At 62.9% G+C, this 55,941-nt stretch carries 55 protein-coding genes and 2 tRNA genes (1 of these 57 cut by a window edge); 24 read left to right on the plus strand and 33 right to left on the minus strand.

The features are described 5' to 3' along the window. Window positions 1-110: 110 nt before the first annotated feature. Window positions 111-1,523, minus strand: a complete 1,413-nt coding sequence (locus JKL45_RS06390; protein WP_201860272.1) for a calcium-binding protein — start codon at window positions 1,521-1,523, stop codon at window positions 111-113. A gap of 942 nt (window positions 1,524-2,465) precedes the next feature. Between JKL45_RS06390 and rnr the strand changes: the two genes are divergently transcribed. From rnr to rpmG, 4 genes are all read left to right on the plus strand, one after another. After that, window positions 2,466-4,778, plus strand: coding sequence for a ribonuclease R (rnr, locus tag JKL45_RS06395; protein WP_246498336.1), 2,313 nt, complete (start codon window positions 2,466-2,468; stop codon window positions 4,776-4,778). Window positions 4,779-4,793: 15 nt separating this feature from the next. Then, on the plus strand, window positions 4,794-5,222 hold the full coding sequence (locus JKL45_RS06400; protein ID WP_201860274.1) for a DUF983 domain-containing protein: 429 nt from the start codon (window positions 4,794-4,796) through the stop codon (window positions 5,220-5,222). Window positions 5,223-5,251: 29 nt separating this feature from the next. Next, window positions 5,252-5,977, plus strand: a complete 726-nt coding sequence (locus tag JKL45_RS06405; protein WP_210345699.1) for an NUDIX hydrolase — start codon at window positions 5,252-5,254, stop codon at window positions 5,975-5,977. Window positions 5,978-6,253: 276 nt separating this feature from the next. Next, window positions 6,254-6,421, plus strand: coding sequence for a 50S ribosomal protein L33 (gene rpmG / locus JKL45_RS06410; RefSeq protein ID WP_173950390.1), 168 nt, complete (start codon window positions 6,254-6,256; stop codon window positions 6,419-6,421). Between the two features lie 104 nt (window positions 6,422-6,525). On the opposite strand, the gene JKL45_RS06415 is transcribed toward rpmG, so the two are convergent. The 3 genes from JKL45_RS06415 to JKL45_RS06425 all read right to left on the minus strand — a co-directional run bounded on the left by JKL45_RS06415 (window position 6,526) and on the right by JKL45_RS06425 (window position 8,320). Beyond that, window positions 6,526-7,107 (minus strand): hypothetical protein, encoded by a 582-nt coding sequence (locus JKL45_RS06415; RefSeq protein ID WP_201860276.1) that lies wholly within the window; start codon window positions 7,105-7,107, stop codon window positions 6,526-6,528. A gap of 200 nt (window positions 7,108-7,307) precedes the next feature. Further along, window positions 7,308-7,943 carry an SGNH/GDSL hydrolase family protein gene (locus JKL45_RS06420; RefSeq protein WP_201860277.1) on the minus strand — a complete coding sequence of 212 codons (636 nt, stop codon included), beginning with the start codon at window positions 7,941-7,943 and terminating at the stop codon, window positions 7,308-7,310. Further along, window positions 7,943-8,320: a response regulator gene (locus JKL45_RS06425; protein ID WP_201860278.1), complete on the minus strand. Its 378-nt coding sequence runs from the start codon at window positions 8,318-8,320 to the stop codon at window positions 7,943-7,945. Before JKL45_RS06425 ends, JKL45_RS06420 begins: the two co-directional genes overlap by 1 nt. A gap of 153 nt (window positions 8,321-8,473) precedes the next feature. On the opposite strand from JKL45_RS06425, the gene JKL45_RS06430 reads away from it, so the two are divergent. Continuing rightward, window positions 8,474-8,734: a hypothetical protein gene (locus JKL45_RS06430; RefSeq protein WP_201860279.1), complete on the plus strand. Its 261-nt coding sequence runs from the start codon at window positions 8,474-8,476 to the stop codon at window positions 8,732-8,734. 19 nt (window positions 8,735-8,753) lie between these two features. On the opposite strand, the gene JKL45_RS06435 is transcribed toward JKL45_RS06430, so the two are convergent. Next, a complete protein-coding gene (locus JKL45_RS06435; protein WP_201860280.1) occupies window positions 8,754-9,020 on the minus strand; it encodes a hypothetical protein in 267 nt (88 codons plus the stop codon). A 253-nt stretch (window positions 9,021-9,273) separates the two neighbouring features. Here JKL45_RS06435 and JKL45_RS06440 point away from each other — a divergent pair, with 253 nt between their 5' ends. The 4 genes from JKL45_RS06440 (at window position 9,274) to JKL45_RS06455 (ending at window position 11,368) form a co-directional block, all read left to right on the plus strand. Further along, window positions 9,274-9,537 (plus strand): glutaredoxin family protein, encoded by a 264-nt coding sequence (locus tag JKL45_RS06440; protein ID WP_201860281.1) that lies wholly within the window; start codon window positions 9,274-9,276, stop codon window positions 9,535-9,537. A gap of 4 nt (window positions 9,538-9,541) precedes the next feature. After that, a complete protein-coding gene (locus JKL45_RS06445) occupies window positions 9,542-9,919 on the plus strand; it encodes an SPW repeat domain-containing protein (RefSeq protein WP_246498338.1) in 378 nt (125 codons plus the stop codon). A gap of 70 nt (window positions 9,920-9,989) precedes the next feature. Beyond that, entirely contained in the window at window positions 9,990-10,169 is a 180-nt protein-coding gene (locus JKL45_RS06450) for a hypothetical protein (protein ID WP_201860282.1), read from the plus strand. Between the two features lie 77 nt (window positions 10,170-10,246). Beyond that, the gene (locus tag JKL45_RS06455; protein WP_201860283.1) at window positions 10,247-11,368 is read left to right on the plus strand and encodes an FUSC family protein; all 1,122 of its coding nucleotides are present in this window, start codon (window positions 10,247-10,249) and stop codon (window positions 11,366-11,368) included. 97 nt (window positions 11,369-11,465) lie between these two features. On the opposite strand, the gene JKL45_RS06460 is transcribed toward JKL45_RS06455, so the two are convergent. Further along, complete coding sequence (locus JKL45_RS06460) at window positions 11,466-13,307, minus strand: adenine deaminase (RefSeq protein WP_201860284.1); 1,842 nt, start codon at window positions 13,305-13,307, stop codon at window positions 11,466-11,468. Between the two features lie 514 nt (window positions 13,308-13,821). Continuing rightward, window positions 13,822-14,205, minus strand: a complete 384-nt coding sequence (locus JKL45_RS06465; RefSeq protein WP_201860285.1) for a response regulator — start codon at window positions 14,203-14,205, stop codon at window positions 13,822-13,824. A gap of 99 nt (window positions 14,206-14,304) precedes the next feature. On the opposite strand from JKL45_RS06465, the gene JKL45_RS06470 reads away from it, so the two are divergent. Both JKL45_RS06470 and JKL45_RS06475 read left to right on the plus strand, forming a co-directional pair. Next, on the plus strand, window positions 14,305-14,595 hold the full coding sequence (locus JKL45_RS06470; protein WP_201860286.1) for a DUF3572 domain-containing protein: 291 nt from the start codon (window positions 14,305-14,307) through the stop codon (window positions 14,593-14,595). A gap of 11 nt (window positions 14,596-14,606) precedes the next feature. After that, window positions 14,607-15,875, plus strand: coding sequence for a DNA polymerase IV (locus tag JKL45_RS06475; protein ID WP_201860287.1), 1,269 nt, complete (start codon window positions 14,607-14,609; stop codon window positions 15,873-15,875). Here JKL45_RS06475 and JKL45_RS06480 read toward each other — a convergent pair. After that, entirely contained in the window at window positions 15,872-16,711 is an 840-nt protein-coding gene (locus JKL45_RS06480) for a cell envelope integrity EipB family protein (RefSeq protein WP_201860288.1), read from the minus strand. The two genes, JKL45_RS06475 and JKL45_RS06480, sit on opposite strands and share 4 nt — an antisense overlap. A gap of 126 nt (window positions 16,712-16,837) precedes the next feature. Between JKL45_RS06480 and JKL45_RS06485 the strand changes: the two genes are divergently transcribed. The 3 genes from JKL45_RS06485 to JKL45_RS06495 all read left to right on the plus strand — a co-directional run bounded on the left by JKL45_RS06485 (window position 16,838) and on the right by JKL45_RS06495 (window position 19,296). Further along, window positions 16,838-17,308, plus strand: a complete 471-nt coding sequence (locus tag JKL45_RS06485) for a RidA family protein (protein ID WP_201860289.1) — start codon at window positions 16,838-16,840, stop codon at window positions 17,306-17,308. Further along, the gene (locus tag JKL45_RS06490; RefSeq protein ID WP_201860290.1) at window positions 17,305-18,057 is read left to right on the plus strand and encodes a glycerophosphodiester phosphodiesterase family protein; all 753 of its coding nucleotides are present in this window, start codon (window positions 17,305-17,307) and stop codon (window positions 18,055-18,057) included. The genes JKL45_RS06485 and JKL45_RS06490 overlap by 4 nt, the downstream gene beginning before the upstream one ends. Before the next feature lie 63 nt (window positions 18,058-18,120). Continuing rightward, a complete protein-coding gene (locus JKL45_RS06495; RefSeq protein ID WP_201860291.1) occupies window positions 18,121-19,296 on the plus strand; it encodes a GNAT family N-acetyltransferase in 1,176 nt (391 codons plus the stop codon). Here JKL45_RS06495 and JKL45_RS06500 read toward each other — a convergent pair. Continuing rightward, window positions 19,293-19,865 (minus strand): NADPH-dependent FMN reductase, encoded by a 573-nt coding sequence (locus JKL45_RS06500; protein ID WP_201860292.1) that lies wholly within the window; start codon window positions 19,863-19,865, stop codon window positions 19,293-19,295. The genes JKL45_RS06495 and JKL45_RS06500 overlap by 4 nt on opposite strands. A gap of 235 nt (window positions 19,866-20,100) precedes the next feature. Between JKL45_RS06500 and JKL45_RS06505 the strand changes: the two genes are divergently transcribed. Then, a complete protein-coding gene (locus tag JKL45_RS06505) occupies window positions 20,101-22,062 on the plus strand; it encodes an HWE histidine kinase domain-containing protein (protein WP_201860293.1) in 1,962 nt (653 codons plus the stop codon). Between the two features lie 69 nt (window positions 22,063-22,131). Here JKL45_RS06505 and JKL45_RS06510 read toward each other — a convergent pair whose 3' ends face one another. The 4 genes from JKL45_RS06510 to JKL45_RS06525 all read right to left on the minus strand — a co-directional run bounded on the left by JKL45_RS06510 (window position 22,132) and on the right by JKL45_RS06525 (window position 25,898). Beyond that, window positions 22,132-22,392, minus strand: coding sequence for a hypothetical protein (locus JKL45_RS06510; RefSeq protein WP_201860294.1), 261 nt, complete (start codon window positions 22,390-22,392; stop codon window positions 22,132-22,134). After that, a complete protein-coding gene (clpA, locus tag JKL45_RS06515) occupies window positions 22,389-24,851 on the minus strand; it encodes an ATP-dependent Clp protease ATP-binding subunit ClpA (protein ID WP_201860295.1) in 2,463 nt (820 codons plus the stop codon). The genes JKL45_RS06510 and clpA overlap by 4 nt, the downstream gene beginning before the upstream one ends. Window positions 24,852-24,879: 28 nt before the next feature. Beyond that, entirely contained in the window at window positions 24,880-25,293 is a 414-nt protein-coding gene (clpS, locus tag JKL45_RS06520; RefSeq protein ID WP_201860296.1) for an ATP-dependent Clp protease adapter ClpS, read from the minus strand. 272 nt (window positions 25,294-25,565) lie between these two features. Beyond that, window positions 25,566-25,898, minus strand: a complete 333-nt coding sequence (locus JKL45_RS06525) for a phasin family protein (protein ID WP_201860297.1) — start codon at window positions 25,896-25,898, stop codon at window positions 25,566-25,568. 256 nt (window positions 25,899-26,154) lie between these two features. Here JKL45_RS06525 and JKL45_RS06530 point away from each other — a divergent pair, with 256 nt between their 5' ends. Continuing rightward, a complete protein-coding gene (locus JKL45_RS06530; RefSeq protein ID WP_201860298.1) occupies window positions 26,155-27,753 on the plus strand; it encodes a D-alanyl-D-alanine carboxypeptidase in 1,599 nt (532 codons plus the stop codon). Window positions 27,754-27,830: 77 nt separating this feature from the next. Here JKL45_RS06530 and JKL45_RS06535 read toward each other — a convergent pair whose 3' ends face one another. From JKL45_RS06535 to JKL45_RS06560, 6 genes are all read right to left on the minus strand, one after another. Beyond that, the gene (locus tag JKL45_RS06535; protein ID WP_201860299.1) at window positions 27,831-28,541 is read right to left on the minus strand and encodes a DnaJ domain-containing protein; all 711 of its coding nucleotides are present in this window, start codon (window positions 28,539-28,541) and stop codon (window positions 27,831-27,833) included. Window positions 28,542-28,623: 82 nt separating this feature from the next. Beyond that, complete coding sequence (locus JKL45_RS06540) at window positions 28,624-29,331, minus strand: glutathione S-transferase N-terminal domain-containing protein (protein ID WP_201860300.1); 708 nt, start codon at window positions 29,329-29,331, stop codon at window positions 28,624-28,626. A 92-nt stretch (window positions 29,332-29,423) separates the two neighbouring features. Then, window positions 29,424-29,780 (minus strand): hypothetical protein, encoded by a 357-nt coding sequence (locus JKL45_RS06545; protein ID WP_201860301.1) that lies wholly within the window; start codon window positions 29,778-29,780, stop codon window positions 29,424-29,426. 80 nt (window positions 29,781-29,860) lie between these two features. Continuing rightward, the gene (locus tag JKL45_RS06550; RefSeq protein WP_201860302.1) at window positions 29,861-30,121 is read right to left on the minus strand and encodes a hypothetical protein; all 261 of its coding nucleotides are present in this window, start codon (window positions 30,119-30,121) and stop codon (window positions 29,861-29,863) included. 27 nt (window positions 30,122-30,148) lie between these two features. Next, window positions 30,149-30,586, minus strand: coding sequence for a DUF1489 family protein (locus tag JKL45_RS06555; protein WP_201860303.1), 438 nt, complete (start codon window positions 30,584-30,586; stop codon window positions 30,149-30,151). Between the two features lie 54 nt (window positions 30,587-30,640). Further along, complete coding sequence (locus tag JKL45_RS06560; protein WP_201860304.1) at window positions 30,641-32,617, minus strand: acetyl/propionyl/methylcrotonyl-CoA carboxylase subunit alpha; 1,977 nt, start codon at window positions 32,615-32,617, stop codon at window positions 30,641-30,643. Window positions 32,618-32,979: 362 nt separating this feature from the next. Here JKL45_RS06560 and JKL45_RS06565 point away from each other — a divergent pair, with 362 nt between their 5' ends. Continuing rightward, a complete protein-coding gene (locus JKL45_RS06565) occupies window positions 32,980-34,326 on the plus strand; it encodes an Nramp family divalent metal transporter (RefSeq protein ID WP_201860305.1) in 1,347 nt (448 codons plus the stop codon). Window positions 34,327-34,493: 167 nt separating this feature from the next. On the opposite strand, the gene JKL45_RS06570 is transcribed toward JKL45_RS06565, so the two are convergent. The 5 genes from JKL45_RS06570 to JKL45_RS06590 form a co-directional block, all read right to left on the minus strand. Continuing rightward, on the minus strand, window positions 34,494-37,202 hold the full coding sequence (locus JKL45_RS06570; RefSeq protein WP_201860306.1) for a valine--tRNA ligase: 2,709 nt from the start codon (window positions 37,200-37,202) through the stop codon (window positions 34,494-34,496). Between the two features lie 91 nt (window positions 37,203-37,293). Then, a complete protein-coding gene (locus tag JKL45_RS06575) occupies window positions 37,294-37,878 on the minus strand; it encodes a DUF2497 domain-containing protein (protein ID WP_376771005.1) in 585 nt (194 codons plus the stop codon). Window positions 37,879-37,998: 120 nt separating this feature from the next. Next, window positions 37,999-39,411, minus strand: coding sequence for a TolC family outer membrane protein (locus JKL45_RS06580; RefSeq protein ID WP_376771006.1), 1,413 nt, complete (start codon window positions 39,409-39,411; stop codon window positions 37,999-38,001). 190 nt (window positions 39,412-39,601) lie between these two features. Then, window positions 39,602-40,264 carry a protein-L-isoaspartate O-methyltransferase family protein gene (locus tag JKL45_RS06585; RefSeq protein ID WP_201860308.1) on the minus strand — a complete coding sequence of 221 codons (663 nt, stop codon included), beginning with the start codon at window positions 40,262-40,264 and terminating at the stop codon, window positions 39,602-39,604. A gap of 22 nt (window positions 40,265-40,286) precedes the next feature. Further along, window positions 40,287-40,360: transfer RNA gene (locus JKL45_RS06590), tRNA-Cys, on the minus strand. Between the two features lie 211 nt (window positions 40,361-40,571). Here JKL45_RS06590 and JKL45_RS06595 point away from each other — a divergent pair. The 4 genes from JKL45_RS06595 (at window position 40,572) to sseA (ending at window position 43,905) form a co-directional block, all read left to right on the plus strand. Further along, window positions 40,572-40,646: transfer RNA gene (locus tag JKL45_RS06595), tRNA-Asn, on the plus strand. 83 nt (window positions 40,647-40,729) lie between these two features. Then, a complete protein-coding gene (locus JKL45_RS06600) occupies window positions 40,730-42,211 on the plus strand; it encodes a cryptochrome/photolyase family protein (RefSeq protein ID WP_201860309.1) in 1,482 nt (493 codons plus the stop codon). 84 nt (window positions 42,212-42,295) lie between these two features. Next, the gene (locus JKL45_RS06605; protein WP_201860310.1) at window positions 42,296-43,018 is read left to right on the plus strand and encodes an alanyl-tRNA editing protein; all 723 of its coding nucleotides are present in this window, start codon (window positions 42,296-42,298) and stop codon (window positions 43,016-43,018) included. Between the two features lie 29 nt (window positions 43,019-43,047). Further along, window positions 43,048-43,905 carry a 3-mercaptopyruvate sulfurtransferase gene (gene sseA, locus JKL45_RS06610; protein WP_201860311.1) on the plus strand — a complete coding sequence of 286 codons (858 nt, stop codon included), beginning with the start codon at window positions 43,048-43,050 and terminating at the stop codon, window positions 43,903-43,905. 186 nt (window positions 43,906-44,091) lie between these two features. Here sseA and JKL45_RS06615 read toward each other — a convergent pair whose 3' ends face one another. From JKL45_RS06615 to JKL45_RS06630, 4 genes are all read right to left on the minus strand, one after another. Beyond that, entirely contained in the window at window positions 44,092-44,808 is a 717-nt protein-coding gene (locus tag JKL45_RS06615; protein WP_376771009.1) for an amino acid ABC transporter ATP-binding protein, read from the minus strand. Window positions 44,809-44,886: 78 nt separating this feature from the next. Then, entirely contained in the window at window positions 44,887-46,206 is a 1,320-nt protein-coding gene (locus tag JKL45_RS06620; protein WP_201860313.1) for an amino acid ABC transporter permease, read from the minus strand. 8 nt (window positions 46,207-46,214) lie between these two features. Further along, a complete protein-coding gene (locus tag JKL45_RS06625) occupies window positions 46,215-47,426 on the minus strand; it encodes an amino acid ABC transporter permease (protein ID WP_201860314.1) in 1,212 nt (403 codons plus the stop codon). Between the two features lie 126 nt (window positions 47,427-47,552). Further along, window positions 47,553-48,572, minus strand: a complete 1,020-nt coding sequence (locus JKL45_RS06630; protein WP_201860315.1) for an amino acid ABC transporter substrate-binding protein — start codon at window positions 48,570-48,572, stop codon at window positions 47,553-47,555. Window positions 48,573-48,801: 229 nt separating this feature from the next. On the opposite strand from JKL45_RS06630, the gene metC reads away from it, so the two are divergent. Continuing rightward, window positions 48,802-49,986 carry a cystathionine beta-lyase gene (metC, locus tag JKL45_RS06635; protein ID WP_201860316.1) on the plus strand — a complete coding sequence of 395 codons (1,185 nt, stop codon included), beginning with the start codon at window positions 48,802-48,804 and terminating at the stop codon, window positions 49,984-49,986. Between the two features lie 44 nt (window positions 49,987-50,030). Here the strand turns inward: metC and JKL45_RS06640 are convergent, their stop codons facing one another. From JKL45_RS06640 to JKL45_RS06650, 3 genes are read right to left on the minus strand one after another with little or no spacing between them, the layout of a single operon-like run. After that, window positions 50,031-50,372, minus strand: coding sequence for a lipid-A-disaccharide synthase N-terminal domain-containing protein (locus tag JKL45_RS06640; RefSeq protein ID WP_201860317.1), 342 nt, complete (start codon window positions 50,370-50,372; stop codon window positions 50,031-50,033). 13 nt (window positions 50,373-50,385) lie between these two features. Beyond that, window positions 50,386-51,120: a glycosyltransferase family 2 protein gene (locus JKL45_RS06645; RefSeq protein WP_201860318.1), complete on the minus strand. Its 735-nt coding sequence runs from the start codon at window positions 51,118-51,120 to the stop codon at window positions 50,386-50,388. Window positions 51,121-51,127: 7 nt separating this feature from the next. Then, the gene (locus JKL45_RS06650) at window positions 51,128-52,837 is read right to left on the minus strand and encodes an ArnT family glycosyltransferase (protein WP_201860319.1); all 1,710 of its coding nucleotides are present in this window, start codon (window positions 52,835-52,837) and stop codon (window positions 51,128-51,130) included. Between the two features lie 195 nt (window positions 52,838-53,032). Here JKL45_RS06650 and JKL45_RS06655 point away from each other — a divergent pair, with 195 nt between their 5' ends. Next, window positions 53,033-53,326, plus strand: a complete 294-nt coding sequence (locus tag JKL45_RS06655) for a hypothetical protein (RefSeq protein ID WP_201860320.1) — start codon at window positions 53,033-53,035, stop codon at window positions 53,324-53,326. Window positions 53,327-53,342: 16 nt separating this feature from the next. Continuing rightward, window positions 53,343-54,512 (plus strand): RtcB family protein, encoded by a 1,170-nt coding sequence (locus tag JKL45_RS06660; RefSeq protein WP_312896919.1) that lies wholly within the window; start codon window positions 53,343-53,345, stop codon window positions 54,510-54,512. A 124-nt stretch (window positions 54,513-54,636) separates the two neighbouring features. Here the strand turns inward: JKL45_RS06660 and JKL45_RS06665 are convergent, their stop codons facing one another. Both JKL45_RS06665 and JKL45_RS06670 read right to left on the minus strand, forming a co-directional pair. Further along, on the minus strand, window positions 54,637-55,068 hold the full coding sequence (locus JKL45_RS06665) for a hypothetical protein (RefSeq protein WP_201860322.1): 432 nt from the start codon (window positions 55,066-55,068) through the stop codon (window positions 54,637-54,639). Window positions 55,069-55,276: 208 nt separating this feature from the next. Continuing rightward, window positions 55,277-55,941: the 3' portion of a sigma-70 family RNA polymerase sigma factor gene (locus JKL45_RS06670; protein WP_246498339.1), read on the minus strand. It continues 55 nt past the right edge of the window; 665 of the gene's 720 nt are visible here — the last part of the coding sequence; the start codon falls outside the window, past its right edge; it ends in the stop codon at window positions 55,277-55,279.

Here is a 55,941-nt window from a genome sequence, read left to right on the forward strand (position 1 = left end):
CGCGGCGGCATAAGGTCTTCTCTTTCAGACAGCTTCAATAGAAAAGGCCGGCACTGTGAGGTACCGGCCTTTTCTGTTTGTGGATCGGGCTTCTACCCTATGGCTGGATGTCAGAGGGTATAGAGGCCGAAGCTGGAGGCCGAGAGCGCCAGATACTTGCCGATGGTGGCAAACTGCACCTGTGCGCCTGCCCCGGTGCCGTCGGCATCGTAGAACAGCCCGCCCGTGGCCTGGTTGTAGACAATCCGGTGCTGCGCCGTCGACGCCGCAGCCCCGATGGTGAACGCCGTCGCCGGCAGCTTGTCGTTCAGGTAGGACCAACTCGTGTCCGTCTCCTCGAGCAGCACAGCCGGGAAGGCCTGGAAGATGTGCGTCTCCAGCATGATCTTGTCGCCCTCGGCCACGCTGAAGTCGTTGACGACGTCGACGTTTCCAGCACCCAAGGCGCTGTCGAAGCGGAACTGGTCCGCACCGGTGCCGCCGGTGAGCCAGTCCGAGCCGGCACCGCCGACCAGGATGTCACGCCCCTCGCCGCCCGACAGGAAGTCACCGTCGGCCAGGCCATAGAGGGTGTCGTTGCCGTTGTGGCCGAACAGCTCGTTGTAGCCGCCGTTGCCGGTGAGCACGTCACCGTAGGACGAGCCGCCCAGCCCCTCGATGTCGAAGTACATATCGCCAGCGGCGTCGCCGGTGTTGCCGGACGAATTCGACAGGTTGGCCTTCACGCCTGCTGTGGCCGCGTAGTAGGTGGCAAAGTCATAGCCGGCGCCACCATACATCCAGTCGGCGCCACCACGGCCCTCGAGCGAGTCCCAGCCGCCATGGCCGTAGAGCTCGTTGCCAAGATGGTTGCCCACCAGCTCGTCGTTGTAGGCCGAGCCGCCGATGCCCTCGATCGAGACATAGCTGTCGCCGGCCGCATCGCCCGTGTTGCGCCAGGCGTTGAGCAGGTCGACCACCACGCCCGTTGTGGCGCTGCCGTACTCGGCATAGTCGAAGCCATTGCCGCCATCGAGCAGGTCGGCGCCAGCGCCGCCGATCAGGTTGTCGTTGCTGTCGCCGGCATACAGCCGGTCGTTGCCAGCAAGCCCTGCGAGCATGTCCTCGCCCCAGCCGCCGTAGATGGTGTTGTCGACGGCATTGCCGGTGAGCCGGTCGGCGTAGTTGGAGCCGTAGAGGCCCTCGATGCTCTCGTAGGTGTCGCCGGCGGCCTCGCCGGTGTTCTGGGAGGCATCGGACAGGTTGGCCGTCACGGCTGTGGTGTAGGCCACGGCATCGTAGCCGTCGCCGCCATCGAGGCGATCCGCTCCGCCCCCGCCTGTCAAGACATCATTGCCGATGCCACCAAGGAGAAGATCGCTCGCATCGCTCCCCTTGATATAGTCATTCCCGCCATTGCCGTTGAGAATTCCTGCGCCCTGTATAGCGTCGTCGGTACCAGTCCCTTCTATACTTTCGATATATTTTCCGGTGAGCCCATCGAATATAAGAGTATAAACAAAGCCATCAAAAGTGGCGGTCAACTTATGACCGTCGGTGAGAGATTCTAAAGTTTCATCAAGCCATATTTCTAGTTCGATATTTGAGTAGCCTCCTAGAAAGAAATTATTGTCAAAAGTCCACAACCCATCATTGTGAAGGGAGGGATCACCAAATGAAATCCAAATCGAGTGGCCGCCAGAAAGACTCATATCTTGCCAGGGCGTATAATTAATTACTAGATCGAAGGTTCCAATCCCGATATCCCCCAGAGAAATGGTCCCCCCCGTGCTCCCAGATGAGGGACTCGGCGAACTAGTCCCATTGCCTCCCGCCCCATCGGAATTGGCCTGTCCTGACCCCACCTCACCAGTAATTGGCGTGTGAACGACCTGAGTCCCGCCATACATCCCCCCTGGCAACGCTCCACCCATAATCCTACCCAATTCATTTTCCAGGATAACGCTAGCAAACATTTGACTGCCTCCGTTTGAACTTATCAGCGAGTCAAAGCCGTAACGTCCTGAGGATTAATGTATACTCCAAGAACGGATAGTATTCCCATGCGACACAGGATGGCACGACTCCTGCGAGTGCCTCAACGCACATGGCTAACATCTCCTGATCCGGGAATATGGGCATCAAGAACATTCACGATAACTGGGGAACGGATGAGTTTCACTAAGAGCGAGTAGTCTTATAAGGCTCGCCCAAAATATTTTATATCATTTCGACCCAATAAAAATTTCTAACAAACTTGGAACCATCCTCTGACAAACCCGTTGTACAAGCTCACCGGCTCATTCTGCCCCCACGGGCCGGTCCCTCAAGGCTCCCTCGCGGGGGCCTTATTTTTTACTTGAACGGCCTGTCACCTCCACATGGACCTCTTGGCGCTCCCGCGCGTCATGACAAAGACAGCCGCCGGGCTGGTCGCGGCCAAGCTTGCATGCGACAAGACCAAGTCAACCGAACGAGTTCCTCCCTTGGCTAAACGTCCGAACGCCCAGATCAACCTGCCCTCCCGCGAAGAGGTCGTGTCCTTCATCACCCAGGCCCAGGGCAAGGTGGGAAAGCGCGAGATCGCCCATCGCTTCAATATCAAGGGCAGTGACCGCATCTGGCTCAAGCAGATCCTCAAGGACTTGGAGATCGAGGGCGTTGTCGATCGTCGCGGCAAGACCATGCACAAGGCAGGCCAGCTGCCCTCGGTCGTGATGGCAGACATCACCAGGCGGGATCGGGACGGCGAGTTGATTGCGGTGCCGACCGAGTGGGACGAGGAGGAGCACGGCACGATCCCGACGATCATCATCGTGTCGCCGCGCAAGCCGCGCCCCGGCATGCCGGTCGCCGGCCTCGGAGACCGGGCGCTCCTGCGGGTCGATCCGCTTAAAGCCGGCGACATCCACCGCTATTCCGGCCGCGTCACCAAGATCATCGCCAAGAAGCAGGCCCAGGTGCTCGGCATCTTCCGCAGCCTGCCCGAAGGTGGCGGCAGGCTGATCCCAGTCGACAAGAAGGCGCGCGGTGAGGAACTGCAGATCAGGCCCGGCGACGAGGCCGAGGCCCAGGATGGCGACCTGATCGCCGTCTCCATCGTCAAGCACGGCCGCTTCGGACTGCCGACCGCGAAGGTGAAGGAGCGCCTCGGCTCCGTGAAGTCCGAGAAGGCCGTGAGCCTCATTGCGATCTTCGCGCACAACATTCCCAACGAATTTCCGAAAGCGGTGCTGGACGAAGCCGCGGCTGCGAAGCCTGCCACCTTGGACGGCCGCGAGGATTGGCGCGCCCTGCCCCTCGTGACCATCGATCCGCCGGACGCCAAGGATCACGACGACGCCGTCCATGCGGTGCCAGACGATGACCCGAACAACCAAGGCGGCTTCATCGTCACCGTGGCGATTGCCGACGTGTCGGCCTATGTGCGCCCCGGCTCCGCCATGGACGGGCAAGCGCAGGAGCGCGGCAACTCGGTCTACTTCCCTGACCGGGTCGTGCCCATGCTGCCGGAGCGGATCTCCAACGATCTCTGCTCCCTGAGGCCTCGCGAGGATCGCCCTGCCCTTGCGGTCCGCATGGTAATCGCCCCCGACGGGCGAAAGATCCGCCACAGCTTCCACCGGGTGATGATGCGCTCGGCCGAGAAGCTCTCCTACCAGCAGGCTCAAGCCGCCATCGATGGCCGCCCGGACGAGTTCACGACGCCGATCCTCGACACGATCCTCAAGCCCCTGTGGGCCGCCTATGGGCTGGTGAAGAAGGCGCGCGACATTCGCGAGCCGCTCTTCCTCGACCTGCCTGAGCGCAAGATCGTGCTCAAACCCGACGGCACCGTGGACCGGGTCTTCGTGCCCGAGCGGTTGGAGGCGCACAAGCTCATCGAGGAGTTCATGATCCTCGCCAACGTGGCGGCGGCGGAAGCCCTGGAGCAGGCGCAGTCTGACCTGATCTACCGGGTTCACGACGAGCCCTCGCTGGAGAAGATGCGCTCTTTGAGCGAGGTGCTCGCCTCCATCGGCCTCAAGATCCCAGGACAGGGGCCGATCAGGCCCGAGCTGTTCAACCGCATCCTGCGCAGCGTCGACGGCTCCGAGCACCAGCTTTTCATCAATGAAGTGGTGCTGCGCTCCCAATCCCAGGCTGAGTATTCGGCAGAAAATTACGGCCATTTCGGCCTGAACCTGAAGCGGTACGCCCATTTCACCTCCCCCATCCGGCGCTATGCGGACCTCATCGTCCACCGGGCGCTCATCGCGGCCCTTAAGTTCGGTAAGGATGGCCTGCCCGGGAGCACCACGCGGGCGGAGCTGATCGAGATCAGCGCCAAGATCTCGGCGGCTGAGCGGCGGGCTATGGCGGCGGAGCGTGAGACAATCGACCGCCTGATCGCGCACTTCCTCGCCGACCGGATCGGGGCCACATTCGACGGGCAGATCTCGGGCGTGTCGAAGGCCGGCCTCTTCATCAAGCTGCATGAGACCGGCGCGGACGGCTTCGTTCCGGCGGCCACCATCGGCAACGACTATTATCGCTACGACGAGACCACCCACTCGATGCGCGGCGAGGATACTGGCGAGACCTATCGGCTTGGCGACAAGGTGGAGGTGAAGCTGGTGGAGGCGGCGCCCGTGGCGGGCGCGCTTCGTTTCGAGCTCCTCACCAAGGGCCGGGTCACGAGCAAGACCGGTGGCGGCGGCCGAAAGGGCGGCAAGCGGCCGGCTCGCCGGGCCAAGGCGGCTGAAGCCTCGGCCCGCTTCCCGACCCGGGTGAAGGTCAAGCGGCGCGGACGCGCCTGACAAGAAGGACGAGGCATGTCTTTGACGATCAAGACCGCAGCGGCGGCGGATGCGGGCGAGGTGAAGGCCGTTCCCGCCATGCGGCGTGGATTCCTGGGTCATTGCCCAGCCTGCAACAAAGGCCGGCTGTTCGGACGCTTTCTCAAGGTCGTCGATCAGTGCGAAGCCTGCGGGACGGAGCTTCACCACCACCGGGCCGATGACCTGCCACCCTATCTGGTGATCTTCATCGTCGGCCATCTCATCGGCTACGGCATCCTCATGACGGAGACCAAGCTCGAGGTGCCCATGTGGGTGCATCTGGCCACCTGGCCTGCGCTCACGCTGATCCTGTGCCTCGCGCTGCTTCAGCCGGTGAAAGGCGCTGTCGTGGGGCTGCAATACGCGCTAGGTATGCATGGCTTCGGGGCAGCCCGCGCCAAGAAGAACGACGAGGACAATTGAACGTGACGGATATCGAAACCCTGGCGAAGATGGATCGCCTCGTTTCCGCTGAGACCAACCCCAAGGCTCCCGTCCTCCGCCCCGTCGACGCCGCGACCCTCATCATCATCGACCGCAAGGCGAAGACCCCGAAGGTCCTCATGGGCAAGCGCCATGCGGGGCTGAAATTCATGCCGGGCAAGTTCGTGTTTCCCGGTGGGCGCATCGAGGCCGGCGACCGTTCCATGACGGTGACGGGCGCCCTCCACCCCCGTGCCGAGCAGGCCCTCATGGCCCGGGTCACCCGGCCCTCGGCCCAGCGTTGCCGGGCTCTCGCCCTCGCGGCTGTGCGGGAAACCTTCGAGGAGACCGGCCTGATGCTCGGCACCAAAGAATACGGCAGCCCGGAGCGCGCGCCAGCCGGCACTGTCTGGACGACGTTTCAGGAGCGGGGTGTCCATCCGGATCTCGAGGCCCTTCAGTTCATCGGCAGAGCCATTACGCCGCCAAAGCGGGTCAGGCGGTTCGACACCCGTTTCTTCTCCGTCGACCGCACCGCCATCGCTGACGAGGTCGAAGGCGTTATCGGGCCTGAAGCCGAGCTTGTGGAACTGGCCTGGGTGACCATCGATCAGGCCAAAGCCTTGGACCTGCCGCCCATCACCACGGTGATCCTCGGAGAGCTGGAAGCCCGCATCGCCGCCGGATTCGCTCCCCAGCTCCCAGTTCCTTTCTTCCACCAGCAGCGCGGACGGTTTGTCAGGGAACTGCTGTAGCCTGGATTGTCAGCCCGGACGAAGCGTAGCGAAGATCCGGGATTGCTAGCAGGGGAAAGGCGCCACTCTCGTCCAGCGATCTCGGGTTCTGCTTGGCAGCTCCGGGATGACGTTGAGGGTGATAATCCGTCCCCTTCCTGCCCCTCGACCCTTGACTGGGCCCCGATATTCAGGCATGGGAACCGCACGATTTTCCGGCCGGGTTCGCCCGGCCTTTGCGTTTCGGCGATGCCTTGAGCCTCCCGAACTGCCGAATAGCACAAGAGGTCCTGAACCATGGCCAAAGCCGCAACGATCAAAGTGAAGCTCGTCTCCACCGCCGACACGGGCTATTTCTACGTGACGAAGAAGAACTCGCGCACGATGACCGAGAAGATGAGCTTCAAGAAGTACGACCCCGTCGCGAAGAAGCACGTCGAGTTCAAGGAAGCCAAGATCAAGTAATCGGCTTTACATCGAACCGCTCAATTAAAAACCGCCCGACAAGGGCGGTTTTTATGTTTCCGAGGGATGAAAGGGCAGCCCAGATAGGTTGCCCTCTGTGCCGCTCAGCGGCTCGAACGGGTGTCTTCCCAGCGACGAACACGGTCCATCTCGCGGATCTGGCGGCGGCTTATCGAACCCGTGCTAACCACATCCCGGCGATAGGCCCGGACGACACGGGGACGGTCGCGATCACGATAGACCACCCGGGTGCGGTAACGCGGCTCGCGATAAACCACACGTGTCGCCATGCGCGGCTGACGGTAGACAACGCGGGTCTGGTAGACCGGGGCAGGCTGGTAGACGACTCGGGTTACGGGCGCAGAGTAATAACCGTAAGCCGGATAGTTATAGGCCGGATAGGCCGCCGGATAACCGTAGCCGTAGTTGTAGGAGGTACGATAGCCGTAACCCGGACCGCCGTATGGATAGGAGCCGTAGCCGTAGCCGTAACCGGGATAGGCATAGGACGGCGTAGCCGCAGCGGTGAGCAGACCGCCGAGAACTGCCCCGCCGATCAGGCCGGCCGCAACCGCGCCGCCGTTGTTCCAACCGCCACGGTGGTAGCGTCGGTACTGGGCGTCGGCTGTTCCGACGCTTCCGACAGTGATGATGGCAACACTGGCCAGTAATGCGAACTTCTTCATGTTCGACCTCGTGAGAAGCGGCAAATACCCTTCAATGGAAAACCAATTCATAACTTGAGGTTTGGTTCGCAGCTTGGCTGCCAAACCCTTATCTTTATTTGCGAAATCACGCTTTTCTGAAGATTCGTTCAGAATTGCTGGACGCTTGAAGTAACAGAGACCCTGCAACAAGGCTCCGCGCCTTCAGGAGGCCGAACAGCTCAATGCGCATAGACCTGCGAGCGCGGGAATATAGTATTCCCGGCCACTACCTGGGCAATCACGCCGGCGATCTTGTCGCCGCCCTTCGCGGAGGGTTCGATGGGATTGGCATAATCGTCAGGCTCGTCGCAGATGAGGCGCAGGTCGATCAGGGGGAGCCTGCGGGTGAAAGCCTCACGGGTGATGACGTCGTTGAAGATGGACAAAGCCGTCACCACGAGGCGCTGCTCCTGGGGGTCGGGAAAGCGGGCGTCGTAGATCGTGCAGATTGCGGTCGGCAGCCGCTGGTCGAGAATGCTGTCCAGCATGGCGCGATAGTTGCGGGAAAACTCGTCCTGTACAGCGGCAAACTTTCCAATCACCTCGGCAACGGAACGTGCGCTCTCGCGCAGGATCCCGCTGCTGCGCCGCGCATCGTTGCCCCCGACGCTCACAATGAGATGGCTTGCGTCTGAGGGCACCCGGGACATCTGGCTTAGGACCCCTGTCGTGACGGCGCCGTCGACCGCGCAGAGCGTTGCCTTCCACCCTGCGGGCAACTTTGCCCGGATCTGCTTGATCACATCCGGCTCGCCGCGCCGCACATAGGCGCCGTTGTCGAAGATGCTGTCGCCGAGCAGAACAACGTGGGTCATCAGCCTCTCTCGAGGAGCCGGTTCAGGGTTGGAACGAGGTGGGTCGTCAGATACGGTTTGGCGACGAATTCGCCGCCCGGCGGTACGGGACCCGAGGTGGCGTCGGAATGGCCGGACATCATCACCACCGCGAGGTCCGGCCAGCGCCTGCGCGCCAAGCCGGCGAGTTCGTGTCCGTCGATCCTGCCCGGCAGGTGAGCGTCGGTCACGAGGCCATCAACCGCAGGCGAGACTTCGAGATGCTTCAGGGCTTCGTCCGAATCCGCTGCCTCCAGAACGTCAAAAGAGGCGTCCCGCAGGTGGCTGGCAATGGCCTGCCGGATGGTCGGCTCCTCGTCCACCAGAACGATCACCGGAAGTTGGTTTTGCGAAGGCACGCGCCCGTTTCCCATCTCAAGAAGAAAGCGTGCTGCGACAACTGAGGGAAAGCTGTCCTTGTTCCGCAGCGCAGTCCCTGCCCGTCAGACCGGAACGGGGTGTCGCAGGCGGACGTTGATCCTAGGCCCGATGACGGGCCGAGGAGAGATCAGATGATCGAGACACTCAAGGTATCCTTGCTGACCATGATGCTGACGGTCTGGAGTGCCATCGCCATGGCCCAGACATCGCCGGGCGGCATACCCGGAACACCAGGCGGCGGAACGACCTCCCCGTCGGGTACGACGACGGGTACCACTCCGGGCACGGCTGCAGGGGAAGGCATGGACTGGGTCTGGATCATCGTCGCAGTGGTCGTGGTTGCGGCCCTGCTCTACTACTTCCTCGGGCGTGGCCGCAGCACACGAGTTTGACGGCGCGCCTTACTAGCAGTCAGGCTGGCGGCGTCCCGCTGCCGGCCTGGAAGAACGGCCTGAAGTTCTCCAGCCAGGATGCCAGCCACATTTCGAGGGCTTGTCTGGCGGCCTGTTCCGTAGGCCCATAACCCCAAACGTCCTCCTGCAGAGGCGTCGACCAGATCCAGAACCGGTTGCTGCCGTCATAGGCCACGCTGCCCACCTCGACGGATCCCACGAAACCGACATGGCGGTTGAGCGGCACGCCAGCCACCTGGTCCTGACGCCATTCGATCCTGCTCATCCGCCGCCGAATCCTCTCCATGACGTCCGGCGAACTAGAGCGGACAGGTACCGACACAAGGCCAGGTCCTCACGGAACAGGCACGCACTCCTGACGTTGGCGAACAGACATTGAGGGAGAGATCCGGTGGAAGGCGGGGCGATTTGGCTGACGATGATCGGCACGATCATCGTGCTGTCCGGCCTCATTGTCCGGCTTGCCACCCTGCTCCGTCGCCGATCCCTCAAACGATAGCACCCGAAAGGACGCAAACTTGAAGCTCGAACTCATCCACAAATGGGCCTGCCCCTACTCGGCCCGCGTCCGCGACTTTATCGAAGAGCGCGGATTGAAGGACCAGATTGCGTTCACAGAAGTGACGGAGACGGAAGACGCGAAGAACAGGCTCGCGCAGCTGACCGGAAAGACTCAGGTGCCCTGCCTCGTCGTCGATGGGGAGCCGATCCTGGAAAGCCGGGACATCATTCAGTGGCTCGATCAGAACATCGGCGGCGCACAAAACGCTGCCAAGGCGTGAGAGCATGATGCGTTTCCTTCCTACCCGCGTGCATGGCGTGATCGACTACCTGTGGGGCATCGCGCTCATGGCGAGCCCCTGGCTCTTCGGCTTTGCGGATGTGCCGGCCGCCACATGGGTGGCCATCGTGTTCGGCGCGGGAGCAATCCTGTATTCCGCTCTGACCGCGTACGAACTTGGCGTCCTGAAGATCCTGCCGATGCCCTTGCATCTCATCCTCGACGGGCTCGGCGGCGCGGTGCTGGCCGCCTCTCCGTTCCTGTTCGGCTTCGCCGACCAGGTGCTATGGCCGCATGTTCTTTTCGGCTCGTTCTCCGTCGTCGCGTGCCTTGTCACACATCTCGAACCCATGTTGACGACAGGCCACCGCGAACCGGCCTGAATACCCAGGAAACGCCGTTGACGGGCATTCCGGGCAGGAGCAGCATCATGGCGCCACAAGGGAGGCCGCCATGTTCGAGAGCATCGTCCAGGCAAGTGAGGCTCACCGTCAAAGCGCCCATGAGGTGGTGAGATCCCTCAGGATGGCCCTGAAGGGCTGCCCGGAATGCCGAACCACGCAGATGATCGCGTCACCGAGCCTCGGCATCTGCGACGATTGCGGGGTGGATCTGGTGGCCCTGCCCCGCTGACAGACCCGCTCGACCAGACATCATTCCCGTAGCCGGTTCTTCCAACCGCCATCTATGCTCGGTATTCGGAGAATCGGATGGCATTGTCTGGGTGGATCAAGCGGGCAGGCGAACGCATCGGTGCGTGGAGCGCGGAGATCAAACTGGCTCTGCGGGTTACCATCGCGGGTGTCCTTGCCTATGCGATCACCCGTTTCTTTTCTATGCCGCAGGGCTATTGGGCCGTCATCACGGCCGTCGTCGTCATGCAGGCGAGCGTTGGCGGCTCTCTCAAGGCCGCTATCGAGCGGTTCAGCGGCACGCTTGCGGGAGCCATCTATGGCGGCGTTATCGCCGCTGTCATCCCGCATGGCTCGGCCCTGACCCTTGGGATCGGCATCGTTGTGGCCGTGTTCCCGCTGGCGCTGCTTGCGGCCGTCAAGCCGGCCTTTCGTGTGGCGCCGATTACCTCGCTCATCATGCTCCTGCCGCCGACGGGACAGGTGATCGGCCCCCTCGCCTCCGCCATCGACCGGGTGCTGGAGATCACGCTCGGCAACGTCGTGGGGGTGCTTGTCTCCTTGTTCGTGCTTCCAGCCCGGGCCCACACCCTGATGACCGAGGCGGCCGCCAAGGTTGTGTCGCTCAACGCGAATCTCGTAACTGTTTTCATCGACGAATTGACCGCCGGCCCGACAGATCGCCCAGCGCTGCAGAAAATCCATCCCCAGATCCGCTCCGCCCTTAAGAAGGCGGAAGCGGCCGCCGAGGAAGCGACGCGGGAACGCCGGACCCACCTCACCGAGGCACCCGATCCCGAGCCGCTCATTCGCACCCTCTACCGGGTGCGTCATGATCTCGTGATGATCGGCCGCGCCGCCTCTAGCCCTCTGCCCGATCCGGTCCTGGACCGGCTCAAGCCTTCGCTCATGGCGCTGCATCAGGCCACGCGCACGCTGCTCCTGAACTTGTCCGATTCTCTCCGGCAACACACGAAACCGCCGGACGCAGAAGCTTTCCGCGCAGCCCTGGAGGCCTTCACCGGGGAGGCGGACGCGCTCCGGGCTGATGCACTCGTCCGCGAGTTGTCTGCAAAGGCGTTCGGACAAGTCTTCGCCCTGGGCTTTGCCTTCGAGCAGTTTCAGAAGAACTTGAGCGACCTTCTGGCCCGCACCGACGAACTGGCGTCCCGGCGCACCACGACGGCGCCGTGGGCTTGATCTGCCTGTTGCTCGAAGAAGGCTGCAGAGCGCACTGGAGCCTCCTTCGAAACGGTCCGTGACGTGACGTCCTCAGGATGAGAACTGAGGGGTGGTCTTACCTCTCGTAGAGCGGCACCAGCTCCATTTCCGGCACCAGCACGAGCCCCTTGTCGGTGATGCGGATCTCAGGGATCACCGAGAGCGGGATCAGGTTGAAGCCCATATAGGCGATCTTGCAGCCGGCCTTCTCCCAAGCAGCTTTCAGCGCCCGCGTTTCCTCGGCCACCTCGGTTACGCGTTTGTCGGAGAGAAGGCCTGCGATGGGCAGCGGCACCATGGCGACGACCTGGCCCTGATCGACCACGCAGACGCCGCCCTGACCCTCGATCAGGGTCTCAAGCGCCACACGCATATCGGCCTCATTGGTGCCGGCCACGATAACGTTGTGCGAGTCGTGTCCGACGCTGCTCGCAACTGCACCGCTCTTCAGGCCGAAATCCTTCAGCAGCCCATGCGCCACGCCCATGCCGCCCGTGCGGCCATGGCGCTCTATCACGGTCACGAAGGTGAGGTCGTTCTTCGTCAGCAGAGCGTCCCAGCTCTCTTCCTTCTGCAACTGCACCTTGTCGTGGAAGAGAACGATGCCCGGCAGCGCCACGCGGATCACGTTGGCCGTGCAGGCCTCTGTCGGCAGGTCGGGGATCAGCTTCGGCACGCTGGGAATGTGGACCGTGCGATAGGCCTCCTGCGGATAGCGGTAGCGGTTGGAGAGCGCCTGATCGAGCACGGGCGTAATCTTTTTCCCCTCGACCACGAGTTCGCCGCCATACCAGGTGTTCTGCACGTCGAGATCATCGTTGAGCAGCACGAGATCGGCCCGGCGTCCGCCGCCGAGGCCGCCGATCTCGCCGTCCATGCCGAAGCGCGTGGCGGGATGGAGCGAGCCCATGCTCCAGGCCTGCTCGCGGTTCATGCCGGCGCGGCGCGCCTCGCGCGTCACCCAGTCCATGCCGAACAGCATGAGGTCGTCCGCGTCGCGGTCATCGGTGCAGACGCAGATACGCTTATGTGAAGAGCCGAGCTCCGTGATCGTCTTGATCGCCTCCGGCAGCGAATGCCATGGCGTCGTCGGCGGGCCGCCGCGCAGGAAGATCCATACACCGGCATCGAGCAGATCGTCCGCGATGTCTTGATCGATGGCCTCATGCGTGTCGGTTACGCCGCTTGCCGCATAAGCCGCCACGAACTCGCGCCCATAGATGTGGCCTGAGACCGGCTTGCCACGCACCAGCGCTGCCGCGAGGATCGCGTGGCTGCGTTCGTCGCCCATGGTGACGGGCACGAAGTCCATCTTCTCGCCGAGGGCTGCGGCTTCCGGCCAGCGGTCGAAGAGTGCGGCGATCTTTTCGGGCGTCAGGTCGCCGCCTGCCGTCTCGAGATCCGGCCTGGTGGCGGGAACCGTGCTGGGAACGGTAAGAAAAATGGACAGGGGTGCGTGACGGGCGTCCTCCAGCATCATCTCGATGCCGGCCGAATCCATCACGTTGCCGATCTCATGACTGTCGCAGAAGATCGTGGTGGTGCCGTTGAGCAAAGCCGCCTCCGCATAGGCGCAGGCTGTGACCATGCTGCTCTCGATATGGATGTGCGGATCGACGAGCCCCGGCGCGATGATGCCGCCCCTGGCGTCATAGACGCGGCTCGGCGTGCCCCCGACCTGCCGGTAGGAGCCAGCCGGCTTCACAGCGGCGATCCGTCCGCCGGCGATCCAAACCTCGCGCTCAGGCGTGATGCGCTCGCTGTAGGTGGACAGGACCCGGGCGCCGGTGATCACGAGATCGGCAGGTGCACGGCCGGATGCGACATCGGCCAGGCGCCGGGTCATGGTGGACAGGGGGGCGACGGAAAAGCGGGTCAATGCCGTCTTGGGCGGCAAGGAAGGTGTGCGGTGGTCCATGATCCCTCATCCCATTGGAAAGCGTTGGCTTAAGCTAGCAGGGTGGGATCGAGACCGCATCCCGCATCGCATGAGACGCAGGTTTACCTAAGGGCATATTTCCTTAAGGCTAAGCTTGGCGTAAACAGGAAAGTAGCTGATTCGCTTGAAGAAACAGGAGGTTCGCCCGAGAACCCGCCTAAGAAGGCAACTGGCCAAAACAAAAGGCGCCTTGCGGCGCCTTCTTGGAAAGAGTTGGTGGCCAGCCGGGAGCAGCGTTGAGGAGGCAACATCCGCTCCCAGGCTGGCCGAGCCCACGAAGTCCCAGGAGATGCGGCGGACCTGAGCATCCGTAGGGCATTTCTTCCGCTCAAGGCGGAAACTATGGTCGAACGTATAGGAAACATGAGGCGTTGCAAGCGCCCATGTGGCCAAAAAGCGGCATTTTTCCAAAAATTTTAAAGCAAAGGTATCTCAAGGAGATGAATCCGCTTGCTCAGGCATCGGATTCACCCCGGCTAAGGATTTCCCCAAGTCATGCCGACTTGCTGTCTGCCTCAAGGTAAGTCTTCACGGTCGCTATAAACTTGGCCACCGAGATCGGCTTGGACATATAGGCTTCGCAGCCGCCTTCCCGAATCCTCTCCTCGTCGCCCTTCATGGCGAAGGCCGTGATGGCGATGACGGGAATCGACTTGAGCTCTTCATCGGCCTTGAGCCAGCGGGTCACCTCCAAGCCTGAGACCTCGGGCAGCTGGATGTCCATGAGGATCAGGTCCGGCTTGTGAGCCCGCGCCAGTTCCATGGCCTCGATGCCATGGCTGGTCTTGAGGGTCGCATAGCCATGAGCCTCGAGGAGATCGTTGAAGAGCTTCATGTTGAGTTCGTTATCCTCAACAATGAGCACGGTCTTCTTCATTGGCGCTATCCCGGGGCCCAAAACGCACTTCACCGGCCCGAATTTTCGTCTGATGGTATAGTTAGGTCCAAACCTATTGATGAAATGCAAACTGACAGCATGAACACACCCTTAAAAAGAGTTACCCGCGAGGAGGCCGAAAATGTCGCAGTGGGGGCCTTTGCCTTCATCACGAGCGACGAGGAGCGCCTCGGGCGGTTCCTGGCCGTTTCCGGCCTGGGGCCGGATAATATCCGGTCAGCAGCCTCTTCCCCCGGATTCTTTGCCGGGATCCTGGATTATGTGGTTTCCGACGAGCCGCTGCTGATCGCGCTTGCCAAGGAGCTGGACACCAAGCCCGAGCACGTCATGAGTGCCCGCTGGACCCTGTCTCCCTCCGAGTTCGAATAGCCTTACGATCCATGAGCGACGCTCCCTTCTGCCGTGACTGCATGACCCTATCCGCCAGCTCCCTGGCGGCACGGTGCACGGCCTGCGGGTCCCCTCGCCTGCTGCGGCACAAGGAGCGCGACAGCCTGTCCATCGCGCATGTAGATTGCGATGCCTTCTTCGCCGCCGTGGAGAAACGGGACGATCCGAGCCTTGCCGACAAGCCGGTGATCATCGGCGGCGGCAAGCGCGGGGTCGTGTCGACCGCCTGCTACATGGCGCGCGTCTATGGGGTGCGTTCCGCCATGCCCATGTTCCAGGCTCTGAAGCTCTGTCCGCATGCGACCGTGATCAAGCCCAATGGCGAGAAGTACAGCAAGGCGGGCCGCGAGGTGCGCCAGCTCATGCTGGAGCTGACCCCGCTGGTGGAGCCGGTCTCCATCGACGAGGCTTTCCTGGACCTCACCGGAACGGAGCGTCTGCACCACGGCAGCCCAGCCCTGACGCTGGCGCGCTTCGCCCGCAAGGTGGAGAACGAGATCGGGATCTCCATCTCGGTCGGGCTCTCCTACAACAAGTTCCTGGCCAAGATCGCCTCCGACCTCCAGAAGCCGCGCGGCTTCTCGATCATCGGCCGGGAGGAAGCCGCCGATTTCCTGGCCGACAAGCCGGTGGGCATCATTCCCGGCATCGGGGGCTCGGCCCAGGCCCGGCTCGCGAAGGTGGGCGTGACGCAGATCGCGCATTTGCGGGACGTGGAGCTGAGGACCCTGTTCGAGGCGCTCGGCCGCGACTCGCAGCGCTTGTCCCGGCTAGCCTGGGGCGAGGATCACAGGAAGGTAACGCCGGAGCGGGAGACCAAGAGCATCTCGGCGGAGACCACGTTCGAGACGGACCTGCGGTCCTTCGACGAACTGGAGCCGATCCTCTGGCGCCTCTCCGAGAAGGTTTCACGCCGCCTCAAGAAGGCGGGCTTGGCCGGGCGCAGCGTGACCCTGAAGCTGAAAGACAAAGACTTCCGGCTGCTCACCCGCACCCGCTCGGGTCTCGCACCGACGCAGCTCGCCGCCCGCCTGTTCGATTCCGCCCGGCAGCTCCTCAAAGCCTCCTGCGACGGCACCGCCTTCCGCCTTATCGGCATCGGCGCCGCCGATCTCTGCGATGCGGCGGATGCCGACAAGGGCGACCTCGCGGACCAATCCGTGGTCCGGCAGGCCCATATGGAAGCCGCCATCGACAAGATCCGGGACAAGTTTGGCGCTGGCGCCCTGCAGAAGGGAATTGTCCTGCGAAAGCCTTAACGCTGGCAGGGACCAGGCTTCTGGACGTCGAGGCTCTTCAGCTCACCCTTGAGGGCGAAGTCGCCGTAGTCGAGCCTGAGGTCACGGCTGATGCCGTTCTCGAAGAGCTCGAAGGAAATCCGGTAAACCGGGGTCCGGTCGCCCTTGCCGTCCTCGAAATAGCTGATGGTGATCGGCCAACGGGACAAGGAGGCGAGATCGTCCTTCCGGACAGCCTCCTCCAGGGACGCCAGGGCAGTGCCGGGCTCAATCTTGCGGCCGATCAGCCCGAGGGTGTCGTAAATTTTATCGCCCTTGTTGGAGCCGTCATAGACCCTGACCGACAGGGTCGTCTCGCCCCGCCGCCCGGCTTCGATGAGGCGCTTGAGGTGCTCGGTCGGAAACACCGTCTCGCCGGTCGAGCCGAACGCGGTCTTCTTCGGCTGCTTGAGATCCACATTGAGCATGCCGTCCGGGGTGATCCTGGCATCGCCGTCGACCTCGCTGTCCTTGATCAAACCCTGCCGGAGCGAGGTGGACTTGAAATGCATGGAGCGACCGTCGCCCGTCTCATAGGTGGCGGTCTGGACGTCCATGGTATTGGCGCCAGACTCTCCGCTGTTGAGGATCGTCACCTGACGGTACTTGAGGGTGTATCCGTCGCAGGCGTCGCCACCGAACTCCATGGCGATGCGCCCCCTCGCATTCTCGACCCCGTTGGAGCCAGCCGCCCGCAGGAGCGAGAGATCATAGACGGCCCGATGGGGCGCGAGGTGAACCGGGGTCTTCGCCGTCTCCGCGGCAGCGGGCATCAGCGAGGCGATGGACAGGCCTGCGGCCACAACGAACAAACGCATATCTTCTCCCGACGCAACGGCAGCCAAGATAGGCCGCTCCTGCCCACAGGGCAATGTTCCCGCTTGCGTCCTTCCGGCTCATCCGCCACTACTCCGTCCGGATGATGTCACACATCGAGGCTTGAAATGAGCGCAGTCGACAAGAAACTTCAGGAACTTGGAATCACCCTGCCGACCCCGGCGGCACCGGTGGCGAATTACGTGCCGTTCGTCCGCACCGGCAACCTCGTCATCATCTCCGGCCAGCTCTGCCTCGGGCTCGACGGCAAGATGGCCGATGCCCACAAGGGCAAGGTCGGCGCCGAGGTCGCGTCTGAGGTCGCCAAGGAAGCCGCGCGGCTCTGCGCCATCAATCTTCTCGCCCAGCTGAAGGCCGCTGTCGGCGATCTCGACAAGGTCACCCGCTGCGTGCGCCTCGGCGGCTTCATCAATGCGGTGCCGACCTTTGCCGCTCTCGCTCCCGTCATGAACGGCGCTTCCGACCTGATGGTCGAAGTGCTGGGCGATGCCGGCCGGCATGCGCGCTCGACCGTGGGCGTTGCCGAACTGCCGCTCGATGCCTGCGTCGAGGTCGAAGGTATGTTCGAAGTCCAATGAGCACTCCCGGCTGGCTCGTCGCGAAGCCCATCGCCCATCGCGGCCTTCACAACAAAGTCGAAGGCGTCATCGAGAACACGGTCTCGGCCGCGGAAGCCGCCATCGCGCGCGGCTTTCCCGTCGAGCTCGACGTTCAGCTGACCGCCGACAACGAGGCCATTGTCTTCCACGATTTCGAGCTCGACCGTCTGACCGGTGAGGCCGGACTCGTGGCTGAGCGAAAGCTCTCCGACCTCACCCGGATCGACATTGCCGGCGCCAAGGGCGGAGACAAGATTCCCTCGTTCAAGGATTATCTCGCGACCATCGCCGGGCGCACGCCGCTCGTCGTCGAGATCAAGAGCCAATTCAACGAGGACATGCGGTTGACGAAGCGGGTCATCGAGATCCTCAAGGATTACGACGGCCCGTTCGTCATCAAATCCTTCGATCCAGACATCGTCGCACATCTGCGCGAGCATGCGCCGAACATCACGCGCGGGTTCATCGGCGAGCTGGAATATGCGTCCAAGGCCGACAGCTTCCTGACGCCCGAGAAGAAGCACCGGATGGCCAACCTGCTCCATTTCGGGGAGACGCAGCCGCACTTCCTCTCCTGGCGCGTGAAGGACATCCCCTGCGCCTCGACCCATCTCAGCAGGATCATGGGCAACCTGCCCGTCATGACTTGGACGGTTCGCAATCCCGAGGATCGCGCCCGCGCCGAGAAGCACGCGGACCAGATGGTGTTCGAAGGCTTTCTGCCCTGACGGTTGCAAGGATCTCGCCGAGTGATTAGCTCTTAATCCCTAACGGCGGGGTCCTTCCACCCAGTGAGCTTCCAAGTCAAAATCGCCCAAGGCCTGAAGGCGGTTCCTGCCGCGGATTGGGACGCCTGTGCCTTAGGGATGGGGTCCGGCGACGACGATCGGTTCAACCCTTTCGTCTCCCACGCCTTCCTGTCCGCGCTTGAGGATTCCGGCTGCGTCGGGGCCAAGACCGGTTGGACGCCCGTGCATGTTGTCGTGGAGGATGAATCCGAAAAACTGCTCGGCGCCGCGCCCTGCTACCTCAAGTCCCATTCCATGGGCGAGTACGTGTTCGACCATTCATGGGCTGACGCCTATGCGCGGGCCGGTGGACGATACTACCCCAAACTCCAGATGGCGGTGCCGTTCACACCCGCCACCGGCCCTCGCCTCCTCGTGCCAAGCGGGCCGCAGGCGGCGGAGATCCGCTCCTATCTCATAGCCGGTTTGCGAGCGCTCAGGGATCAGACCGGCGCCTCGTCCATCCATGCGACGTTCCTGCAGCAGGACGATCTCGAAGCCCTCACGTCTGAAAACTTCCTGCGGCGGGACGACCAGCAGTTTCACTGGTTCAACGAAGGCTACGGCACCTTCGATGACTTCCTGGCGGCACTTGCCTCGCGCAAGCGCAAGGCAATCCGCCGCGAGCGGCGCGACGCGCTTTCCAACGGCATCACAGTCGAATGGGTGACCGGCAAGGACATCACGGAGGCGCATTGGGACGCCTTCTTCGCCTTCTACATGGATACGGGCTCCCGCAAATGGGGCCAGCCCTACCTCAATCGCCTCTTCTTCTCGCTCATCGGCGAGCGCATGGCAGACCGGGTGCTGCTCGTCATGGCGAAGCGCGACGGGCGCTACATCGCCGGCGCCATAAACTTCATCGGCGACAAGCGCCTCTACGGACGCAACTGGGGCTGCATCGAGGATCATCCGTTCCTGCATTTCGAGGTCTGCTACTATCAGGCCATCGAGTTTGCCATCGCGCGAGGGCTCGACCGGGTCGAGGCGGGAGCTCAGGGTGAGCACAAGCTGGCCCGCGGCTACAGGCCCGTGCTGACCTCGTCGGCCCACGACATCGCCGACCCGGGACTGCGCCGCGCCATCGAGGCCTATCTCGATCAGGAGCGCCTTTACGTATCCGAAGCCGCCGGGGAGTTGGAGGACGCTACCCCGTTCAAGCATCGGGAAGAGGATTAGGCGCTGGCCGCAGGTGCACGTTGCCGCGCGAAGACGACGAAGCCTTCAAGGAATCTCCGAAGCTGATCCTCGATCTTCTGATCAGTCAGGCTACCGTCCTGATTGAAGACTGTCCCGGCCCGCGACACCATCAGGCGACCGTCAGACCAGAAATCGGCTTTCAAGGTGCGCAGGACCGGGAGCCATGCATTCTGGGAAAGAATGGTGCCGAAACCACCGGGAGAGGCGCCGATCACGGCCACAGGCTTGTTTCCAAAAACGCGCTTGATGTCCGCATCCGGGCGGGAAAGCCAGTCGATGGCGTTCTTGAACACGCCCGGAATCGAATTGTTGTACTCAGGCGTCACCAGGAGCAGTCCATCCGCAGCCGCGATGGCGTCCTTCAGTGCCGTCACCCTCTCCGGAATTCCCTCGGATGCTTCCAGATCCGCATCGTAAAGCGGAATGCCCCGGATGGTCTCGACGATGAGTTCCGAACCTTCCGGCATCATGCCGGCCGCACCGCGAAGAAGGGCCGTATTGTACGAGGCTTCCCGCAGGCTGCCTGACAAGCCAATCAGTTTCGTCATTGTCACCTCGCCTCCTCGCTCTGACTGCTCATGAGAGGCCGAGTTTCAGGAGAAGCAAGTCAAAACTTCCGATGAAACGCTTTGAGGAACGGACGCTTCGCGTCAGCAGGCCTCAAACAGTGCTCTAGAAATTGCACGACATAGGTTCATATGTGGACTATGGACCTTAGGCCCTTCTGCGGAACCTTCCAATATTCATGCTCCTCCCGATCAGCTCCCCGCGCGAGAACGCTTGATGCACGACCGTTTCAAGCCCCGACCGGACTTTCTCGCCAATGGCGGAGTGATGGGCGAGCGCGTCCGCGATCACGACTGGTCGTCAACGCCGGTCGGCCCCATCGAGGCTTGGCCGAACTCTCTGCGAACAGCTGTGAGCATGATGCTCCACTCCAAGTTTCCCATCTACATGCTGTGGGGACAGGAACTGACGAGCTTCTACAATGATGCCTATGCACCAATGCTCGGTTCGAAGCCGGAAGCACTGGGTCAGTCGTTTCGCGATGTCTGGGCAGAGGCCTGGGGAACGGTCGGCCCGATTGCCGAGAGGGCGCTCCTCGGGCAGGCCAGCTACTTCGAGGATCTGCCGATTACTCTGGAACGCAACGGCTACCCCGAACAAACCTGGTGGACTTTTTCGTACAGTCCGATCCACGACGAGTCAGGAGCGATCGGCGGGATCGTCTGCATCGTACACGAAACGACGGGAAAGGTTCAGGGCGAGCAGAGGCTCGAATTCCTCGTTCGGCTGAGCGACCGCTTGCGCGGCCTCTCTGAGCCGGTCAGCGTGATTAAGGCAGCACAGGAGATGCTCGGCGAGCATCTCAAAACGAGCAGAGTGGGATATGGCGAGGTCGAGGAGACGGCCCGCTACTTCACCACCGAGAGCAACTGGACCGACGGCACCCTCGCTCACCAGACCGGGACGCACGATCTCGCGGCCTTCGGACCTGAGATTCTCCAGGCCCTCAGACGCGCCGAACCCCTTGTCGTCCATGACGTTTCAACGGATCCACGCACCAATTCGCCTGCCCACCTGGCTGCCTTTGCGCTTCTGGAAACGGCGTCGGTCATTACGGTGAGCCTGATCAAGCGCGGGCGCATGATGGCAGCCCTTTACGTTCACAACCGGACTCCCCGCCTCTGGAGCGATAGTGAGGTGAAACTCGTCAAGGATGTGGCGGAACGGACCTGGGATGCCGTGGAACGGGCCCGCACAGAGGCTGCCCTGCGTAAGAGCGAGGAGCGGCTGCAACTCGCCATTGAGGCCTCCGGCGTCGTTGGCACCTGGGATTGGGATATCGCGTCCAACCGCATTTATGCGGATGAGCGCTTCGCGGCATTGTTTAGCGTCGATCCCAACGCCATCGCGTCAGGTGTGCCACTGAGCGACTTCACCAGCGGGATTCACCCGGACGACCGGGCACACGTCGAAGAGCAGATTCAAGAGGCGCTCGAAACAGGCGCGTATTATGCCGCCGAGTACCGCACCATCGGCTTGGATGGACAGGTCCAATGGGTGTCCGCTCAGGGGCGCTGCTACTACGTGGCAGGGCAACCGGTCCGCTTTCCTGGGATCGTCGTCGACATTACCCATCGAAAGCGGGCGGAGGAACATCAGCAGGTTCTTATTCACGAGCTGAACCACCGGGTGAAGAACACCCTGGCGACCGTGCAGTCCATCGCCTCCCAAACTCTCCGCAATGCCGGCACCATGGGGGAAGCTCGCTCGGCCATGGAGGCGCGTCTGCTCGCCCTCTCCCGTGCCCACGACGTGCTCACGCGGGAGAACTGGGATGGCGCAGGCCTCCTCGAGATCGTCAGGGAAGCCATGGCTCCCTACCGGCACGAGCGCGAGACGCGCATCCATATGGAAGGGCCGGACGTTCGCCTCTCGCCCCGCATGGCGCTGGCCATCGCCATGGCCCTCCAGGAACTTGCCACGAATGCGGTGAAGTACGGCGCCTTGTCCAATGAAGGCGGCGAAGTCCGGATTGCCTGGTCGGTGAACAACGGCCCGGAAAAGCGTCTGCATCTGGTCTGGTCCGAGAGCAACGGTCCGGCCGTCGAGATCCCGCAACGCAGAGGCTTCGGCACTCGCCTCATCGAGCGCAGCCTTGCTCAGGACCTTCATGGGCGGGCGACGATCGATTTCGCGCGGACCGGAATCGTCTGCACCGTCGACGCGCCGATCGCCTAGCCCCAAAAGAAAAGCCGTGCCGGACGATAACCCGGCACGGCTTCATGATATTGGCTTGAAGCTCGACCCTTACAGGCTGGCCAGGATGGCTTCGATGCCTTCCATGATCGCCGCCGGCGACGTACCGAGAGCGCTCAGGCCCACTTCCAGAAACCAGTAACAGCCAAGAACGATAACCGGCACGAGGATCCACCCGAGGATCTCCTCGAACCAGACACGCCGGCGACGGCGCTGATAGCGCTTCTCGCGCCAAGAGGCTTTCGAGACCGCCGCCGGAGCGTCTAGGGTGCGGGAAGCCTGCAGCGGCCCCTCGTGAATTTCACTCGTCATGCTCTAACCAATGGAACCTTCGGAACGGTGCGGACACCTCCGCCTCCATTACCATCTGATCCTTTCGGCTTCACGGACTTTTTCGCCTTCGACGATGCGGACTTCGCCTTGGGCTTCTTCTTGGCGTTCGTCACGACCTTCTCGGGCTTCGGCTTCACCGGGCCTTCCACATATTCGAAGCCCAGGCTCTGCAGCCCTATCTCGTCGGTCTTGACCACGACCTTGACCGCGCCGCCGTCCTTGAGGCGGCCGAAGAGAACCTCATCCGCCAAGGGCGTCTTGATGGTGGTCTGGATCAGACGGCCCATGGGACGGGCGCCCATGGCCTCGTCGTAGCCATGCTCAACCAGCCAGTCACGCGCCTCGTCCGTAAGCTCGATCGACACGTTGCGGTCGGCGAGCTGGGCGTCCAACTGCATGACGAACTTGTCGACGACCTTCTGGACCACTTCCTTCGGCAGGTGCCCGAAGGAGATGATGGCATCGAGGCGGTTGCGGAACTCTGGCGTGAACAGCTTGTTCACGGCCTCGGTGTCGTCGCCTTCCCGCTTGGTGCGGGTGAAGCCGTAGGCCGGGCGAGCCATGTCGGCCGCGCCCGCATTCGTGGTCATGATGATGATCACGTTGCGGAAATCGACCTGCTTGCCATTGTGGTCCGTCAGCTTCCCGTGGTCCATGACCTGGAGCAGGATGTTGAACAGATCCGGATGCGCCTTCTCGATCTCGTCGAGCAGGAGCACGCAATGCGGATGCTGGTCGATGCCGTCTGTCAGGAGACCGCCCTGGTCGAAGCCCACATAGCCGGGAGGCGCGCCGATCAGGCGGCTGACCGTATGCCGTTCCATGTACTCCGACATGTCGAAGCGCAGGAGCTCGACGCCAAGCGACGTGGCGAGCTGCTTGGCGACCTCGGTCTTGCCGACGCCCGTGGGACCGGCAAACAGGTAGGACCCGATGGGCTTTTCCGCGTCGCGCAGGCCGGCACGGGCCAGCTTGATCGCCGAGGAAAGCGCCTCGATGGCCTTGTCCTGCCCGTAGACGACCCGCTTGAGGGTCTCCTTCAGGTGCGCAAGCACCTCCGCGTCGTCCTTCGACACGGTCTTGGGCGGGATCCGGGCCATGGTGGCGATGGTGGCCTCGATTTCCTTGATGCCGATGGTCTTCTTGCGACGACCCTCGGGGAGAAGCATCTGCGACGCGCCGGTCTCGTCGATCACGTCGATCGCCTTGTCCGGCAGCTTCCGGTCGTTGATGTACCGGGCCGACAGTTCTACCGCGGCCTTCACGGCTTCGTTGGTGTACTTGAGCTTGTGGAAGTCCTCGAAATAGGGCTTCAGGCCCTTCACGATCTCGATGGTATCCGGCACGGACGGCTCGTTCACATCGATCTTCTGGAAGCGCCGCACGAGGGCCCGGTCCTTCTCGAAATACTGGCGGTATTCCTTGTAGGTGGTCGAGCCGATGCAGCGAAGGCTGCCTTGGGCGAGAGCCGGCTTGAGGAGATTGGAGGCATCCATGGCGCCGCCCGAGGTGGCGCCGGCGCCGATCACCGTATGGATCTCATCGATGAACATGATGGCGTTCGGATGCGCCTCGATCTCCTTCATCACCTGCTTCAGACGCTCTTCGAAGTCGCCGCGATAGCGGGTGCCGGCGAGCAACGTGCCCATGTCGAGGGAGAAGACGGTCGCTCCTTTTAGAACCTCCGGCACCTGACCCTGGACGATCTTGCGGGCGAGACCTTCCGCGATGGCGGTCTTGCCGACGCCGGGATCGCCGACGAGGAGCGGATTGTTCTTCTGGCGGCGGCACAGGACCTGGATGGTGCGCTGCACTTCGGACTCACGGCCGATGAGCGGGTCGATCCGGCCTTCCTTCGCCTTCTTGTTCAGGTTGACGCAGTAAGCCTCGAGCGCGTCACCCTTTTTCTTGGCTCGCGCATCGCCCTCGTCCTGGGTCGGGCGCTCGTTCGGCGCCTCCTCCTCGGACCCACGCGGAGAGCGGCTCTCGGTGAGGCCCGGACGCTTGGCGATGCCGTGGCTGATGTAGTTGACCGCGTCGTAGCGGGTCATGTCCTGCTCCTGCAGGAAATAGGCCGCATGGCTCTCCCGCTCGGCGAAGATGGCGACCAGCACGTTGGCGCCCGTCACTTCATCCCGTCCGGAGGACTGGACATGGATCACCGCCCGCTGGATCACGCGCTGGAACCCGGCCGTCGGCTTGGAATCCTGGCGTCCGTCCGCGACGAGATTGGCGAGTTCGCTGTCGACATAATCCACGAGGTTGCGGCGGAGAACGTCAATATCGACATTGCAGGCCCGCATGACGGCGGCCGCATCCTGGTCGTCGATCAGAGCCAGGAGAAGGTGTTCGAGGGTTGCGTATTCGTGACGGCGCTCGCCGGCAAGAGCGAGGGCTCGGTGAAGGGCTTGTTCAAGACTGCGAGAAAAGCTCGGCAACGGCTTGTCCTTTATGAGCGGGGCTCGGCTAATTCTTTTCCATTACACATTGCAGAGGATGCTGGTGCTTGCGGGCGAAATCCATCACCTGCGTCACCTTGGTCTCGGCAATTTCGTACGTAAAAACTCCACATTCCCCGACGCCGTTCTGGTGCACATGGAGCATGATCCGGGTCGCATCCTCCCGGTTCTTGTTGAAGAAACGCTCCAGCACATGCACCACGAACTCCATCGGGGTGTAATCATCGTTCAAGAGGAGAACGCGGTAAAGGTTAGGCCGTTTCGTGCGCGGCTTGGTTTTCGTGATGATGGCCGTGTTGGAGCGACCGCCATCATCGCCTCCAGGATCTCTCCCAGGAGGCTCAGGAGGCTCCGACCCGCCGGCAGCCGAAATCGGAGACTGCCCCGACAGAGTCATTGTACCGTAAGCTAACCGCAGCATCGTCGGACGATCGCCCCTTCTTCTCGTCTAGGCCCTGCCTATGGGCTGCATCCCGGTTCGAGCCACAGCCAAAGCCAAATCTATAGTCGCTCCATCCGGTTCGCCAGATCAACCAGATGGGTGGTCGCAGGATGGAAGAAAAGAGCGACATCTTGGTCACGCCTTCGCGACCACACCGAAATGAGAGCCAAGCCTCCGTTTCACCCGCCCAACGCAAAGCGCCCGGCACGAGGCCGGGCGCTTCATCCTAAAGGATAGGAAGCTCGCTTGCGTTAGGCAGCGGTCTTGGGCAGGAGGCCTTCGTAGGGCTTCAGCGTCTCGGTGGCGAGGTTAGAATAGAGCGAGCCCATCTTGGTCGACTGGCTGACCAGGTTGTCGTAGGCGCCCTTCACGTAGGCCGTCTGGATCTCGACTGCTTTGTCCAGGGTCTGGACGCCAAGCAGCTTCTCGACCGTCGAGGAGGTGTGCTCGAACGACTTGCGGGCGAACTCGGCCGCCTCGGTGGCGATCGCCTGGGAGGTGCTGGAGAAGGCACCGAGCGCCTTCATGGTGGCATCCAGGTTGTCCTGGCCGAGCTTCTGAATCTGGGTGAACGGCTGAAGCATTGTGAACCTCGACAATAAGTCGTTAACTGATGGTCGGCGCCGCTTGAGCAGCTGACGGAGCTTTATATGTGCAGTGCACAATTTTTGTCAAGTTCCATTGTGCATTGCACAATAAGCCGTGCAAGAGAATCGTCCCTGTTAACGCCCTCGTAACCGCAACCTCTTACCGTCAGAGCATGTGTTGCGCCAGCAACGGTTCCTTTCAGAGAGCCGGGCGCAAGGGCCTAAAACCCAAGCGAAACAGGGAATTTTCAGCATGAATTCGGTTTTGACAGGACACCGAAAGGCATGGGCTCTCGTTGGTATCGTTGCGTCGTTTGCCATCACGGTCACCTCTCCCGCTGAGGCGGCGCGTCGCAAGGCACCTGCCGGAGGCGGTTACAGCCCCCCGAGCGCGTCCATCGTGGTCGATGCGAAGACAGGCAAGATCCTGCAGGGCGAGAACATCGATGCGCCTCGCATTCCCGCCTCCATCACGAAGGTCATGAGCCTTTACCTGCTCTTCGAGCAGATGGATCGGGGCCGGATTAGCCTCGATACCCCTCTGACGGTTTCGTCCTATGCCGCCAGCCAGCCGCCGACCAAGCTCGGCCTGCGCCCTGGCTCGACCATCGACGTCGACGACGCCATCAAGGCAATGGTCACCCTGTCGGCCAACGACGTCTCCGTGGTGGTTGCCGAGAACGTCGCCGGCTCGGAAGAAGCCTTTGCCCAGATGATGACCCGCAAGGCCCGGGAGCTCGGCATGAGCTCCACGGCCTTCTACAACCCGCACGGCCTGCCGCACGATCCGCCGAACATCACCACCGCGCGTGACCTGTCGATCCTCGGCCGGGCGATCCAGGACCGATTCCCGAAGTACTTCGCCTATTTCGAGACACGCTCCTTCCAGTACGGCAAGCGCACGATCCGCGGCCATAACCGGCTCCTGGGGAAGGTCGAGGGCGTGGACGGGATCAAGACCGGCTATACCCGCCTGTCCGGCTTCAACCTGCTGACCTCGGTCAACACCGCCAGCCGCAGCATCGTCGCCGTGGTGCTCGGCGGCCGCTCCGGCGCGTCGCGCGACCAGAAGATGGCCTCCCTGGTCGACGATCACCTGCCCCGCGCCTATGCCGGTGCTCGCATCGCCCCGCCGGTGGTCGAAGGCTCCGCTCAGCCCACTATGGTGGCCGAGGCTCCGGCTCCACGTCCGGTCGAGCCGGCTCCCACCCAGGCTCCGATCAGGATTGCGTCCGCCACGCCTGACGCTCCGATGGCCCAGGCCACGACACCCCAGCCTGCTCCCGAGCGCAAGCCGCTCGATCTGAACACCCTGCGCCCGGTGGTGGCATCCGCGACGGGTGCCAGCTCCACCACGACCCCGTCCTCCACCTCCTCAGTGCGCTGGCAGAAGGGTCAGGCACCGCTGCCGCTGAACGCCCAGGCCTATGCCGCCCTGCCTCCGCAGGCAGCTCCGGCCCAGATCCCGGCAGCACAGAAGGCTGCCCTGGTGGCCAAGATCGAAGCGACGCCTATCGAGCCGGCGCCTGCCGCAGCGGCTCCGACCAAGACCGCCTCGCTCAAGGTCGAAGCTCCCGAGCCGAAGAAGGCTGAGCGTCCGGCGGTGACCGGCTGGGTGATCCAGCTCGGCGCCACCGATGACGAGTCCAAGGCCAAGGAGATGCTCGATACGGCCCGCAGCCGCTTCGGCAAGCTGCTCGGCAAGGCCGCGCCGTTCACCGAGAAGGTGACCGTCGACGGCAGCACCCTCTACCGCGCCCGCTTCTCCGGCTTCTCGGAATCGGATGATGCTGCCAAAGCCTGCAAGCAGCTCAAGAAGAGCGGCGTGAACTGCTTCGCCTCCCGCGGCTGAGGCAGGATTGAAGGCCCCTGAGACGGTGCGTGTGTTTGCGCCGTCTCAGCTAAGATCACCGGATCGCGCGTGGAGTATCAGCGATGTCGGCCCAGCAGGACTTCTCTCGCCTCGTTGACGCGAGCCGCGAGGTACGCCGTCCCCCCATGGTCGGGGTGGAGCCTCTTCATCAAGGTTCGATGCGCTTTTCGGATCTCGTCGAGGCCCGCACCCGGCTGAAGCCCCAGGATCTGATAGGCTTCTTCTTTCGTCATTACGCCCGATTGCGCATGAGTGCGCGTCCGCGTGTCACGATCTCCCTGAGCGTCTTCACGCCAGCCGGCAAACCGGCGATCAAGATACGCCTCTAGAAGGGGAACACCCTGCGGATCGTGGGCGCTGCATTCGTCATAGAGACGGCGCAGGCTCCCCGGATCGAGGCTGGAGAGACGCCTCCCCGCGAAGGCCCCGACCAGAACGCTGCCCTCGACGGCTCCCGTGGCATGGTCGATCTCCATCTCGATCATGGCTGAACGGATGCGGGAGAAGCGGCCTGGCTGGGGCTGAAACCGGCTCCATGGCCCAGGAAGCTTAAGAACGTTCCAGCCCAGCGCCCATGCGCCGAGCCCGCCGATGAGGAGCGCAAGGCCGGGCTGGCCTTTGGCCCCTACCCACACGGCCGCGCCAAGAGCGGCCACTCCGCCTATCGTTCTGACGGCCTTCGCCAAAGCCTTCGGGTCGGTGCGCGTGTAAGTCTTGCCCAGCCACCACAGAAAGGCGACTGCGGCGATTCCGAAAAGAAGCATCATGGTTCTACGTCCCCACCCCAACATGTGGGTCGGGATGGGGCGGATGTAAATCGCCGCCTGAAACAATGCGGCAGGCGCAGGCTCACTCCGGACGAGCCGGAATGGCAAGGCCTCGCTGAACGGCCGGACGGGCCAGACCCCGCTCCAGCCACGCTGGCACCCGCTTGAGGCTCTCAAACTCGACCAATTCCCCAGCGCCGTAGAAGCCGATCAGGTTGCGCACCCAGCCCAGCAGGGAGATGTCGGCGATGGTGTAATCCTGGCCCATGATCCAGTCGCGACCTTCGAGCCGAGTCTCGATCACGCCCAGCAGGCGCTTGGATTCGTTGCGGTATCGCTCAAGCGGCCGCTTATCCTCGATCTCGCGACCGGCGAACTTATGGAAGAAGCCGAGTTGTCCGAACATCGGGCCGACCGCGGCCATCTGGAAGAACACCCATTGGATCGTCTCGTAGCGGCGCGCCGGCTCGGAGGGTAGAAGCTGACCGGTCTTCTCGGCGAGGTAGAGGAGGATGGCGCCCGACTCGAACAGGGCGAGCGGCTTTCCGCCGGGGCCGTTCGGATCGACGATGGCAGGAATCTTGCCGTTCGGGTTCAACGCAAGATATTCGGGGATCCAGGTCTCGTTCTTGCCGATATCGATGAAGTGAGGCTCGTAGGGCAGTACGGTCTCCTCCAGCATGATGGAGACCTTCACGCCGTTCGGCGTCGGTGTGGAATAGAGCTGGATGCGGTCGGGATTTTGAGCCGGCCAGCGGCTGGTGATCGGGAAGGCGGACAGATCGGCCATGGGAACTCCATCAGCGACATGAGTCGTGGTGGAGGGATGCTAGAGGGGCGGCAACGGCTTGCAACCGCGAAGCCGCTGCCGCCGATCAAGATTCAGTGCAGAAGGCGAACAGCACCGCGCTGGCTCTCGCGCTCCCAGGCCTGAACGACGATCCCGTTGATGCCTGAATCGTGCAGTCGGTCGCTCAGATCGATGAAGTGGCGCTCCGTGGCTTCCACGTCGAACTCGATCTGCTCGTCCTCCGACTGCTCCAGCTCGCAGGCCGCAAAGCGCTCGTAGGCCGCCGACATCTCGGCATAGGCGAAAGCGACCGGCAGGGTGCGGAAGATGGTGGAGAATTCTTCATCCAGCTCCCCGGTCGTCAGGTCGCGCATTTGGACGAGATACCCGTCGTCATGCTCACAGACCTCGTAACGCCAGTGCCGGCCTTCGGATGCACACATCAGCATCGGAACCTCCACTCAACTGAACTGCTGAGCCAATGCGAATCGCGCCAGCGAGGTTCCAGAAAGATCCCCAGCAAAAAAGTCTAACGAGAGACCCCGAATTCAGTCCGGACGCGGCCGCTGATCTTCACCTGTGTTCCGTTGCCGAGATCGATGAAGCCCTGCTCTGCCCTCACACCGCCTCGTCTTTCCCCCTTCGACCCACGGGGCGGGAGGGGCTCGTCGCATCCGGGCGGCAGCCGGACTTCCATGCCGGGCGGGAGGTGCGGCATGCGGCAATCCTTCGCAAGCGCCGGGCCAGCTGAGGCAATCAGCAGCAGGGACAAGATGATCGGGAGCTTCATCGCAACGCCTCCGCAGATTCACATAATTTAGAGAAGACCGAGTTCTGCCAGTTCCCGGCGCATGTCCTCAGGCATCTTGGCGAGATCGCCAGCCTTCCCATCGATATCACGTGGGGCATCTTTAGCAACGAGGTAGCGCCAGCCTTGGAACGGCCTGTAGGGCCTCGGCTCCACGGCAACCACCTTGGGGTCCAGCACCAGCCGGCAGCGCCCGATGCCTTCTCCATCCGTAAAGGGTCGGACGTCGAGAAGCGCCTGCCGGGCCGCCACATGGCCTTTGATGACCCAATATAGCGAGCCGCCGCCCAGAAGCTCTTCCACGCGCTTGGGCACCATGCGGGTCGTGTGCGTCTGCTCGTAGTCGCGCCCCAGCCTTTGATGAAGCGCACGGTTCTCCTCGATCCATTCCTCGAGATCGGTGATGGAGTCGCAGCCGACACAGAGTTTGATCAGGTGAAGAGCCATGTTCGCTTTCAACCATGCGCCTGCAGGATCGGAAATCCGGCGATGCGCCGCAGGTTAGTCCTCCGTCTTGAGCACGATCAGACGCGCGCCTTCCGCCACCTGCGCACCCGGTTCGGCGGCGATCTCCGCCACCTCTGCATCGGACGGCGCCACAAGCACATGCTCCATCTTCATCGCCTCGACGATGGCGAGGCGCTGCCCCTTTTCGACCCTATCACCGGGCTGCACGAATACCGCAATCAGTTTGCCGTGCATGGGAGCTTTGATGGAGCCGCCCTCGTCCATGTGTTCGAGATCCACATCGAAGGGATCATAAGGCTGCACCAGTGTCTGGCGCCCATTGCGCAGGATGTAGACGCCGTGCGGTGCCTCGACCTCCCGGTCGATCTCCTCATCGGCCCAGGGGTCGCTCTCGCCGAAAGCCACCGTGCTTGCGCCGTGATGTTCCGGGCTGAAGACCTCGCGCGCATCCACCTGCTCGCCATCGACGAGAAGCGGCACGCCGACGCTGCGGGCGCCGAGCAGCTGGAAGCCATCCGGGCTCGACCAGGGAGAGGAAGGCTCGTCGCTCTTCTGCAGTTCGGCCATGCGCAGCCGCTCGATCTCCCGCGAGATGAGCGCCGCCGCGCCGAACGACACGGCGACATCGTCGCGCGGCTTAGGCCCGACGCCGAGCGCGTCGAGATTGCGCTCGATGAAGCCGGTGTCGAACTGCCCTGCCCTGAACCCTTCCGCCTCACAGAGTTTTTTCAGGAAGGCCGCGTTGGTCTTCGGGCCGGCGACAATCGTCTGCCCGAGCGCCTCCGCCAGCCTGTCGAGCGCTTCATCACGGGTCGCGCCATGCGCAATGACCTTGGCGATCATCGGGTCGTAATAGGGCGTGACCTCCGCTCCGGCCTCGACGCCGGTATCGATGCGGATACCATCGCCTTCCGGGAATTCCAGGGCCCAGAGCTTTCCGGTCGAGGGCAGGAACTCCTTCTCCGGATCCTCCGCATAGAGCCGCGCCTCGACAGCGTGGCCATCGATGGTGAGATCCTCCTGATCGAAGGGAAGCTTTTCGCCGGAAGCCGCGCGGAACTGCAGCTCCACGAGGTCGAGCCCCGTGATTGCCTCCGTCACAGGATGCTCCACCTGCAGGCGGGTGTTCATCTCCATGAAGTAGAAGCGGTCCTGCCTCAGCCCCTCGCGGCCGTCGGCGATGAATTCGACGGTGCCGGCGCCCACATAGCCGACCGCGCGGGCGGCTTCGACGGCGGCCCGGCCCATCACGTCGCGCATCGCGGGCGGCATGCCGGGAGCCGGCGCTTCCTCGATCACCTTCTGGTGGCGGCGCTGGAGGGAGCAGTCGCGCTCGAAGAGATGCACCACGTTGCCGTGGCTGTCGGCAAAAACCTGGATCTCGATATGACGCGGCGAGAGGATGTATTTTTCCACCAGCACGCGCGGATCGCCGAAAGCGCTCGCGGCCTCGCGCTGGGCGCTCTCAAGCGCTGAATCGAAATCCGTTGCCTTCTCGACGCGCCGCATGCCCTTGCCGCCGCCGCCCGCGACCGCCTTGATAAGCACCGGATAGCCGATCTCATAGGCCTTCTGGCGCAGGAAGTCCGGATCCTGCTTGGAGCCATGGTAACCCGGCACCACCGGCACCCCGGCCTGCTGCACCAGGGCCTTGGCGGCGTCCTTGAGGCCCATGGCCTTAATGGCGGAGGCAGGCGGGCCAACGAACACGATGCCGTTCGCCGCGCAGGCCTCGGCGAACTCCGCCCGCTCGGACAGGAAGCCGTAGCCTGGATGGATGGAAGTGGCCTTGGTGCGCTTGGCGACCTCGATGATCCGGTCGATCTGGAGATAGCTCTCACGGGCGGGCGGCGGGCCGATGAGATGGGCCTCGTCCGCCATCTGCACGAAAAGCGCATTTGCATCGGCCTCTGAATAGACCGCGATGGTGCGCATTCCCAGCTGCTGGGCGGTGCGGATGATGCGGCACGCGATCTCGCCGCGATTGGCAATCAGGACGCTCTCGAGCATGTCCATCCCTTGTCTGATGTCCGTTCAGGTTTTGGGAAACCTAGCGCATCGTTCGAAAAAGTGGATCCGATTTTCACTCACGTGGCCCTTCGGGTCCGCTCCACACGATGCGCAAGTTATCCATTGAGCATCGTGTGGATCCCAAAAGCGCAAATCCACTTTTGGGTCCGGTGCTCTAGAGCAAACCTCAAGGGACTTGTCACGCGGGAACCGTCCAGAGGCCTCCGCCTCCAACAGGCTGGGTTCCCCTTTCGGCTTAAAGCGCCGCTCCCGATGCAACCTTGTGCAACTCTCCTCTTGCCGAGACGTTTGTTCCACGCTAGCTTCTTATTGCAAATAATTTGCAACTGCAGAAAGTGATCATGGATCAGCCGGCCCCCGTCTCCCTCGTGCAGAAGGCCGCATGGCGGCACTCTTCGGACTTGGCCTCCCTGCCGGAGGTCAACCGCTCAATCGCCGTGCGGCCGGGCTCGACGTGGCGGCGGGCGGCGGCCTTCCTCGGACCGGGCTACCTGGTGGCCGTGGGCTACATGGACCCGGGCAACTGGGCGACCTCCCTCGCGGGCGGGTCGAAATATGGCTACGCCCTGCTGTCCGTGGCACTGATCTCCAACATCATGGCGATCATCCTGCAGTCGCTTTGTGCAAGGCTCGCCGTGGCCACCGGCCGTGACCTCGCTCAGGCTTGCCGCGATGCTTACCCCCGACCGGTCGCCTGGGGATTGTGGCTACTGGCCGAACTCGCCATCTGCGCCACGGATTTGGCCGAGGTCATCGGCACGGCCATCGGCCTCAACCTGCTCTTCGGCATTCCGCTCGAGATCGGCGTCATCATCACGGCGCTCGACGTATTCCTGATTCTCTATCTGCAGAATCTCGGCTTCCGCTGGGTCGAGGCCTTCATCATCACCCTGCTCGGCGTGATCGCGATCTGCTTCGGCATCCAGATCGCCATGGCGGATCCCGACTGGTCTGGCGTGATCACCGGGTTCGCGCCGACGACCCAGATCGTCACTGACCCGGATATGCTCTATCTCGCGCTCGGGATCCTCGGTGCGACGGTGATGCCGCATAACCTCTACCTGCATTCCGGCATCGTGCAGACGCGCGCCTATGGGGAGACGCTGCCCGAGAAGCGTGAAGCCCTGCGGTTTGCAACGCTCGATTCCACCATCGCGCTGATGTTCGCGCTGACTATCAACGCCTCCCTGCTCATCTTGGCCGCCGCCGCCTTCCATGGAACCGGGCGCACCGAGATCGCCGAGCTCGGCGAGGCGCACACCCTGCTCCAGCCGATCCTCGGCAGCGCCATCGCCCCGATGCTGTTCGGCCTGTCGCTTCTGTGCTGCGGGCTGAACTCCACCGTGACGGCCACCATGGCGGGCCAGATCGTCATGGAGGGTTTCATCAACTTCAGGATGGAGCCCTGGATGCGCCGCCTCATCACGCGCGGCATCGCCATCATTCCGGCGGCGGCCGTCACCATTGCCTATGGCGAAGGCGGCACGGCGAAACTGCTGATCCTGAGCCAGGTGATCCTAAGCCTCCAGCTCCCCTTCGCGATCATCCCGCTGGTGACCATGACGGCCTCGAAAGCCAAGATGGGCGCGCTGGTCACCCCGCGTTGGCTCACCGCTTCTGCCGGCGTCATCGCGGTGGTGATCGTGGTGCTGAACGTGAAGCTGCTGGTGGATTTCGTGCTGGGGTAATAGGCGCCACACTGTCATTCCGGGGCGGCTCGTCACAGCCGAGGCCGGGAATCCATAAACACGACACAGACGAAAAAGGCGCTACGATCACCGTAGCGCCTTGCTTTATTAGGTTAGCGGTTATGGGTACCGGGCCTCGCTACGCGGCCCCGGAATGACAGTGGCTGCTATGCGTCCTTCAAACGCCCGAGCGCCTCTTCCATCTTCGCCTTGCGGCTCAGGGCCTCGTCGCGGCGCTCGCGCTGCTCCTCGACCACCTCTTCCGGCGCGCGCTTGATGAAGTCGGCGTTGCCGAGCTTCGCGTCGATCTTGCCGACCTCTCCATCGAGCTTCTGGATCTCCTTGGCGAGACGTGCGCGCTCAGCATCAAGGTCGATCACGCCCTCCAGCGGCAGGGCCGCTGTCTCGCCGCGGATGAGGAGCTGAATCGAGCTCTTCGGCGCGGCATCGGCGAAGGAGATGTCGGAGATGCGTGCGAGACGCTTCACGATATCGCCCCAGCGGCCGGCGCGTGCCTGCACGTCGGCGGAAGGCGCCACGAGAACCAGCGGGATCTGCGCGCCTGCCGGTACGTTCGTCTCGGAGCGGGCGGAGCGGATCTCGTTGACGAGGTCGACCACCCAGCCGATCTCGGCCTCGGCCTGCGTGTCGATGAGGTGATCGAGGCTCGACCATGGGCTCAACGCCAGGATCGCCTCGCGACGCGGGCCGTCCTCGCCCTTGATCGCCCACAGCTCTTCCGTGAGGAAGGGCATGAACGGGTGCAGGAGCTTGCAGATCTCGTCGAATATGAACGCGATCGTCGCGCGGGTCTCATTCTTCGCAGGTGAATCCGCGCCTTGCAGCACCGGCTTGGCGAGTTCGAGCGTCCAGTCGCAGAACACGTTCCAGACGAAACGGTAGGCCGAGAGCGCCGCTTCGTTGAACTTGTAGGCCTGAATGCCCGCGGACACCTCGTTGATCGCCTTGGCGCACTCGCTGAGCGCCCACTTGTTGAGCGTCTCCTTGACGGCTTTTGGGTCGAAGCCCTCGACGCGCCGGCACTCGTTCATCTCGGCGAAGCGCGCCGCATTCCAGATCTTGGTGGCGAAGTTGCGATAGTTCTCCACGCGCTGCACGGAGAGCTTGATGTCGCGCCCTTGGGCTGCCATCGAGGCGAGCGTCATGCGCAGGGCATCGGCACCGTACTGCTCGACCACGTCGAGCGGGTCGATGACGTTGCCCTTGGACTTCGACATCTTGGCGCCCTTCTCGTCGCGGACGAGGGCGTGGATGTAGACCGTGTCGAAAGGCACTTCGTCCATGAAGTGCAGGCCCATCATCATCATGCGGGCGACCCAGAAGAAGATGATGTCGAAGCCCGTCACCAGGGTGTTGGTCGGGTAGTAGCGCTTGAGTTCCGGCGCATCGTTCGGCCAGCCGAGGGTCGAGAACGGCCACAGGGCAGACGAGAACCAGGTGTCGAGCACGTCCTCGTCGCGCTTGAGATCGACGTCCTTCCCGTGTTTGGCACGCGCCTCGGCCCGAGCCTCTTCTTCGCTCATGGCCACGTAGGCATTGCCCTGATCGTCGTACCAGGCCGGGATCTGGTGACCCCACCAGAGCTGGCGCGAGACGCACCAGGGTTCGATGTTCTCGAGCCACTGGAAATAGGTCTTTTCCCAGTTCTCGGGCACGAACTTGGTCTGGCCCTTGCGCACCACGTCGAGCGCGCGGTCAGCGAGCGGCTTCACGTTCACGTACCATTGGTCCGTGAGGTAGGGCTCGATCACCACGTTCGAGCGGTCGCCGTGCGGCACCACGTGGGTATTCGGCTCGATCTGAACGAGGATCTCGCGCTCTTCGAGCATGGCGATGATGCGCTTGCGCGCCTCAAAGCGATCCAATCCATCAAGGGCGAGAACAGCCTTCAGTTCGTCCGTCTGAGCGAGCCCATTGAGGAAATCTTCGTTGCCGGAGAGCGCAAGCTGCGCCTCGGTACCGAAGATGTTGATGAGCGGCAGCTTGTGACGCTTGCCGACCTCGAAATCGTTGAAGTCGTGAGCCGGCGTGATCTTCACCGCGCCTGTGCCCTTCTCCGGGTCGGAATACTCGTCGGCGACGATCGGAATGCGGCGTCCGACCAGCGGCAGGATTACGTACTGGCCGATCAGGTCCTTATAGCGCTCATCCTCGGGGTGCACGGCCACGGCCACGTCACCCAGCATGGTCTCGGGGCGCGTGGTCGCGACGGTGATCGAGCGGTTCGGCATACCGTCGATGGCGTAGCGGATGTGCCAGAGATTGCCCTTCACCTCGACCTGCATGACCTCAAGGTCCGAGATCGCCGTCTGGAACTTGGGGTCCCAGTTCACGAGGCGCTTGTCCTTGTAGATCAGGCCCTGCTTATAGAGGTCGACGAAGACCTTGAGCACGGCTTTGGACAGGCCCTCGTCCATGGTGAAGCGCTCGCGCGACCAGTCGCAGGAGGCGCCGAGGCGCTTGAGCTGGCGCACGATGGTGCCGCCTGACTCTTCCTTCCACTCCCAGACCCGGTTGATGAACTCTTCGCGGCCGAGGTCGCGGCGCTGGATCTGGCGCTCGGCTAGCTTGCGCTCCACCACCATCTGGGTGGCGATGCCGGCATGGTCCATGCCGGGCTGCCAGAGCACATCCTTGCCCCGCATCCGCTCGAAGCGACAGAGGATATCCTGAATCGTGTTGTTGAGAGCATGCCCCATATGGAGCGAGCCGGTCACGTTCGGCGGCGGGATGACAATCGTGTAGGGTACGGCGTTCTTGCGATCCTCGCGGCCAGCCTTGAAGGCCTCGGCCTCCTCCCAGCGGGTGGCAATGCGTGCTTCGACAGAGGAAGGATCGAACGTCTTGTCCATCATGATAAGTACCGGCCTGTTGGCGCGAACAACGCGCAAGCAAGACGGCTACAAACCGGACCGACCGGCCGAAGTCAACAGAGGGGCTGAAATCTCAGCCCCGGCTGCGGGTCACCCGTTCGATTTCGGTTCGGACCAGGCGCTCGACCAGGGAAGGAAGATTGTCGTCGAGCCATGTCTTCAGCATCGGCCTCAACATCTCCTTCATCAGGTCCTCGACCGTCTGAGGCTGCGCGGGCCTGACCGTCTCGCTCAGGCGATCAAAGGCGCCGGACACCGAGGCGCTGGTCTCGCGGGAGAGGAGAACATCGGCAACCGCTGGGACAGGCTTGGCCGCAGCCTTCAGGACGGGCTCGGGCACGACAATCGGCTCGGGCTTCGGCTCCTGCGGTGCGCCATAGCCCTTCCAGTCGGAATCGGATCCTGCCTCGGAAATAAGATCGGCCAAAGCGGCATCCCCTCGGCTCCACGGGCCCAGAAGCGGTTCATTGGGGCTTGTGCCGACGAGGGGCGACACATGCAGTTCCGCAATGTCCAGCACGTTCTTCAGGGGTGAGGAACTCGGCTCCTGGGGCTCTGAGGGTGGCGGAACCTCCTGGTCGTCGGAGATGATCCGCCTGATGGAAGCCAAAATATCTTCCATCGAAGGATCGTTAACTTTCAGGCTCGATGAACCCATAGCCGCATCCAAATCAAAAACTTCAAGAATCACATTCTCATGAATGTTCGTTAAGTATTTTACTGAAGTATTAAGAAAACAAGCGGGGCCAGAACTTTTTGGTTCTGGCCCCGAAACTTATCAACGACCATCCGGCGTCGATGTACCGATCCAAAGATCTTTGACCTGATCGTAATGGACCTTCGGGCTGTAGTGATTGACCTTCAGGGCGAGGGCGCGGGAGTTCAGCCGCCCCATGGCGTTGACGAGGCTGTAGGAGGCAACCACCCGGTCGCGCTGGGCCTGGATGAGATTGACGCGCGCGGTGAGAAGTTCCTGCTGAGCGTTCAGCACGTCGAGAGTCGTGCGCTGGCCGACACGGGCCTCTTCGCGCACGCCGCTGAGTGCGGTTTCAGCGGCATCGATCTGCGCCTGAGCGGCTTGGATCTGAGCGCGGGCTGCCTCCAGGCGCCCCCAGGACGAACTCACCTGAGACCGAACCTGATCACGCACCAGATCGGCCTCAAGGCGACGTTGCCCGGCCTCTTCCTTGGCCTGACGGGTGGCGGAGTAAACCTGACCGCCCTCATAGATCGGCACCGTCAGCCGCGCGACGACGGAGGCCGACAGAGCACTGTCCCCAACCGCCTGGCGGTCGTAGCGCTGGTCGATTGATCCCGCGACGCCCAATTGCGGCGCAAGGGCGCCCTGGGCCACCTTCACCTGCAGTTCGGCCACATCCACGGCGTGCTGACGCGCCTTGATTGCCGGATGCTCATTCAAAGCGGCCTTTATTGCGGCGTCGACAGAGCGCGGCGTCAGTCTGTCCAAGGGGCGACCAGGCGCAAGCTGCTGCGGCTCGACACCGACGACTTGACGATACACCGCGATGCTGTTGCGCAGGTTGGCTTCGGCCAAGCTCGCTTCGGACCGGGACGCTGCAAGGCGCGCTTCCGCCTGGGCGACGTCGGTTCGGGTCACCTCACCGACATTGAAGCGGTCGCGGGTCTGCCGCAACTGCTCGTCGATGACCTCGACGTTGTTGCGCTGCAGGTCCAGGATGGCCGTATCCCGCAGGACGTCCATGTAGGCTGTCGCGGCATCGAGCAGGATGTTCTGCTCGGTCGTGTTCAGTTGTTCCCGCGAGCCGAGAACACCGGACTCCGCCGCGCGAACGCGGTTGCTGGTCTGAAACCCGTCGAAGATGGACTGGTTGATCTCAACGCCGAAACCGCGAGGGGTCGAGCGGCTTATGCTGCTTCCGCCCCCGAAAGGGGTGCTCGGCCTGCCCGTATCAGCTTCCGTGAAGGTCCGGCCGATGTCCGCCGTCCCATTGATCCGGGGGCGATAGCCTGATTTCGCCTGCGCGACGTCCTCGTCCCGGACCCGAACGCCAGCCCGCTGGGCGTTGATTTCGGGATTGTTGCCATAGGCGCGCGCCAAGGCACTGTCCAAGGTCTCCGCCGACACCCCGCTGGCGCCCGTCAGCACGAGCACCGAGGTCATGGCCCCAAAGAGCAAGCGATACGTCTTCTTGGAATTCTTCTCGTTCACGCGCACCTGCCTAGCGATCCAAGGCTGTCGACCGCCATCGACGCCATTTAGAAATCGTTCCGACTCAAAGCGCAACAATACCCATCGGAATCGAGTCGGCAACAACGCGCTGCGCCCAATTCCATTTTTGCGCCTGGGTGGCGCAAAAAAGCGACACCGCGAGCCTTAGAAATTAAGATCTTCGAAAGGATTAGAACCTGAAGCCCGGAGCCTGAACAAAGGTGCTGAGCAGAGGGGCGGCCGCCTCGAACAGGGTGCGCTCGCCGATGGCATCGCCTGTGCGCACATAGAGGGTCGCACGGGCTGCGCGCCCGCGACCCTTCACGCAGGCAAGACGTCCGCCTTCGGCAAGCTGCTGGAGCAGCGCCTCCGGGCGAACCTCGACAGCGCCGTTGATCAGAATGGCGTCGTAGGGAGCATTGCCAGCGTAGCCCTGTTCCAGAGGCCCCGCCACAACAGTGACGTTTCCTGCACCGGCCGCGCTCAGGCTCTGCCTCGCAGCGCCGGCAAGGGCATCGTCCGCTTCGAGCGCCGTCACCTGGGCTCCAAGTTCGTGGAACACAGCCGAGGCGTAGCCCCGTCCGCAGGCCACATCGAGAACGCGTTCTCCAGCCTCGATCCCGATAGCCTGGACCAGTCGTCCCAGGATCATCGGAGAGAGCATGTAGCGCCGCTCGGCACCCTCGCCGACGAGAACATCCTGGTCGATATAGGCAAGCTCTTCACGGCCTGGGAGCACGAAAAGCTCGCGCGGCACCGTGTCCATGGCGTCGAGAAGAGAGATGTCGTTCACATCGAAAGTGCGCAGCTGGCCATCAACCATGATACGGCGCGCTTGAGCGAAATCGACCATCGACAGTGCCTTTAGAATTTGTTGGAGGCCTCGCCCGGAATCGAACCGGGGTGCAAGGATTTGCAGTCCTCTGCGTAACCACTCCGCCACGAGGCCATCCGGGGCGTGCCGCGAACGCGACGGCTGCTCCATAGCAAGCGTCCCCTCAAAGAGCAACAGGGCCTTTTGAACTCCGGCACGCCAACAAGGGGGTTGCAACGCCTGAAACCCGTGCTATATGCCTCCCACCTCGCCGGGGAACGGTCTTTGAAGACACCACGGCGCTCAAGAAGCTCTAAAGATTAGCTTCTTTGGAGGGTAGGCTTATTCCGGCGTGGCGCAGCGGTAGCGCAGCGGACTGTTAATCCGTTGGTCGTAGGTTCGAATCCTACCGCCGGAGCCAACCTCCCCTCACTTCCCAATCAAAACTTGTCGATCTGCACACTCATCTGTCGCGCCTTCCAAGCGCGGCTGTATTGTGCCCGCATGAGCAGCGATTCACCCCCACCGGTTCTGGTCTGGTTCCGCGACGATCATCGCCTGAGTGACAACCCTGCCCTGTCGGCCGCAGCAGCCGCCGGGTCACAGGTTCTATGCTTCTATGTGCTCGATGACGCGTCCGAGGGAAGCCGCCCGCTGGGAGGCGCAGCCCGCTGGTGGCTCCATGGATCGTTGAAGGCGCTCGGCGATGCTTTGGAGCGCGCCGGCTCCAGCCTTCTCCTCCTGAAAGGCCCCGCCCTCACCGTGGTCGAGAGCGTGGTGCGGGCAACCGGCGCCTCTGCCATCTACTGGAACCGGCGTTATGGCGCGGCCGAGATTGCCGTGGACAGCGCCATCAAAGCACGCTTGGCTGATCGCGGGATCAAAGCCCACAGTTTCAATGGCCGGCTCCTGCACGAACCCTGGGAGATTACGAACCGGGCCGGCAAGCCTTTCCAGGTCTTTACACCATACCTCCGGGCCGTGAACGCCCGGTCCATCAAGCCTCCGCTTCCGGCCCCTCGATCATTGGCAGGCGGCGTCTGGGCACCGTCGATTCTTGATCAGGCCGTCTCGCTGACGGAACTCGACCTCGAACCCTCATCCCCTAATTGGGCTGGCGGCATCAGGCAGGAATGGCAGCCAGGCGAGTATGCCGCTCAGGCCCGGCTATCCCGGTTTATCGACACAGGACTGAGGGGCTATGCCGAGGGGCGGGATCGGCCCGGGCAGGAGGGGACGTCGCGCCTGTCGCCGCATCTGCGCTTCGGAGAGATCAGCCCGCGACAGGTTTGGCATTCGATTCTAAGAGCTGTGGCCGATGACCCCGGCCTGGAGCGGGATGCGGAGAAATTCCTAAGCGAGATCGCTTGGCGAGATTTCACCCACCAGCTGCTTCATTTCTATCCCCGTCTTCCGGATAGGCCACACAGCAGCCGGTTCGAGAACTTTCCCTGGAACGAGGATCGCCATGCTCTCAGAGCCTGGCAGAGAGGCCTCACCGGCTATCCCATCGTCGATGCCGGCATGCGCCAGCTCTGGCAGACGGGCTGGATGCACAACCGGGTGCGCATGATCACGGCTTCTTTCCTGGTGAAGCACCTGCTGACCGATTGGCGTCAGGGGGAAGCCTGGTTCTGGGACACGCTCGTCGATGCGGATGCGGCCAACAACGCCTTCAGCTGGCAGTGGATCGCGGGCTCCGGTCCAGATTCGGCCCCCTTCCACCGGATCTTCAATCCAGTGACCCAGGGCGAGAAGTTCGATCCCGAGGGGGATTACATCCGAACCTATGTGCCGGAGCTCTCGCGGCTGCCGCCAGCCTTCGTCCACAAGCCCTGGGAGGCTCCGCCCGGTGTGCTTCGTGGAGCGGGCGTGGCGCTCGGTGAGACCTATCCAGAACCTGTCGTTCCCCATGGCCCCGCACGCGAGCGTGCCCTCGAGGCCTTTCGCAGCCTGCGGGGCTTGTCATCGGAACCCTCCGTCTGACATCCAACGAAGGGAATGGCTTGACCCACCAGGGCCATTGCCGTCAGCATCGCCCCTCGCCTTTTTCCATATGTTGAGACGCACATGACCGCCACCGCACTGCTTTTCCGCGACGATGCCTATGCCACCTCCTGCGAAGCGCGGGTTGTGGCGACCACGCCGGAGGGCGGGGTCATTCTCGACCGCACGATCTTCTACGCTCAGGGCGGCGGGCAGCCGGGCGATGTGGGTACTCTCGTGACGGCCACCGGTGACCGGATCGAGATCACCAACACCGTCTATGGCGCGGACCGTTCGCAGGTGGCGCACTTGGTTGGAGTGGAAGCGGCATCCCGGCTGGCCGAAGGCGAAACCGTCACTGTGCAGCTCGACTGGCCGCGGCGTCTTAAACGCATGCGCGTCCACACGGCGCTTCATCTCCTCAGCGTCGTGCTGCCCTATCCGGTCACCGGCGGCTCGATCGGCGATGGTGACGGAAGGCTCGATTTCGATATCCAGGATGCGGGCCTCGACAAGACAGCGATCACGGACCAGCTGAACGCACTCATCGCCCGCGATGCGCCGGTCACGGAGCGCTGGATCACCGATGAGGAGCTCGATGCTAATCCCGGCCTCGTGAAGACCATGTCGGTGAAGCCGCCGCGCGGGTCCGGGCGGGTGCGTCTGGTGGAAATCGAGGGCATCGATCTTCAGCCCTGCGGCGGAACGCATGTGCGGCGTACGTCAGAGATCGGCCCGGTCGTCATCACCGACATCGAGAAGAAGGGCAAGCAGAACCGCCGCGTTCGCCTGTCCCTCGCTGAATAATGCTTTCACACGCTCAAAAGGAGTGGCCTATGTCCGAGCCCTTCGTGTCCACTGCCTGGCTGCAAGAGCACCTGAATGACCCGAACCTCGTGGTCGTCGATGGCTCCTGGTATCTGCCAACGCAAAACCGTGATCCGCAGGCCGAGTATCTCGCAGGTCACATCCCTGGCGCAGTCCGGTTCGACATCGACACCGTGAAGGACAGCTCGTCCTCCCTGCCCCACATGCTGCCTTCGCCCGAGGCATTTGCAAAGGCTGTCGGAGCGATGGGGATCAGCGAGAGCATGACCATCGTGGTCTATGACGGCGCGGGCCTTTTCTCGGCTCCGCGTGTCCGCTGGACGTTCCAGGCGTTCGGCGCACGCAACGTCTCGATCCTCGACGGCGGCTTTCCCGCCTGGAAGGCTGAAGGACGTCCGATTGAGACCGGGCCGGAACAGCCCCGTGCTCCTCGCACCTTCACACCGGCTTTCAACGCGTCTGTTGTTGCGGATGCCGCGGTCGTGCAGCAATCCTTGCAATCGAAGACAGCTCAGGTGGTCGATGCCCGACCGGCCAACCGCTTCCAGGGCGAGGCCCCCGAGCCGCGTCCTGGCCTTCGCATGGGTCATATCCCGGGCAGCCTCAACCTGCCCTTTGACCGGATCGTCGAGAACGGCCGCTTGAAGGACAAGAATGGACTTGAGAAGGCGATTGCCGAGGCCGGGATTGATCCCAGTCAGCCGGTGATCACCAGTTGCGGCTCCGGCGTCTCGGCCGCCATCCTTAGCGTGGCATTTGAGGTCGCAGGCCACCCGATCAAGGCGATCTATGATGGTTCCTGGGCTGAATGGGGCGCACGGGAGGATCTCCCCGTCGCGACAGGATCGGGAGCGAAGAGAGGATAATCCTCACAGAACACTCACCCCAATGCCATCACCGGCCTTGTGGCGGTGATCTCGATGAAGTGAGGCGCCACGCTTTTCCGACCGAGATAGCCAGGACAAGCCCAGCCATGACGTTAGGATGGGTAATCAACCCAAACAAAAAGGCCCGAGATATCTCGGGCCTTTTTGTATTCTATCAGCTCTGCCTCAGTGCAGGATCTGGGACAGGAAGAGCCTTGTGCGCTCGTGCTGCGGGTTCTTGAAGAACTCGTCGGGTGTGTTCATCTCGACGATCTGCCCGTAATCCATGAAGATCACCCGATCCGCCACCTGACGGGCAAAGCCCATTTCGTGCGTCACGCACAGCATGGTCATGCCCTCGTCGGCGAGCCCCACCATGGTGTCGAGCACCTCCTTGACCATTTCGGGATCGAGCGCCGAGGTCGGCTCGTCGAACAGCATGATCTTGGGGCTCATGCAGAGCGAGCGGGCAATGGCAACGCGCTGCTGCTGGCCGCCGGAGAGCTGGCCCGGATATTTGTTGGCCTGCTCCGGAATCTTGACCCGGGTCAGATAGTGCATGGCCACTTCCTCGGCCTCCTTCCGGGGCATCTTCTTCACCCAGATCGGCGCGAGGGTGCAGTTCTCCAGGATGGTCAGGTGCGGGAAGAGGTTGAAATGCTGGAACACCATGCCGACCTCCCGGCGCACCTCGTCGATGCGCTTGAGGTCGTCCAGCAACTCGACGCCATCGACGATGATGCGGCCCTTCTGATGCTCCTCCAGGCGGTTGATGCAGCGGATCATCGTGGACTTGCCTGAACCCGAGGGACCGCAGATCACGATGCGCTCGCCGCGCTTTACGTTCAGGTTGATGTCCCGCAGAACGTGGAACTCGCCATACCACTTGTGGACGTCGATCATCTCGATGGCAGGCTGAGCCTGCGGATCGATTGTAGCCGTGGGGATGTGCTGAGCAGACATTGTCGTTGCCATGAGTGTTTACCGTTTCTGACCAGCCGCAAGGCGGCGCTCGACTCCGAGGGAATATCGCGACATGCCGAAGCAAAAGACAAAGTAGAACAGGGCTGCAAAAGCATAGCCCGTGAGACCGATAGTGGGCGCCGCCCAGGCCGGATCGATGCGGGATGCCTCGATGGTCTTGACCAGATCGAAGATGCCCACGATGGCCACCAGCGAGGTGTCCTTGAACAGGCCGATGAAGGTGTTCACGATTCCGGGAATCACGATGCGCAGGGCCTGCGGCAGAATGATGAGGGACATCATCTGCGGATAGTTGAGGCCAAGCGACATCGCACCCTCATACTGCCCCTTCGGCATGGCCTGGAGGCCGCCACGCACCACCTCGGCCATGTATGCAGAGGCGAAGAGCGCCGTGCCAATAAGCGGTCGCAGTAGACGGTCCACCGTCATGTCGCCCGGCAGGAAGAGCGGCAGCATGGTATTGGCCATGATCAGAACCGTGATCAGCGGCACGCCGCGCACGAACTCGATGAAAATCACCGAGGCCATCCGCACGATCGGCAGCTTCGAACGGCGCCCAAGAGCCAGCACGATGCCGAAGGGCAGCGAGACCACGATGCCCACTGTTGCGACTAGCAGGGTCACGAGGATTCCGCCCCACAGTGATGTAGGCACATGCGCGAGACCGAAATCGAGATCGACCAGGGCCAGCGTAATGCCGATCACCGCCACGATGCCACCACCCAGGATGAGGGCTGGGCGCAGCGAAGCCTTTAGCAGAGCAGCCACGAAGGCGAAGAGCGCGATCACCAGCGCGCCGAAGATGGCGAATCCGAGCCAGAAGCGGCCGCTGAAATTCTCGTTGCCACCCGTCAGCAGGACATAGGAGACGACTGGGAACACCCAGAAGAAATAGACGGCTCCCAGATCCCGGCGCGGCGCCTTCAGCCACAGGAGCCACACGACGCCTACGGCCAGGAGGATGAAGAAGATATTCACCCGCCAGCGTTGCGAGATCGTGTAGGAGCCGTAGATGAAGTAGTTGATCTTGTCCCAGATGAAGGCCCAGCAGGCGCCGCTCTCGCTGCCGCCCGAATCGGCGCGGCAGGCGGCACGGTCGGTGCCGGTCCAGACCGCATCGATTACGAGAAACTTCATGAGCGGCGGGACGCTGACATACAGGAGGTAGAACACCACCAGGGTCAGGATCGTGTTGAAGGGGCCGGAAAAGAGATTCTCCCGAATCCAGGCGATGGGACCACGAGCCAGATTTGGAGGAGGCAGAGCCTCCACCTGCCTGGCGCGGACGAAATGGGGCATATCGACGGCGGTGCTCATAAGATCTCCTACCGTTCGACGATCGCCACACGGCGGTTGTAGATGTTCATGAAGAACGATGTCAGCAGGCTGATGGTCAGGTATACGCCCATGGTGATCACCACGACCTCGATGGCCTGGCCCGTCTGGTTGAGCACGGTTCCCATGAACACCTGCACGAGATCCGGGTAGCCGATGGCGACCGCAAGCGACGAGTTCTTCGTCAGGTTCAGATACTGGCTCGTCAGCGGCGGGATGATGACGCGCATGGCCTGCGGGATCACCACGAGGCGCAGGGTCTGGCCCGGCGTGAGGCCAAGCGAGCCCGCAGCCTCAGATTGCCCCTTAGACACCGCGAGTATGCCCGCACGGACGACCTCAGCGATGAAGGCGGCCGTATAGGTGACCAGGCCGAGAAGCAGCGCCACGAATTCCGGCAGGATCTGCATGCCGCCGGTCAGGTTGAAGGTGCCCTTGCGCGGCAGCTCGAAGCCGATGGGGTTTGCGCCGACCAGAGCCAGGACGATCCAGGTGAGGATCGGCAGGCCGAAGACCAGAGCGAGCGTCACCTTGCCGACAGGATACTGCCGGCCGGTCTGTTCCTGCTGCTTCCTTGCCCAGCGGCGATAAATGAAGGTGCCGATCAAGCCGAGAACGAGAACCCCGACGAGGATTCCGATGTTGGACGCCCAGAGGGGCTTTGCCATGAACAGGCCGCGGGAGTTCAGGTAGAATCCTGCGCCCATCTCAAGGGAGTTGCGCGGCTGCGGCAGGGTGCCGAGCACGGCGATGTACCAGAACAGCAACTGGACCAGCAGCGGGATGTTGCGCAGCACCTCCACATAGACCATGGCGACCTTGGCCACCATCCAGTTCTTGGACAGGCGGGCGATGCCGACCAGGAACCCAAGAAGGGTCGTGAAGAAGACGCCGATGGCCGAGACAATCAGCGTGTTCAGAAGCCCGACGATGAAGGCGTCGCCATAGGTGCTGCCTGCAGCACTGAACTGAATCAGGGTCTGGCTGATGTCGAAGCCGGCCGTGTTGTTGAGGAAGCCGAAGCCTGAAGCGATCTTGGCGCGCTGCAGGTTCTCGATGGCGTTCGTCGCGGCCACATAGAACAGGGCGATGATCGCAATAACGAGCACGACCTGATAAAAAGCTCCACGAACCTTGGGATCGTAGAGAACCGATTTCTTGGGGGGCGATGTCTGACTGACAGCGGTCTGCACTGAGTTCATCCTCTGGCGGCTCTCGATACCGGGCCGACCTCCCCTGTTCGTGCCCGGGTCAAGCGGCTTTTTGTTCTTGTTCAGGTGTATTCTTGAAGGGCGCCCGGAAAATCCGGACGCCCTGTTTTGGATCGCTTAGCGAACCGGGATGCCGTATTGCAGGCCGCCCTTGGTCCAGAGCGCGTTCTGGCCGCGCTTGATCTTCAGGCGCGAGCCCTCGCCGACGTTCTTTTCGAACGACTCGCCGTAGTTGCCCACGTGCTTGATGATGCGAACGGCCCAGTCGTTGGTCAGGCCGACGGCCTCACCAAACTTGCCCTCGGTGCCGAGCAGGCGCTTGATCTCCGGGTTGTCGGAGGTCTTCATCTGGTCGACATTGGCCTTGGTCACGCCGAGCTCTTCAGCGTTCAGCATGGCGTTGTGGGTCCAGCGGACGATGTCGCCCCAGTTGTTGTCGCCGTGGCGAACTGCCGGGCCAAGCGGCTCCTTCGAGATGATTTCGGGCAGAACGATATGATCGTCCGGAGCCGAAGCGCGCAGACGCTCGGCATACAGGCCCGAGGCGTCGGTGGTGAACGCGTCGCAGCGGCCGGCGTCATAGGCCTTGAAGGTCTCGTCCGAGGTCGCGAAGGCCACCACTTCGTACTTCATGTTGTTGGCACGGAAGTAGTCGGCGAGGTTCAGCTCGGTCGTGGTGCCCTGCTGGGTGCAGATCGAAGCGCCGTTCAGCTCCTTGGCGGAGGAAACGCCGAGCTTCTTGCGGACCATGAAACCCTGGCCGTCGAAGTAGTTGATGACCGGGAAATCGAGGCCGAGCTGCGTGTCGCGCGACATGGTCGCGGTCGAGTTGCGGGACAGCACGTCCACTTCACCCGACTGAAGCGCCGTGAAGCGATCCTTGGCGGCGAGCGGAATGTAGCGGACCTTGGTCGGATCGTCGAAGATCGCGGCCGCGATGGCGCGGCACAGATCGACGTCGAGGCCCGTCCAGCCGCCCTGGGCGTCCGGCTGGCCGAAACCGGCAAGACCCGTGTTCGAGCCGCAGGTCAGGAAGCCCTTCTGCTTCACGCTGTTGAGCGTTGCCTGGGCCGATGCGCCCGTGGCGAACAGGCTGGCCGTCAGGCCGAAGGCAATCGATACGAGAGCCTTTTTCATGTTTATATGTTCTCCCAATAGTTCCACATGACTCGACGGACCTGGTTGTACCCCCCAGCCGAGCCCCGGTTAGACCGTTCCACGCCGCCTCGGTCGAGACGGCATCGCAATCCATCAAATTCAATGATTGATCACTGGTCAAGTCTTGATGGGAGGCAATTCGTGGCTGACTTGACGGCAGAGGCTGCCCGGTCTCAGATCACGGCCCCCTCAGCAAGCCCTTGAAGCAATGTCAAAACTCCCCCCAAAGCCTGAAAACGTCTCGGAACGCACCCGCCTTGTCCATGCCGGACGGGAGCCCTTCGAGCAGCACGGATTCGTGAATACGCCGATTTATCGCGGGTCCACAGTCCTCTACCCCACCACCGACGACCTGCTGCACCGGCGCGGGCGGTATTCCTATGGCACGAAAGGGACTCCGACCACCAATTCCCTCGAAATCGCCTGGACCGAACTGACCGGGGCCGCAGGTACGGTGCTGGCGCCCTCGGGTCTCGCGGCTGTCACCGTCGCCCTCATGTCGTGCCTCAAGGCCGGCGACCATCTGCTGATGACGGATTCGGTCTATCTGCCGACCCGGCATTTCTGCAACGGCATCCTCAAAAAATTTGGTGTGGAAACCACCTATTACGACCCGTTGATCGGCGCCGGAATCGAGGCTTTGCTCCGTCCGAACACGACGGCTGTGTTCACGGAGGCTCCGGGATCGCAGTCGTTCGAGATGCAGGACATCCCGGCCATCGCCGAGGTGGCGCACCGTCATGGGGCCGTGGTCCTCATGGATAACACCTGGGCGACCCCCCTGCTCTTCCCGCCCCATGAGCGCGGCGTGGACATCGCCATCGAGGCCGGCACGAAATATCTCAGCGGCGGATCGGACCTGCTGCTCGGCCTGGTTTCGGCCAACGAGCGCTGCTTCAAGGCCCTTCGCGACGCCTATGATGCCTTCGCCATGTGCCCGGGACCCGAGGACGTTTTCCTTGGGTTAAGGGGCCTGCGCACCATGGCGCTGCGCCTGCGCGAGCACGAGAAGCAAGCTCTGGAGATGGCCCGCTGGCTCGAAGCTCGTCCCGAGGTGGCACGGGTGCTCCACCCGGCGCTCGAGAGCTATCATGGCCACGAGATCTGGAAGCGGGACTTCAAGGGTTCTTCAGGCCTGTTCTCGATCATCCTCAAGCCCTGCTCGGACCGGGCGCTCGCCGCCATGCTCGACGGCCTCGCCCTCTTCGGCATGGGCTATTCCTGGGGCGGGTTCGAGAGCCTCGTGATTCCCTTCAACTGCGCCAGCTACCGCACGGCCACCCGTTGGGAGCCCGGCGGCCACTCACTTCGCTTCCACATCGGGCTCGAAGACCTGGAGGATCTGAAGCGGGATCTCGATGCGGGCTTTACCCGCCTGCGCGAGACGGACTGATTGTCAAAGGTCGAGGATGGCAGATGCCGGCGCGGTGGAACCCGTCACGTCGGCATTTCGGCCTCGACCTTGCGCCGCTTGTCCTTGGCGATCAGCATCAGGTTGCGGATGTAGATGAAGATCGACAGTGTCTGGGGTAGGATGATGACGATGTCGCGTCGGGCAAAGCCGTAGACCATCGTCATCAGTCCGCCGGCGATGGACAGGAACCAGAACCCCATCGGGATCACGCTCTTCTCCGCCTTCTCGCTCGCGATCCACTGGACGATGAAGCGCGCGCCGAAGACGAGCTGGGCCAGAACCCCGAAGGCGGCCCAGAGATCGAAGCGGGCGACGAGGACGTCGTAGAAATAGAGCCCCAGGTCGTGGGACAGGCGCATCAGCATCAGACGGTTTCCATCAGACGATTTCTTGGGCAGCGGGAACGCGGCGGCGGCGGCGGATCAACCACCAGACCCCGGCCAAGTCAAGGATGCCCACCCACAGGCGATCGAACATCCCGTAGTTCGAGCGCCCCGCATGGCGGGGCCGGTCGACCACGTCAACGTGGGCGATCTGATACCCTTCGCGCTTGATGAGCGCCGGCATGAAACGGTGCAGGGCGTCGAAATATGGCAGGCGCAGGTAGACGTCACGCCGGAAGGCCTTGAGCCCGCAGCCCGTATCGCGCGTGCCGTCTTTCAGAATGCGTCCCCGGACGCCGTTGGCGATGCGGGACTGCCACTTCTTATAGCTGCCGTCCTTGCGCCCGACCCGCTGCCCGGCCACCAATGCAACCGCTGGATCCTCGAGAGCCGCGACGAGCTGGGGGATGAAGGCCGGATCGTTCTGCCCGTCCCCGTCCAGGGTGATCACCACCGGCGCACGGGCGGCATGAACCCCGGTCCGGACGGCTGCGCTCTGGCCGCAGCTTGCCTCGTGGCGCATGAGGCGCAGCCATGGCCGCGTCGTGCGAGCGCTCAGGACCTTCTGTCCGGTGTCGTCGGTCGAGCCGTCGTCCACATAGATCACCTCGAAGGGTGCAAGCGCGGCGCAGGCGCGTTCGATCTCCTCCACCAGGGGGAGGATGTTGAGCGCCTCGTTCTTGACGGGCACCACGACGCTGATGCGCGGGCTTGTGGGAAGGTCGGTCATCCGTACTTTAGAATCCGGTCGCATAGGCCGCGATATCGACCCGCTTTCCGCTGTTGATATTGAATCCCTGAACTCTGGTCGAGAGCACAGGCTTCTGCCGCAGACGCTCGTTCTCCGCCCGGAACTCACCCTCGAAGCGGTTGTCCACAAAGACGACCCGGCACCCGCCCTGGCGCAGGAACCGGGAGGCCTCGGCTCCGCTGTCGAGCATGTCGAGATTCGTGCCAGTCAGAAACACCAGGCTGGGCTCGCGATAGCCGAGAGTTGCGACCTGCGGGTTGCCGCAGGGCACGTTACGGGCGACCTCGGCGAGGCGATCCGAAATCTTCAGAGACCGCAGGTCGAGCTGAGCAAAACCGAACACGCCAACAGCGAGGAAGGCCGAGGACAGGAAGCCGGCCCAAAGGGTCGGCACCATCCGTTTCTTAACGAACAGCCACCAAGCCCAGAGGGCCAGGAGCGACGACACGACGAGCGCCGGCAGCGCCCGGAAGGGCGGCAGCCCATCGAAGGACCAAGCCACCACCGAAAGGCCGACGGCAAGGCCAACCGGAATGAACGGGATCAGCACCGTTGCCAGTTTCGCGGCCGGTCGGTGCGGACCGACGAAATGCCGGGCGATGGCCATTACCGTGATGATGGCCACAGCGGGAAACAGAGGCATCGTATAATGCGGCAGCTTCGTCGGAACCGCCTCGAAGACGATCCAGGACGGTACGATCCAGGCGAGGGCGAAGGCTATCGGCTCTTCCCGACGGTGGATCCAGGCGAAGGGCACCGCGATGGCGGCCAGGATAGCGCCGGGCCAGAAGGTCGCGAAGAAGGACAGCAGATAGAAGCCCGGTGGAGCCCAATGATACTTCTGGGCCGTGCCAACCTTGCCAAGCATGTCCTTGCCGACGGAGGCGGCGAAGAACTCGCCGCCGCTCTTGATGGCGATGGCGACGAACCACGGCAGCACGATAGCAAGAGTGAAGAGAAGGCCAAGCCCGGGTCTCAGCGTCAGCAGCCAGCGGGCGGAGCGCTCCTTGTAGGAGAGAACCGCAGCCGCGAGACCGGCGAACATGAGGACGAGAGGACCCTTGATCAGAATGCCTAAGGCAAAGCCGGTCCAGAAGATCAGCAGAGCCCGCCGGGGCAGGACGCCCGCCCCTCGGCTCAAATAGGCGCGGGCGAGGCCGCCCATCACGGCCACCGAGCAGGCAGTCAGCATCGCATCCGTCTTGGCGAGGCGCGCCTCGACCATGAGGATGATGCAGGTCGCCATCAGGGCGGCTGTCAGGAAGGCCCCTCGCCTCCCGAAGAATGCCAGGGCTGCCCAATAGGTCAGCAGGACCGTGGCAATAGCTCCGAATAAGGATGGGATCCGGTAGAGCGCGATGGTGGTCCGGGCCTCCGGTATGCCCAGAGCCTCGCCGATGGCGACGCTGGCGCTCTGCAGCCAGTAGATGCCCACCGGCTTCTTGTGCCGGGCCTCGTCTTGGAAACGGATGTCGACGAAGTCGCCCGTCTCCAGCATCTGCTTGGAGGCCTGGGCATAGCGCGGCTCATCCCGGTCCATGGGCTGAAGCGAGGTGAAGCCCGGCAGGAAGCAGGCGAGCGACAGCAGCACGAGCACGGCGCAGAGCCGCGCATGGCTCCGCTCAACGACGCTTGTCACCTGGGTCACGGAGAAGTGGCGCCAGGACATCCGCTGCTGGGGGACAGAACCGTCCATCAATCACTCCGGGGGCGGGAAAGCCCACGCACCAGCAAGGGATTCCCTTGGGCGCGGGCCGTCAAGCCGCGTGATGTCCCCCAATCCCGCCGGGAAGTCAAATTGACGGAAGGTAGCGGCCTGCCCTGTTCACGGAACACGCGCACGCGAGCGGACATTGCCTGGACAGTCAGGCTCGACCCAGGAGATGTCGCCATGAACAAGTCTGCCCGCTGGTGCGCCATCGCCCTTATGGTGCTGCCGGCCCATCCGGCCACGGCTCTCGACCGGCCGGTCGTCTGGCGGGACGAGGATACCGGCTGCGCCTATCTGCTCACCCCGCAGGGAGGCATCACGCCCCGGCACCGCCGGGACGGGACCCTCGACTGCCCGGACGTGGCGGCCGGCACGGGGGTCGTCGAGAACATGGGCCGTGACATCGCGCGGGGCTTGGATGCCTTGCAGCGCGAGGTCGAGCGCCTGCGCGAGCGCTACAACAATCGCCCTTGAGCTGAAGGAGACACCTGTGCCGACGAAGACCCGGATCTATGGCGAGGATGACGAGAAGACCATCAGGCAGCTTGACCGCTGCATGGAGGCAGGCAGCGCCTTCAAGGGCGTGCTCTGCGCCGATGGGCATCTCGGCTATGCCCACCCGATCGGTGGGGTCGTGGCCTATGAGGAGCATATTTCCATCAGCGGTGTCGGCTTCGACATCGCCTGCGGAAACATGGCGGTCCGGCTCGACACCCGCTACGAGGACATTGCAGCCCAGGCGGGCCGTATCCTCTCGGATATCGGGCGCTCCATCAGCTTCGGAATCGGGCAGACGAACGCCGTGAAGGTCGATCACGATTTGTTCGATTCACCCCTTTGGGAGGAGGCCGGGGCCCGGGACCTCAAGACAATGGCCCGGCAGCAGCTGGGGACCGTCGGCTCCGGCAATCATTACGTGGACCTGTTCGAGGATGAGGAGGGCTTCGTCTGGATCGGGGTGCATTTCGGCTCCCATGGCCTTGGTCACAAGATCACCACCAGGCACTTAGGTCTCGTCGGCGCCAAGGACGGCATGGAAGTCGACCCCGCCCTCGTTCACCAGAGCAGCGAGGTGGGGCAAAGCTACCTCGCCGGAGTAAAGCTCGGCGGTCTCTATGCCTATGCCGGCCGCGAGTGGGTGGTGGAGCGCGTGCGCCGGATCATCGGCGGGCAGATCACCGACTCGGTCCACAACCACCACAACTTCGTCTGGCGGGAGAGCCATGAGGGCCGGGATTACTGGGTGGTGCGCAAGGGTGCAACCCCGGCCTTCCCCGGCCAGCGCGGCTTCGTTGGCGGCTCCATGGGAGACAACGCGGTGATCCTGCACGGTGTCGAGAGCCCGGAGAGCGCCGACAGTCTCTACTCGACCGTACACGGCGCAGGCCGCCTCTTCGGCCGCATGGACGCCAAGGGCAAGAAGAACAAGGCGGGCCAGTGGGTTCGCCCTCCCCGCTTCACCCGTGACGAGATGGACGCGTGGCTGCGCGAGAAGGGCATTCTGCTGCGCGGCGGCGACGTGGACGAAAGCCCGATGGTCTATCGCCGCCTTGAGGACGTGCTCGCCTATCACCAGGGCACGATCGAGATCGAGCACACTCTCCGGCCATTTGCCGTCGCCATGGCTGGCCCCGGCGAGTTCGATCCCTACAAGGATTGACCCTTAAAGCATCGGACCCAAAAGTGGATTTGCACATTTGGGGTCAATTCCGATGCTTAAGTTTTATGCTGGCACATCGTGCGGCCCGCTGGGTCCGCGCGATGCTCTAGCCAGAGCTGCAATCCTATCGGAACCAGCCGAAATAAAGTCCCCAGAGGCTCGGCGACCGAATCCCGCGCACCCGGCGGGCCGCTTCGTCGGCGCTCATCGATTCACCGCCATGACATGAGCACAGGACGATATGGGCGTCGTGCTCGGAGATCTGGAAGAAATCGACGGCATCCCCGAACGTGTCGCTGCGCAGCCCGGCCTGCCTGAGGATGGGATCGGAATAGGCCACCGTAAGGGCGGATCCATCGGCCCGTATGGCGAGGCGCTGGGCCTTGGGCTTCCATTCGATCTCGTCGAGGGTTTTGAGCTCCCGGTCGGGCTCCCGCTCCAGGAGGTCGATCCAGCGGTCCAGGCGTTCCCGTTTCGACAGAACCGGAGCCTTGACGTCTTCAGGGATCTTGAGGTCGGCGACGCTAGAGAGTTCGGACAGAGGCCTGTGTTCCATGCTCCCCTCCTTGGCAGAAGAGCGATTCGAAGCCACCCAGCTACAAGCTCAACCTTGGAGCACAGGGAAAAGTTCGAGGAACGACCGTGGAGCGCCGCTGATATTTTGGGCAATTGCCGCGGCAGTGCTAGGTCACACGTAAGGCGGGGTCAGGATAGCGAGACCATGGAAAAGGCCCGACGCCTGATGGCATCGGGCCCATGGTTTGTTAGACGGCCGCCGCGTGGTCGTGATCGGCGGCTCTGGGCGTACCCATGAGTTCGGCCAGGCGGTTACGGGCGCGGTTCACGCGGCTCTTGATGGTTCCGACCTTTACGCCAAGCGCCTCGGCGGCATCCTCATAGGACATCCCTTCGGCACCGATGAGAATAATCGCCTCGCGCTGTTCCTGAGGCAGCTTCTCGAGCGCCGAGGAGAGATCCTGGAGCGCGAGCTTGTCCTCCTGATCGGGAATGGCGATCATGCTGGCGGCGTGAGTCCCGTCCCCGTCCTCGACCTCGCGGCTGGTCTTGCGGTGGGTCGAGTAGAAGCCGTTGCGCAAGATCGTGAAGAGCCAGGCCTGGAGGTTGGTGCCGGATTCGAAGGTGTCCTGCTTGGTCAGAGCCTTGAGCACCGTATCCTGCACCAGATCCTCCGCCTGATCGACCTTTCCGGTCAGCGAGAGGGCGAAGGCGCGCAGGTTCGGCAGGGCGTCCATGACGCCGTTGACGAATTCCTGGTCCACAGGCTCCGTGTGTGCACGGATAACCTGGGCAACGCGGTCAACCAGCCGCGCGAGGTCGCGCGGCAGCTTGTCTTCAGCGGGGTCGCCGTAAAGGGCCCGCAACTGCTTTCCGAGATGCAGCCGGACGTTGGCGCTCAGCGCAGCCGCCG

The sequence above is a fragment of the Microvirga soli genome, assembly GCF_016734765.1.
Classification (GTDB): domain Bacteria; phylum Pseudomonadota; class Alphaproteobacteria; order Rhizobiales; family Beijerinckiaceae; genus Microvirga; species Microvirga soli.

Coding starts and splice junctions, on each gene's coding strand:
- JKL45_RS06400 (WP_201860274.1), top strand. CDS start 4,794: ATGTCTTTGACGATCAAGACCGCAGCGGCGGCGGATGCGGGCGAGGTG.
- JKL45_RS06405 (WP_210345699.1), top strand. CDS start 5,252: ATGGATCGCCTCGTTTCCGCTGAGACCAACCCCAAGGCTCCCGTCCTC.
- rpmG (WP_173950390.1), top strand. CDS start 6,254: ATGGCCAAAGCCGCAACGATCAAAGTGAAGCTCGTCTCCACCGCCGAC.
- JKL45_RS06415 (WP_201860276.1), bottom strand. CDS start 7,107: ATGAAGAAGTTCGCATTACTGGCCAGTGTTGCCATCATCACTGTCGGA.
- JKL45_RS06420 (WP_201860277.1), bottom strand. CDS start 7,943: ATGACCCACGTTGTTCTGCTCGGCGACAGCATCTTCGACAACGGCGCC.
- JKL45_RS06430 (WP_201860279.1), top strand. CDS start 8,474: ATGATCGAGACACTCAAGGTATCCTTGCTGACCATGATGCTGACGGTC.
- JKL45_RS06435 (WP_201860280.1), bottom strand. CDS start 9,020: ATGAGCAGGATCGAATGGCGTCAGGACCAGGTGGCTGGCGTGCCGCTC.
- JKL45_RS06445 (WP_246498338.1), top strand. CDS start 9,542: ATGATGCGTTTCCTTCCTACCCGCGTGCATGGCGTGATCGACTACCTG.
- JKL45_RS06450 (WP_201860282.1), top strand. CDS start 9,990: ATGTTCGAGAGCATCGTCCAGGCAAGTGAGGCTCACCGTCAAAGCGCC.
- JKL45_RS06455 (WP_201860283.1), top strand. CDS start 10,247: ATGGCATTGTCTGGGTGGATCAAGCGGGCAGGCGAACGCATCGGTGCG.
- JKL45_RS06460 (WP_201860284.1), bottom strand. CDS start 13,307: ATGGACCACCGCACACCTTCCTTGCCGCCCAAGACGGCATTGACCCGC.
- JKL45_RS06465 (WP_201860285.1), bottom strand. CDS start 14,205: ATGAAGAAGACCGTGCTCATTGTTGAGGATAACGAACTCAACATGAAG.
- JKL45_RS06470 (WP_201860286.1), top strand. CDS start 14,305: ATGAACACACCCTTAAAAAGAGTTACCCGCGAGGAGGCCGAAAATGTC.
- JKL45_RS06475 (WP_201860287.1), top strand. CDS start 14,607: ATGAGCGACGCTCCCTTCTGCCGTGACTGCATGACCCTATCCGCCAGC.
- JKL45_RS06480 (WP_201860288.1), bottom strand. CDS start 16,711: ATGCGTTTGTTCGTTGTGGCCGCAGGCCTGTCCATCGCCTCGCTGATG.
- JKL45_RS06485 (WP_201860289.1), top strand. CDS start 16,838: ATGAGCGCAGTCGACAAGAAACTTCAGGAACTTGGAATCACCCTGCCG.
- JKL45_RS06490 (WP_201860290.1), top strand. CDS start 17,305: ATGAGCACTCCCGGCTGGCTCGTCGCGAAGCCCATCGCCCATCGCGGC.
- JKL45_RS06500 (WP_201860292.1), bottom strand. CDS start 19,865: ATGACGAAACTGATTGGCTTGTCAGGCAGCCTGCGGGAAGCCTCGTAC.
- JKL45_RS06505 (WP_201860293.1), top strand. CDS start 20,101: ATGCACGACCGTTTCAAGCCCCGACCGGACTTTCTCGCCAATGGCGGA.
- JKL45_RS06510 (WP_201860294.1), bottom strand. CDS start 22,392: ATGACGAGTGAAATTCACGAGGGGCCGCTGCAGGCTTCCCGCACCCTA.
- clpS (WP_201860296.1), bottom strand. CDS start 25,293: ATGCTGCGGTTAGCTTACGGTACAATGACTCTGTCGGGGCAGTCTCCG.
- JKL45_RS06525 (WP_201860297.1), bottom strand. CDS start 25,898: ATGCTTCAGCCGTTCACCCAGATTCAGAAGCTCGGCCAGGACAACCTG.
- JKL45_RS06530 (WP_201860298.1), top strand. CDS start 26,155: ATGAATTCGGTTTTGACAGGACACCGAAAGGCATGGGCTCTCGTTGGT.
- JKL45_RS06535 (WP_201860299.1), bottom strand. CDS start 28,541: ATGATGCTTCTTTTCGGAATCGCCGCAGTCGCCTTTCTGTGGTGGCTG.
- JKL45_RS06540 (WP_201860300.1), bottom strand. CDS start 29,331: ATGGCCGATCTGTCCGCCTTCCCGATCACCAGCCGCTGGCCGGCTCAA.
- JKL45_RS06545 (WP_201860301.1), bottom strand. CDS start 29,780: ATGCTGATGTGTGCATCCGAAGGCCGGCACTGGCGTTACGAGGTCTGT.
- JKL45_RS06550 (WP_201860302.1), bottom strand. CDS start 30,121: ATGAAGCTCCCGATCATCTTGTCCCTGCTGCTGATTGCCTCAGCTGGC.
- JKL45_RS06555 (WP_201860303.1), bottom strand. CDS start 30,586: ATGGCTCTTCACCTGATCAAACTCTGTGTCGGCTGCGACTCCATCACC.
- JKL45_RS06560 (WP_201860304.1), bottom strand. CDS start 32,617: ATGCTCGAGAGCGTCCTGATTGCCAATCGCGGCGAGATCGCGTGCCGC.
- JKL45_RS06565 (WP_201860305.1), top strand. CDS start 32,980: ATGGATCAGCCGGCCCCCGTCTCCCTCGTGCAGAAGGCCGCATGGCGG.
- JKL45_RS06570 (WP_201860306.1), bottom strand. CDS start 37,202: ATGATGGACAAGACGTTCGATCCTTCCTCTGTCGAAGCACGCATTGCC.
- JKL45_RS06575 (WP_376771005.1), bottom strand. CDS start 37,878: ATGGGTTCATCGAGCCTGAAAGTTAACGATCCTTCGATGGAAGATATT.
- JKL45_RS06585 (WP_201860308.1), bottom strand. CDS start 40,264: ATGGTCGATTTCGCTCAAGCGCGCCGTATCATGGTTGATGGCCAGCTG.
- JKL45_RS06600 (WP_201860309.1), top strand. CDS start 40,730: ATGAGCAGCGATTCACCCCCACCGGTTCTGGTCTGGTTCCGCGACGAT.
- JKL45_RS06605 (WP_201860310.1), top strand. CDS start 42,296: ATGACCGCCACCGCACTGCTTTTCCGCGACGATGCCTATGCCACCTCC.
- sseA (WP_201860311.1), top strand. CDS start 43,048: ATGTCCGAGCCCTTCGTGTCCACTGCCTGGCTGCAAGAGCACCTGAAT.
- JKL45_RS06615 (WP_376771009.1), bottom strand. CDS start 44,808: ATGATCGACGTCCACAAGTGGTATGGCGAGTTCCACGTTCTGCGGGAC.
- JKL45_RS06620 (WP_201860313.1), bottom strand. CDS start 46,206: ATGAGCACCGCCGTCGATATGCCCCATTTCGTCCGCGCCAGGCAGGTG.
- JKL45_RS06625 (WP_201860314.1), bottom strand. CDS start 47,426: ATGAACTCAGTGCAGACCGCTGTCAGTCAGACATCGCCCCCCAAGAAA.
- JKL45_RS06630 (WP_201860315.1), bottom strand. CDS start 48,572: ATGAAAAAGGCTCTCGTATCGATTGCCTTCGGCCTGACGGCCAGCCTG.
- metC (WP_201860316.1), top strand. CDS start 48,802: ATGTCAAAACTCCCCCCAAAGCCTGAAAACGTCTCGGAACGCACCCGC.
- JKL45_RS06640 (WP_201860317.1), bottom strand. CDS start 50,372: ATGCTGATGCGCCTGTCCCACGACCTGGGGCTCTATTTCTACGACGTC.
- JKL45_RS06645 (WP_201860318.1), bottom strand. CDS start 51,120: ATGACCGACCTTCCCACAAGCCCGCGCATCAGCGTCGTGGTGCCCGTC.
- JKL45_RS06650 (WP_201860319.1), bottom strand. CDS start 52,837: ATGGACGGTTCTGTCCCCCAGCAGCGGATGTCCTGGCGCCACTTCTCC.
- JKL45_RS06655 (WP_201860320.1), top strand. CDS start 53,033: ATGAACAAGTCTGCCCGCTGGTGCGCCATCGCCCTTATGGTGCTGCCG.
- JKL45_RS06665 (WP_201860322.1), bottom strand. CDS start 55,068: ATGGAACACAGGCCTCTGTCCGAACTCTCTAGCGTCGCCGACCTCAAG.